The organism is Winogradskya consettensis (assembly GCF_018332715.1).
Taxonomy (GTDB): domain Bacteria; phylum Actinomycetota; class Actinomycetes; order Mycobacteriales; family Micromonosporaceae; genus Actinoplanes; species Actinoplanes consettensis.
The window spans coordinates 1-56,414 of sequence record NZ_BOQP01000041.1 but is presented as its reverse complement, the minus strand read 5'-3'; the positions used below and the strand labels follow the sequence as shown (position 1 = coordinate 56,414).

Sequence of the window (56,414 nt, the reverse complement as noted above, 5' to 3'; positions counted from 1 at the left end):
GGTGAGGATGCTCGTGCCGGTGAAGGTCCCGCTCGCGCAGGTGCCCTTCTTCAGCGCGCCGCTGCCCTCGTCCGCGTCGGAGAACGTCCAGTTGGCGTAGCTGATATTCAGGCGGTCGAGCAGGTCGAGCCAGGCCGTGCTGCTGGCCGTGTCGACCGCGCCGCCGCCGCTGGCGGAGACCGTGCCGAACTCGGTGACGAACAGCGGCAGCGAGGACGCGGCCCTGGTGACCTCGTCGCGGTAGTTGTCCTTGTGGGACGCCGCGTAGAAGTGGAACGTGTACATGATGTTCGTGGCCTTGACCGGGTTCGCGATGATCTCGCTCGACGAGGAGCCGTCCGAGACGCCCAGCGAGGACCAGCCGCGGGTGCCGACGATGATCACGGCGTCCGGGTCGTTCGCGCGGATGACCGGGATGACCTGCTCGGCGTAGCTCTTGATGCCGGCCCAGCTGACACCGTTGGGCTCGTTCGCGATCTCGTAGATGACGTTCTTCTTGGCGGCGTTGCGGGCGCTGACCGCGGCGAAGAACGTCTTGGCCCGGTCCAGGTTGTAGTTCGGGTCACCGGGCGTGAGCGTGTGGAAGTCGATCAGCGCGTACATGCCGCGGGCCTCGGCGCTGTCGACCAGGCCGTTGACCTGGCTGGTGAACGCGGCCGGGTTGGTCTCGTAACCACCCTCCTGCACGTACATCGCGATGCGCAGCAGGTCGGCGTTCCAGTCGTTCGCGAGCGCGTCCAGTGAGGCGTTCGTGTAGCAGTTGGCGAACCACTGCAGTCCGTGCGTACTCATGCCGCGCAGTTGAATGGCCTTGTTGTACTGATTGCACAGGTTGACGCCGCAGACATGCAGCAGGCCGTTGACCCCGAGCGGAGTGCCGGACGCGGCGGGTGCCGTTGTGGCGGGCGCGGTGGTCGGTGCCGTGGTGCGCGACGGGGAGACCGAGGCGGTGGGAGACGGCGAGGAGGTCGTCGGGGCCACGGTCACGGGCTTCGAGGGTACGGGCGAAGCAGCCGGACTGGACCCGACCGGCGAGGCAGGCGTCGTCGTGAGACCGCAGTCGGCGCCGTTCACCTTGCAGCTCGTGGGCCGCCCGGTGCCGTTGACGATCATCCCGAACTCGGTCGTGGCGCCGGCGGCGATCGTCGCGTTCCACCCGGCCGGGGTGAACGTGTAGTTGCTGCCCGACACGGCCTGCGTCGCGTTCCAGACGTTGATCACCGACGTGCCGGTGGGCATCGTCAGCTCGACCTTCCAGTCGGTGATCTTGCTGTCCGCGGAGACCACCACGCTGGCCTGGTAGCCGGAGCCCCACGAATTCGTTACGGTGAACGCGGCGGTCTCCGCGGAGGCCGGCATCGCGATCAGTGCCACCGCCGAGGCCGCGGCGACCACCACGCCGGCCGCGAGGAGCTTGAGTTTTACCTTGCGCATTCGAGAGCTCCGTCAGGTCGGGGAGGGACGGCGACCTGGGAGCGCTCCCAGGTCGGCCCGACTCTAAACCGCAGATCCACTGCCAGGCAAAACTTCCTTTTGTACGCCTTAAGTCCGCGCAGTCGTTTCCGGAGCCCGGACTCAGTCCGAGGTGAACAGTCCCTGGATGCCGACGAGGATCGCGATGATCCCGAAGATCGCGAGCAGCAGCTGCGCCCCCGCGACCCCGCCCCGCTCGCCGGTGCCCAGCGGCTTGCGCCCGGTCAGCCGGTCCCACAGCAGCAGCACCCCGACCGCGATCCCGACGATCTCGAAGTGGAAAACGTGCGGCCCCGAGAACACGTGCACGATCAGGTAGTAGCCGCCCGCCACCAGCGCGACGATCCCGACGATCCACCCCCACGGCGCGATCTTGGCGGCAAACCTCCCGAACCCGTCCCCGACGGACGGCAGCCGCGTGAGCAGCGGAACGGCGAGCAGCAGCCCGCCCAGAATGTTGGCGAGATCGAGCAGCAACGCCATCAACATGACCGGAATTCCCTCCCCTAGCGAAGATCGACGGGGAGCCTAGTGCCCTACGCGGGGAAAGCGCACACCTTCCACCGTTCCCCCTCCTCCTCGACGACGTAGACCTCCTGGCCCCTGGTCCCGTCCTCACGCCGCAGTTCGACGCGCACGGTCGCCTGCCCCCGCGCCCAGTCCACGTCCGTCCCGGTGATCGAGTAACCGCTGAGCTCCTGCTTACGCCCGGCCAGATCCTCCTGCGCGTAATTCCCCCTGGCGTCCTCGCACAGCCCGTCCCAGCCCTGCTGACTGAGCCCGTCCCGGCTGTCCTCGATGAACGCGCTGGTCGCCTCGTTGACGTCGCTCTCGACATCGGACACATGCTTGACGCCGAGCACCAGCCGGATGATCCCGAACGCGCACCCCGCCGCGAACACCAGCGCCACCGAGACGAGCACGATGAGCCAGGTCCGGCGCTTACGGGGAGGTGGAGCGAGGACGGGGACGGCGGGACCGGGCGGGAACGGCGGCGGCGGCAAAGTCACCGCGCCACGATACTGGGTGCCATGAGTGATCAGGCGCCGCTGTCGGCGGACGAGATGCTGGACATCGTGGACGAGCAGGACCGGGTGGTGGGGCAGGCGCGGCGAGCCGACGCGTACGCCCGCAAACTGCGCCACCGGTGCAGCTTCGTCCACGTCCGCGACGGCGCCGGCCGGGTCTTCGTGCACCGCCGCACAGCCCGCAAACCGGTGTTCCCCTCCCACTACGACATGTTCGTCGGCGGCGTGGTCGGCGCCGGCGAGACGTACGACGAGGCGGCGTTGCGAGAGGCCGAGGAGGAACTCGGCGTCAGGGGACTGCCGGCGCCGGTGCCCCTGTTCAGGTTCCTCTACGAGACACCCGAGCACGCGTGGTGGTCGGCGGTCTACGAGGTCCGCTGCGACCTGCCCGTCCACCGCGCACAACGCGACTGTTCACAACCCGCTTCCGCAAAACCAGGCCGCGCACAACCAGGCGCACAGCGTGACGGGGGAAAATAAGGTGCCGTTAAAGGTGTTCGGGTTCGGCGAGGGCGCGGCGGAGGGCGAGGCGGTGCTCGCGGCGGATCTCGGCGCGGCGGAAGTTGCGACGGTCCTCGTCGGTCTCCGGGAGCAGCGGCGGGATGCGGCGGGGTTTGCCGTCGTCGTCGACCGCGACCATGACCAGGTGCGATGTGGCGACCATCGTGGCCGGCACCGCGCGGTCCCAGCGGTCCGCGGTGACGGTGACCGCGACCTCCATCGAGCTGCGACCCGCCCACGTGATCCGGGCCAGCACGTGCACCACGTCACCGACGCGGACGGCCTGCAGGAACGCGGTCTCGTCCATCGCCGCGGTGACCGCCGGGCCGTCCGAGTGCCGGGCCGCCACCACGCCGGCCACCGAGTCGATGAGGTTCAGGATCCGGCCGCCGTGGACCGTACCCATCAGGTTGGTGTGGTGTTGATCCATGATCTGCGACAACGTCAGCTCGGACGCCGAAGGCGGCCTGCCCTCCAGCTCAGCAGTCATGATCAACATCATACCCAGGGGGGTGGGGCTCAGCTCGCGACGTAGACCGTGTTGGCGGATTCGCCGCCGGTCAGCGGGTTGGGGAAGGCCACGACGTGGGCCTGCCAGGTCGGGAAGACCTCGCCGAGGACGGCGGTGAAGTCGTCGTCCGGCGGGTCGTCGGACCACAGGGCGAAGACGCCGCCGGGGTGCAGGTGAGCGGCCAGCCGGCGCAGGCCGTCGGGGGTGTAGAAGCTCGCATGGCTGGGGTGCAGCACGTGCCGGGGTGAGTGGTCGACGTCCAGCAGGATGGCGTGGAAGCGGCGGCTGTTGTCAAAGCCTTCCGGGGACGCGGCGAGGGCGAAGAAGTCGCCCTGCTGCAGAAGGGTGCGCGGGTCGCCGGTGAGCCGTTCCGACAGCGGCAGGAGACCCCGCTCGTGCCACTCGATCACCTGGCCGAGCGCGTCGACGACCCGCAGCGAGCGCACCCGGGGATCGTCGAGCGCGGCCCCCGCTGTGTAACCGAGACCCAGGCCGCCGACGACGACGTCGAGTTCAGCTCCCGGGGTAACCGCCAGGCCGAGGCGGGCGAGTTCGATCTCCGCGACCGTGAACAGGCTCGACATGAGGAAGTCGTCGTCGAGCTTCACCTCGTACACGTCGACCTTGAGGGCCGGGTCGAGGCGCCGGCGCAGGCTGATCGCCCCCATCGGGGTTTCCTGCCAGTCGAGCTCCGCGAATCGCACGGCCGGACCTTACGCCAGCCCGCCGCCGGCACCGGCCCCGGCACGCCCGCCGGGGGCGTTATTCCAGCCAGGTGGTGGTCGCCCCGAGGACGCGGCTGCCGTCCAGGTCGCCCAGGGAGAGACCGGCGAAGGCCCGGGCACCGTCCGAGGTCTGCCACCGGAACTGCGGGTCCGGGCTCAGACAGGCTTCGATCACGGTACGCGCGGCGTCCGGCGCGGCCTGCGCGCCGGCAAAGCTTCCCGAGGCCCGCTTCAGGTACGCCGCCAGCAGCCCGGCGTACGGATCTTCCGTCGCCGTACCACTGAGGTCGCCCGCCACGTTGCTGACGAAGTCGCTGGCCACCGCGCCGGGCTCGACGATGCAGACGCCGATGCCGAACCGCGCCACGACCGGTGCCAGGGACTGCATCAGCCCCTCGACCGCGAACTTGGCCCCGCAGTACGCGTCGGAGAACGGCTGCCCGACCGCCCCGCCGACACTGGTGACGGTGACGACCCTCCCTCGCCCGGCGGCGCGCATGCCGGGCAGCACGAGCCGGGTGAGCACGGCGACGCCCACGTAGTTCACCTCGAGTTGCGCGCGCAGGTCCTCGGTGCTGAGCTGCTCCAGCGTGGCGACCGAGCCCCGGCCCGCGTTGTTCACCAGCACGTCGACCCGCCCGAGCTCCGCGACGAGCGCGGTGGCCTGTGCCTCGTCGGTGACGTCGAGAGCGCGTACCTCGAGGGTCACGCCGTTCTCCTGCGCCACGGCCCGCAGCCGATCGGCCCTGCCCGGGTCCCGCATGGTCGCCACGACGCGCAGCCCGGCCGCGGCGAGCCCGACCGCGGTGTGCAGCCCGATGCCGCTCGACGTGCCGGTCACCAGGGCAAGTTGTTGATCACTCATGCGTACCAGTGTTGCAGGCAGATTTCCGTAGCAGGTGACGCCACGATCCCCGAGCGTGACGAGCGCCTCATAGCCAGTCGCGGCGTACGGCTTCCATGCCGGCCTGGAAGCGGGTGCGGGCGCCGAGCCGCTCCAGCAGGGCGTGCAGGTGACGCTGGACCGTGCGGACGCTCCAGCCGAACGTGCGCGCGATCACCGCGTCGGTGGCCCCGCTCGCCAGCAGGGTCAGCAGCTGGCGTTCCTGCGGGCCGAACGTCTCGTCGTCGATGCGGGTCTCCGTGCGGGTGATGGGGGTGGCCCGGTCCCAGGTCGCCTCGAACAGGCCGATGGTCAGATCCAGGAGCGAGGACGGATGCAGCACGTACGCGAGCTCGTTGCGATGGTCCGCCGCGGAGCTGACGATCGCCGCGGCGCCGTCGCTGATCACGATCTTGGCCGGAAGCGTGCCGCCGGCGCGGGCCCGCTCGCCGCGCCGGATGCCTTCGAGGATGTTGTCCATCCGGCCGGGCAGCGCCACCGACTCCGCGTCGTAGACGACCCGGTAGCCGACCCGTCCCGCCTGCAGGTGGTCGCGTTCCTCGAGGTTGGGGCCCTCGTCGCCGTGCTCGCCGGGCGGGACGAAGTACGGCGGCTTGTCGAACGAGCGCACCTCGAAACGGGCCGAGCGCTGGATCTGGACGAACGCGCGGTACACCTTGGACGAGCCCTCGATGATCTCGACGCTGCGGGGGCGCTGCCGGGCCGACTGCTCCGCGTGGAACGCCTCGTCGAGCCGGTTCAGGTGCTGCTGGAGCCGGCCGAGCTCGTGCTCCCGTTTGGCGATCAGCACCGAGCCCGCGAGGGACGGGGCGACGGCGGCGTAGCGGGCGGGGCGGCCGGGCGTACGCGTGACGAGCCCCCGCCCGACCAGGGTGGTCAACGCGCGGGTGATCCGGGCCGGGGTGAGCCCGGTGCGTCCGGCGAGCCCGGCGACCGTGGCCTGCCCGGGCGCGATCAGCGCCTCGTAGACCTTCGCCTCGACCTCGGGGATGCCGACGGTCTCCCACATACGCGCTCCCCATGATCATCGGTGGCCTGTCGTACAAGTGCCACCTGTCATAAAGCCGCATCGACGATCATCTTGTCCAGCCTGGCGCCAACATGTCAGGTTCACTCCACACTGCATGGTCGCCCGCCGACCTGCCCCGCGTTGTGATGGGACTATCGATGAAACGCGAGTTGTGGCTCAAACGACTCCTCTCCGCCCCCGCTGTGGCCCTCATGGTCGCGGGCCTGATCTCCGTCACCCCGGCAGCTCCGGCCACCGCGGCGCCCGCCGCCGGGTTCGTCCCGGCCGGCTGCAACAAGCCGCAGCCGTTCGCCGGCCCCGATGAGGTGCCCACCGCGCAGTGCTTCGCGGTCGCCCTCGCCACCTCCGCGGGCAAGCTGTCGAAGCGCACCGCCGCCGCCGGCCCGCTGCCGACCGCTGGGCCCCGCGGAGATCCAGCAGGCGTACGCCCTGCCCGCCGATGCCGGCGCGGGCCTGACCGTCGCCATCGTCGACGCGTACGGCTACGACAACGCCGAGGCCGACCTGGCCGTCTGGCGCGACCACTACGGCCTGACGCCGTGCACCACCGGCAACGGCTGCTTCCGCAAGATCGACCAGCGGGGCGGCACGGACTACCCGGTGCAGGACGAGGGCTGGGCCATGGAGACCGCGCTCGACCTCGACGCCGTCTCCGCGTCCTGCCCGAGGTGCGACATCCTGCTCGTGCAGGGTGACAGCGCCAACATGGCCGACCTCGGCGAGGCCGTGAACACCGCCGCGGCGCTGGGCGTCGCGGCGATCTCCAATTCGTACGGCATGAACTACGAGACGCCGTACGCGCAGGAGTTCGACCAGTACTACGACCACCCCGGCGTGGCGATCACCGTCTCCAGCGGCGACGACGGCAACGTGCAGAGCTACCCGGCCACCAGCCCGCTGGTCACCGGCATCGGCGGCACGTACCTGGCCCGCGCCGACTCGGCCCGCGGCTGGGCCGAGACCGCGTGGGACGAGGCCGGCTCCGGCTGCTCCGACTACGAGCCGAAGCCCGACTTCCAGACCGGCATCGCCACGAACTGCGCCAGCCGCGCCTCCGCGGACATCTCCGCGGTCGCCGACCCGGCCTCGGGCCTGTCCGTCTACGGCACGTTCGGCCTCGACGGCTGGGCCCAGATCGGTGGCACGTCGCTGTCCGCGCCGCTCGTCGCCGGCATGTACGCCCTGGCCGGCAAGCCCACCCCGGGGACGTACCCGGTCACGTACCCGTACGCCGGTAGCCGTGGCCTGTTCGACGTCACCGAGGGCATCAACGGCAGCTGCGGCAACGTGCTGTGCCAGGCCGGTCCCGGCTGGGACGGCCCGACCGGGCTCGGCAGCCCGCAGGGTGTCACCGCGCTGACCCTCGGCGACATCGGCCAGGTCACCGGCACGGTCACCGCCGCCGGGCAGCCGCTCGCCGGGGCGACCATCACCGCGACCGGCGCCGAGGGTGCCCACTTCACCGCGACCACGGACGCCGACGGCACCTACGACCTGTTCGCGACCGCCGGCACGTACACACTGACCACGACGAAGTTCGGCTACGCCACCGGCACCGCCGCCGGGGTCGTCATCACGACCGGCGAGCAGGTCACCACGAACTTCACGCTGACCGCGCTCGCGAGCAAGCTCGTCAGCGGCAAGGTCACCGACGGCTCGGGGCACGGCTGGCCGATGCGCGCGAAACTCACCATCGACGGCTACCCCGACGGCGCGTTCTACTCCGACGCGTTCTCCGGTGAGTACTCGGTGAACCTGCCCGTCGGCACGGACTACACCGTGCACGCCGAGGCCGCGGACCTGACCGGCTACCAGGCGCAGACGTTCACCGTCGCGGTGAAGAACGCCAACGTGAAGAAGGACATCGCCCTGCCGGTCGACGCGGAGTCCTGCGCCGCCCCCGGGTACGCGGTCACCCACACCGGCCTGTTCGAGGACTTCACCGGCTGGTCCGGCACGGACGTCAAGGACGGCTGGACCGTCACCGACGCGGCCGGCACCGGCCAGACCTGGAACTTCGACAACGCCCGCTACAACACCCCGCCGGGCAGCGACGGTGACATCGCGTTCATCGACTCGGACGTCTACGGCGAGACCGGCGAGCAGGACACCACCCTGGTGTCGCCGATCGTCGACCTGACCGGCCACGCGAACCCGGTGATCGGCTTCGACACCACCTACATCGGCTTCCCCGACCAGACCGGAACCGTCGACCTGAGCCTGGACGGCGGCGCCACCTGGACCACCGTCTTCGACATGTGGACCTGGATCGACCACTTCGAGCTCGCGGTCCCGCAGGCCGCCGGGCACAGCGACGTCCGGCTCCGGTTCCACTACACGGGCAGCTGGAGCCGCAGCTGGCAGATCGACAACGTCCTGGTCGGCACCGACGTCTGCGCCCCCGTCGCGGGTGGTCTGGTCGCCGGGTTCGTCTCCGACGCCAACACCGGCAAGCCGCTCACCGGCGCCGTCGTCACCAGCGACCCGCACCCGACGGAGTTCGCCGTCACCACCGCGACACCCGAGGACCCGGCGCTCGCCGACGGCTACTACTGGCTGTTCAGCTCGCAGACCGGCAGCGTCCCGCTGAGCGTCACGGACGGGTTCTACACCGCCGCGAAGACCAAGGTCTCCGTCAAGGCGAACGCGCTCAAGCAGGTCAACGTCAAGCTCACGGCCGGGTTGCTCACGGTCAACCGCGGCGATCTCGCGTACGAGGAGACGCTCGGCGACAAGTCCAGCCAGACCCTGACCTTCGGCAACGACGGTGCCGTACCGGTGAAGGTCCACCTCGGTGAGGACTCCGGTGGCTTCACCCCGCTCGCCGGGACCGCCGCCGGGACCGGTGCGCCGGATCTGCGCGTACCCACCGAACTCAGCACCGGCGACGTGGCGGGCACCTCCACCGCGCAGGACACCGCCACCCCGCGCCAGGCGAACCCCGCGGCCCTGCCCTGGTCGGACCTCACCGACTACCCGGTGCCGGTGATGGACAACGTCGCCGCGGCCCACGACGGCAAGGTCTACTCGGTCGGCGGCACCAGCGGCTACACCCGCTACAGCAGCGCCTACGTCCTCGACCCGCAGACCCAGCAGTGGTCGGCGATCGCGGAACTGCCCAAGCCGATCGCGGGCCTGACCGGCGGCTTCCTCGGCGACAAGCTCTACGTCACCGGCGGCTGGGACGGCAGCACCGGCCTCAACCGCGCGACGTACGCGTACGACCCGGCCACGAACGCCTGGACCCAGGTCGCGGATCTGCCCGGGCCCGCCGCGGTCTCCGGCACCGCCGTGGTCGCAGGCAAGCTCTACGTCGTCGGCGGCTGTTCCACCGGCGGCAGCGCCTGCACCCAGACCGACAAGGTCTACAGCTACGACCCGGCCACCGACGTGTGGAGCACCGCCCCCGCCTACCCGAGCGTGGTCGCGTACCTCGCCTGCGGTGGGCTGCAGGACGAGCTCGTCTGCGCCGGCGGCACGGCGGGTGGCGGCAGGACGCTGAGCGACACGTACACCCTGAAGCCCGGCGCGACCGCCTGGGTGAAGAAGGCAGCCATGCCGGGTGACGTGTGGGGCGGCGCCGCCACGGCGGCGAACGGCAAACTCCAGATCATCGGTGGCGCGGTCGCGGGTGGTACGGCACTGAGCAACCAGGCCGTCGAGTACGACCCCGCCGCCGACGCGTGGACCAGGCTCCCGAACGCCAACAACGCCACCTACCGGGGCGCGGCCGCGTGCGGTCTCTACACGGTCGGCGGCGCGATCGGCAGCTCGTTCTCCACCTGGTGGGTGCAGAACCTGGCCGGCTACGGCGACTGCGGCCAGGACGTCTCCTGGCTCGCGGCCAACAAGACGGACTTCACCGTCCAGCCCGGCCGCACGGTCACCGTCAAGGTCACCGCGGACTCGTCGAAGCTGTCCCGGCTCGGCACGTACCAGGCCACGCTGAACGTCACGACGAACACGCCCTATCGCGACGTCGCGCCGGTCACGGTCTCGCTGACCACCACCCCGCCGGCGAGCTGGGGCCAGCTCATCGGCACGGTCAAGGACAAGACCGGCAAGGTCATCGGCGGTGCCACGGTGGCGCTCTGCCCGGCGTACGACACGGCGACGGGCGAGTGCGGCCCGACCACGTACACGTTGAAGACCGACGCCGCGGGTGCCTGGCACCTCTGGCTCGACAGCGCCGGCAACCCGGTCCAGATCATCGCCGCCAAGGACGGCTACACCCCGGCGATGAGGATCGCCACGGTCAAGAAGGGTGAGACGGTCACGGCCGACTTCGCCCTCGCCGCCAACGCCGCGATGACCGCGGCCAAGGTCGGCGAGTACCTGACCGGGACCATGCAGAGCAAGTAGCCCTCGGGGCAGACAGCTTTCTTGGGGGAGGCGAGCCGGGCAGCGGGACACCCCCGCTGCCCGGCTCCGCTTCATGGTTACCCTGCTGCGGTGCAGGATGATGATCGGCGTACGGCGGCCCTGGCCACAGCCCTGGAACGGTTCCCCGCGGTCGAGGAACGGGTATCCCGGGTCTACGGCTTGCGGCTCCCCCGCCACCTCGCCGTGTTCTCCGCGTTCTGGGCCAGCGCCGCCGGCGAGGAACGTTCCGCGCTGAGCGACCTGATGCTCGGCCCCTGGGGCATCACGGACTACTTCGCCGACAACGGCCTGCAGCTGTCCGGCCTCGACGGCCTCGACGAACGCCTCCACGCCCGCTACCGCCGTGACCCGGCCGAATTCGTCACCGTCCTGTCCGGCAACTCCGACGGCGAACACTTCGGCCTCTGGTACGACGACCCCGCCGAGCTACCGGCCATGATCACCGTCAACTACGCCCGCGACTCCGCGGAGACCTGGGTGGAGAAGTCCCCCACCCTGCTGGGAGTCCTGCGCGCCCGCATCGACTCGGCCATCGCCGACTACGGCGACGACTCCGGATACGGCCCGCTGCTCCCCGCACTGGCCTGGTTCGCCGACGCCGACGCCGCCGCGCTGCAGGCCGACGGGTGGGAACCGCCGCGCTCCCGGCCGTACGGTGCGATCGCGCCCTTCCCCACCCTCCCACCCCGCACCGGCAACCCCCGCCTGGCCCGATCGCGCGACCGCCTCACGGCCTTCCGCACCGACCCTGCCGAAGCCGCCCGCTGGCTAGCCGACGCCGAACGCGCCCTCGCCGCCGGCAAACCCGCCCTCGCCCTCGCCATCGGCGCCGAACTCCACTGGCTCGACACCGACACCCACCGCGACCAGGGCCTGTCCCTGCTCGTCGACGCCTACCGCACCCTCGGCCGCCACGCCCTGGCAGAGATCGCCACCCTCCACGCCACCCACCGCGACCTCGACTCGGTCCAGATCCTGGTCAGCCGGTAGAGATTGGTGGCACCAGTTTTCGGTCTGACGCCCTATGGGTTGTCACCGAGGACTCGCTGCACGATCTCGTAGACCCGGTCGACACTGATGCCGTGCTTGCGGGCAATGGCCTCGACGTCATGACCTGCGCCGTAGTCGGCCACGATGACATCGTCCGGGAGGCCTTGCGGCGGCTCATACCCATGCTCAGGCCCGGCATAGCCCTGCGGGCCGTAGGCAGACGGGCTGTAGACAGACGGGCTGTAGCCAGACGGGCCGTAGGACGGCGGAGCGTACGTGGGCGTGTTGTAGTCGGGTGGTGGGGTCGCGGGCCAGGGGTCGGTCGGGGGCGGGTATTCCGGGGGCGGGTAGGGCTGGTCGGCGTGGCCGACCTCGCGATGGACCACGGCGTAAACCTGGTCGACGGTGAGGCCGTAGCGCGAGGCGATCACACTCACGTCGTAACCGTCGCCGAACTCGGCGACGATGCGGTCTTCCACGCCCGGGTACGCCTCAGTGCCATCCGCAGCCACACCGCCAAGCTACCCGCCCGCTGCCCACCACCGCCCGAGCGCCACGGCTCCCGGCCGGCGGTGGAACGGTGCGCCTGGATCAGGCCTCGGGGATGACGCGGTCGAACATCTCCGTGCGGGGGACGTCGGGGTCCGGGCCGTTGCGGATGCCGCGGTCGAGGGCGTTGATCGCCGACAGTTGCTCGGTGGTGAGGTCGAAGTCGAAGACGGCGAAGTTCTCGGCGATGCGGCCCGGGTTGGTGGACTTGGGGATGGCCGAGCGGCCCTCCTGGAGGTGCCAGCGGAGCATGACCTGGGCCGGGGTCTTGTCGTGGGACTTGGCGATCTCCGCGATGACCTGGTCCTGGAGGACGTTCTTGCGCTCCTCGCCCCAGCCCGGGTAGAACGTGATGCCGCCGATCGGGGACCAGGCCTGGGTGAGGATGCCGTGCTCGGCGTCGGCCTTCTGGACGTCGGGCTGGGTGAAGTACGGGTGGAGCTCGATCTGGTTCACCGCGGGCACGACGGTCGTGGCGGCGAGCAGGTCGTCGAGGTGGTGGCGCATGAAGTTGCTGACGCCGATGGCGCGGACCTTGCCGTCGGCGAGGAGCTTTTCGAGGGCCTGGTACGCGGCGATCGTACGGTCGAAGCGGTCCGTGGCCGGTTGGTGCAGGATCAGCAGGTCGAGGCGGTCCACGCCGAGCTTGCCGGTCGCCTTGTCGAAGGCGTGCAGGGTTTCGTCGTAGCCGAAGTCGCTCACCCAGACCTTGGTCTCGAGGAACACCTCGTCGCGGGCGACACCGGCGCGGCGCAGGCCCTCGCCGACCTCGCGCTCGTTGCCGTAGGCCGCGGCCGTGTCGATGTGCCGGTAACCGAGGTTCAGGGCCGTTTCCACCGCGGCGGCGGTCTCCTCGGGCGGGCTCTGGAAGACGCCGAGGCCGAGCGCGGGCATCGTGACGCCGTTGTTGAGGACGAGATCATCTGTCATGCCTCGACCGTAGGCCGCCCGGCGGCCGTCAGAGAGGTACTGGCTTTGACCCCATCACCACCAGCCCTGGCGTTTCGCCCAGATGAGCAGGCCGACCGACATCACCAGCATCACCGCGAGGACCGGGATGAGCATGCCGAGGTGGGTGCTGTCGTTCACGATGAGGTTCATGCCGTACACCGACGAGAGCGCCGTGATGGGCAGGGTGATCACCGCGATGACCGCGAGGCGTTCCGCGGCGATGGTCATCTTGGTGTCGCTGCGGGTGCGGTAGAAGTCGATCACGCCCTGGAGGTAGTCCTTCTGGCCGTCGGCGATGGCGTAGACCCGGTTGAACTGGTCGACGGTGTCGTCGAGCAGGGGCCGGGCCCGCTCCGGGACGCCGCGGTTGATCGTGGCGAGGCGGCCGTAGATCTCGCGGCTCAGCGCCGCCATCGTGCGGACCGCGACCAGGCCGTGGCGGGTGCGGAACATCTCCTCGAGGAACTTCTCCGGGTCGCCGAGGTGGCCGCCGGTGACGCGCTGTTCGAGCTGCCAGACCTCGCGGGTCTGCACCTCGACGAAGGCCTCTTGGCGGCGGGCCAGGGCGGAGACCACGGCGTACGACAGGTCGAAGCCGGACGCCGGGCGGTAGCGGCCGCTCGCGATGCGCGCCATCACGCCCGCGGTGTCGGCCAGCGCCACCCGCGCGGGGACCGCCTCGTTCGTCGGGCCGTGCACGGTGACCAGGTAGTTCGCGCCGATGAACTGGTCCAGCTCGATGTAGTGGACGTGGCCGTTGCGACCGGTCTCGGGGGCGTGCAGGACGACGAAGACGTGGTCGGCGTACGCGTGGACCTTGGGCACCTGGTTGCGGTGCACGCAGTCGCGGATCGCGTGCGGGTGGAAGCCGAAGACCTCGCGCAGCACCTTCTCGTCGCCGGGCCAGCACTGCGGGATGTCGACCCACACCAGGCCGTCCGGGCGGGCCAGCAGCTCGGGCAGCTCCCCCGCGTCACGTTTCTCGGCGCCCTGTGCCTCGGTCACCCACCAGACGTCCACGCCGACGACGATAGGCCGCCGAGCTGAATCGTGGATGAACCGGCACCTGCCAGCGGGTCCGCGGCGAGGGGCAGGGTGAAATGGCCACCGCGGTGCCGGCCAGTTCCAGTTCGGCGTGCTTGCGGACGACCAAAGGACACACCGGCCCGCGGTCAGCGGTTGTCGCGCTGATCGCTCGCGTGCTCCGCCAGGTAGCTCTGGTTCACGTCGATCAGGGCGTCGAGCGCCTGGCGGGCGGCCGTGAGGTCATCGATGGCGGTAGAGATCCGGTTACGCTCCCCGTCCATGACCGCCAGGGACCGGTGGGCGGCGGCCACGCTGGGCGTCGCCATGCAGGGCACCATCTCGGCGATCATGCGGGTGGACAGCCCGGCGGCCAGGAAAGCCTTGATCAGGGCCACCCGTTTGACGTGCTCCTCGGTGTAGTGGCGCTGCCCGCTGGGGGCGCGCTCGCTCGCCAGCAGGCCCTGATGCTCGTAGTAGCGCAGCGATCGCTGACTCACGCCGGTCCGGCCGGACAGGTCGCCGATCCGCATTCCGCTCCCCTCGGCGCGCATGTGCTGGGTCACAGCGGCTTGCCTCTGACATACGTGTCAAGTTTTAACGTAGCTCCACGCAGCGCCGCGGCAGGCGGCCACGAACCCGGGAGCAGATAATGATCAAGTTGGCATTCCTGGTCAAGCGCGTGGAGAGCATGACCCACGAGCAGTTCGTCGAGTACCACCGGGAGCACCACGCACCCCTGTTCGCTTCCATCCCGGAGGCCGGGCGGTACGTCAGGAAGTACACGGTGTCGCACCCCGTCCCGGCGCCGCACTATCCCGGGCCGGAGTTCGACGGGCTGACGGAGATCTGGTTCGACGGCTGGGACGACCACAACGCGTTCTTCGAGTCCGCGAACTACCGGAACCTCGTGCAGCCCGACGAGCCGATGTTCATCCGGCGCGGTGCCGGCACGATGCTGGTCACCGAGGAGCGCCTGGTGATGTGAGCCGGGGAGGGGCTTTCATCGCCGGGGACGAGTAAAGGCTGGGGACGCGGAAGCCGTCGAGCCACGTCGTGAGGCGGGCGGCCTCGGTGTCCAGGGCGTGGCGGGTGGCGTCCGGGACGTCCTCGAGGAGGCGCAGCTCGACGACGCCGGATTCGTCCTGGACCCAGCAGCCGACTGCCCGGCCGTCGGCCCAGGCGGTGGTGCCGGCGTTGCCCCTGGTGTCGAAGAGGGCGGCACGGTGCTGGCCGAGGTAGAAGTCGCGGTGCTGCCAGCCCATCACGGTCGGGTCGAGGACCGGGAGCAGGGCGGCCCACGGGCCCGGGTCGGGGACCTCGTCGAGGTCGTCCGGGAGCAGCCAGCCGGTGGCGTCGTGGTCGAGGGTGACCGGGACCGCGCCGAGATCGGCGAGCGCCGCCCGGACGACGGCTTTGGTCGAGCCCAGCCACCAGACCAGGTCATCCTCGGTGCCGGGGCCGAACGAGAACAGCCAGCGGCGGATCAGCTCGCGGTAACCCTCCGCGGCCGTCACGGGCGCGGGGATCTCGCCGAGCCAGTCCTTCATGAGCGTCCACCGAGGGCGGGACGTGTGCCAGCCGCCGGTGTTCACGCCGCGCACCATGTCGGCCGTGGCACCGAGCTGGGTGAGCACCCGCGCGGCGGGCGCCTGGCCACCGGTTGTCCCGGTGAGCTTGACGTCGATCATGGGGACGGCGCGGCGCAGCTCGATGGCCGTGCGGCCCTCCGGCTCGGTCGCGAGCACGGCGAGGACCTCCGCGCGGGCGCGGTCGAGCCAGTCGTGGCCGTCGCCGGCGAGGCCGGCCAGCACAGCGTCCTTCGCCATCCGGGCCCGCTCGGTGGCGGCGACCCGGGCGGACGGGCCGGCCCAGGCCGCGGGCAGCAGATCACGCGGGAAGACGAACAGCGTGCGCCGCATGGCCAGCTGTTTCACCAGGCTGCGATCGGTGTGGAGCGCCCGGTCGAGGTCGGCCACCGTCACCGACGCGCTGCGCGCCCAGCAGGACAGATGGACGGTGGCCGGCTCGGTGGCGTGCAGCACGGTCAGCGCCGCGGTCACGGCCTCGGGCGACGCCACCCGGAAGGCCGGCGCCAGCGCATGCCGCACCGCCAGCCGGGCCCGCCGCTCACTGTCAGTCACGTGTCTCACGGGGACCATCATTCCAAGGGGGTACGACAGTTTCGCGGTTCACATGTTCGAAATGAACGCAACGGCGACGGGCCGCCCCGGGACGCCGACGATCAGGGCATTGCCCGACATCGATGCACTGACCCCGTCCCCGAGGAGTCGCCGTGCCATCCGCGAAGCTCATCCCCGTCCTGATCATGGCCCTGATCGCCGTCGTCCCCTCTCCCGCCGCCGCCGGAACCCCCGCCGCGGGCTGCGGCTCCGACCCGGGAGACCTTCCGGGCCACACCGTGACACGAACGCTGACCAGCGCCGGCCTCACCCGCAGCTACAACCTCCACGTGCCCGCGGGCTATCGCGGCGACACACCCACCCCGCTGGTGTTCGCCTTCCACGGCCGCACCCGCACCGCCGAGTACCAGGAACAGCTCACCGGCATGTCGGCGCTGCCCGCGATCGTCGCCTACCCCCAGGGCACGACCGGCACCGACGGAGAACCGTCCTGGCAGGGCGCGCCGTACTCGTCCGGCGCCGACGACGTCCGGTTCACCTCGGACCTCATCGACCGGCTCGAACAGGACCTCTGCGTCGACCCCGCCCGCGTCTACGTCTCCGGCAAGTCCAACGGCGGCGGGTTCGCCGGGCTGCTCGCGTGCCGGCTCGCCGACCGGATCGCCGCGGCCGCCCCGGTCTCCGGCGCGTTCTATCCGCAGGGCGGGGACTGCGACCCCACCCGCGGCGTGCCGATCATCGACTTCCACGGCGGCAGGGACACCACCATTCCGTACGCCGGGGAGCCCGCGAAGGGGTTGCCCAGCATCCCCCGATGGCTCGACGCGTGGGCAGTGCGGAACTCATGCGGGGACGCTGCGACTGTTGAGCCTGCTCCGGGCGTACACCATGAGGTGTGGTCGGATTGTGGGTCTGATCTGGAGCACTGGAAGATCGACGACCTGGGGCACACCTGGCCCAGCACCACGCCCAACAACGACTCCGCCACGCCCACCGTGCTCGACGCGACCCCGCTGATCTGGGACTTCTTCCAGGCTCACCCGCTGCCGGTGGCACCCGTGGCACGGACCACGGCGGGCTGGATCCGCGGCGCCCGCGACGGAGCCGTCGACGAGTTCCTCGGCGTGCGGTACGCGGCGGCCCCCGTGCGCTGGCGGGCGCCGCAACCCGTCGCGCCGTGGCGAGGCGTGCGCGACGCTGCGACGCTCGGCGCGAACTGTCCCCAGGGCACGATCGGGCGGGAGGACTGCCTGTTCCTCAACGTCTACCGGCCTGCCGGTGCTGGTGGACGCCTGCCGGTCTTCGTGTGGATCCACGGCGGTGGCTTCACCAGCGGCTCGGGCGACGACGACGCTGCCGCCCTCGCCCGGACCGGCCACCTGATGGTGGTCACGATCAACTATCGGCTGGGCGCGCTGGGCTTTCTGGCCGACCCCGCGCTGGGCACGCACGCGGGCAACTACGGGCTGATGGACCAACAGGCCGCACTTCGATGGGTACGCGACAACGCCCGCGCTCTCGGTGGTGATCCCTCCCGGGTGACGATCGGCGGCGAATCCGCGGGCGGCGGCTCGGTCTGCGCGCAGCTCGTCTCACCGTCCGCGGCCGGGCTGTTCCGCGCCGCGGTCATCGAATCGGACGACTGCGTCCACGACGTCGACAGCCCGTCCGCCGCCCGCTCCCGCAGCGCGGCCATCACCGCGGCCGTGGGCTGCGCGCCGTCTCCCTCCGCGGGGGTTCCTGCCGCGGGGGTTCCTGCCGCAGGGGTTTCTGCTGCGGGGGTTTCGGCCGCGGGGGTTTCTGCTGCGGCGTTGGCGGCTCGGGCGGCGTGTCTGCGTGCCGTGCCCGTCGCCGACCTGGTCGCGAAGACCGGGTACATCGCGCCGGTCATCGACGGCCGGTTGCTGCCGTCACTGCCCCGGACCGCGATCGCCGCCGGTCGCTGGCATCGGGTGCACGTACTGATCGGCAGCAACCGCGAGGAGGGCCGCGCCTTCTCCACGTTCGCGACCGGGTACGGCGCCGGCGACTACGCGCGGTGGCTCAGCGAAGGACCGGCCTGGCCACCCGCCCCGGGCACCGTCACGTTCGGGCCGGAGAAAGCGGCCCGGATCGCGGCGGCCTACCCGCTCAGCGGCTACCCGGGCACGTACCCCGCGGCGTACGCGATCGGGGCCGTCCTCACCGACAGCGGCACCCGCGGCCTGGGCGGCTGCACCCAGCTCAGCCTGGCCCGCACCCTCGCGTCGCAGACCCGCACGTTCTACTACCAGTTCGAGGACCCGCACCCGCCGCGGTTGTCCTCGTCGCCGGCGGACTTCGACTACGCGGCGGCGCACGCGTACGAGCTGCCGTACCTGTTCACCAGGATGAGTGACGGTGCCGGGTGGCCGTACCGGCTGCAGATGACCGCGCAGCAGCGCGACCTCTCCGACCGGATGCTCACCGCCTGGTCCGATTTTGTCACGGGGACCGCCCCGTGGCCCCGCTTCACCAGCACCGGGCAGCGCCTGCTGTCCCTGCAGCCCACGCCCACGATCACGACCGGCAGCCAGGTCTCGCAGCAGCATCACTGTGCCCTGTGGAACGACATCCTCGGCACCGGCCCCACACCCTGACCCACGCCCTCCCGGCGGCCGATCTCCCGGCCGCCGGTCCGGGCGGCGACGGCGGTGCGGGACGTCCGGCAGATCGGTTCGCCAGGTCAGGCCGCTACCGCAGAGCGGTCCAGCAGATCGGTTCGCCGGTCAGGCCGCTACCGCGGTGCGGGACGTCCGGCAGCCGTAGTAGCCGTACAGGTCGTCGCAGAAGTCGGCGATGTCCATCGTGCTGGGGTCGTAGAGCGGCGCGTCGGCGACCTGCGCACTCGACCGCCCGATCCGGATCTCACTCGCCGTGACCTCGTCAACGGTCTCCACCGGAATCAGTGACGGCGTCGCCCCGAAGCCGATGACGCCACCGTGCTCGACGCTGATCAGCCGGAACCTGTGATCCTCGGTGTTGATCAGCAGATCCTCCACCGTGCCCAGCACGGTCCCGGCCCGGTCGATGACCCGGCGCCCGCGAACGTCGTCCATGACCCGGTGGCGCCGCACATCGCGGACCGGCCGTGCGGCGGGCCGCCCGGCGTCGCTGAGCCTCGTCATGGTGACGGATCCGCTGCCCATGGTCTCCTCCGATGCCTCGCCGCAACCCCTGCGACCGTGCTCGGGCATTACCCGCCCGTCGATGCCCCAAACGACTCACCGAGCAGCCCGAGGAACTCGTCCTGCCCATGCCACCCGGTCCGCAAGGCCGCCCCGGCCGCCTCGAGCGCGATGAACCGGCAGCCGACCTCCAGCCCGGTGTCCCAGGCGTCGTCGTCACCGATCATCGTGTGGGTCCAGGCGTCGCGTGGCTCATCGGTGACGAAGTGGAAGTACAGACTGATCCGCGGCAGCCCCGTGTTGTAGGTGCCCTGCTGCAACCCGACAATCCCACGCAACTCAAGCTTCCCGGCAATCCCGGTCTCCTCAACCGCTTCACGTACGGCGGCCGCGTCCGGCCGCTCCCCCGCCTCGACCCCACCGGCGGGCAGATGAGTGCTCGAATGCGCCGGAGCCGGATAACTGAACACGAGCAGTTCGGTGCCGGCCGGGGTGGTCCTGGTGATGTACGACGCTGCCTGTACCCGAGCGATGGTCATGCTCACCAGGATCGCGTGTTGAGTCCCGTGAAAGATCCCTGGGGTCGCGCCTGCTACTTGTGCTCCTCGATGTACTTGGCCGGGTCCTTGTCGGCGAACGACAGGCCCTTGCCCTGCGGGTGCTCCGCGAAGAAGCGCAGCCAGAGCGCCCCGAGCTCGAAACGTAGTTCCCGGCTCGCGTGCTTACGGAAGTCGGGAAGCACCTCGTCTTCTTCCTCGGCCAGATGCTCGCTGTTCTCCGTACGCGCCTGCCACACGCCCTTCCACCAGGCGTCCGAACCCACCGGGTGCCTACCCGCCTCCTCGATCCCGTCCCGGATCTTGTTGTGGTCGCGGATGGCGTCGTCGGTCTCCTCCTCGGCGTCGTCGCCACCGGCGTCCTTCAGCAGATGCGGGTAGAGGATCTCCTCCTCCGCATCCGCGTGGATATCGAGATGCAGCGCGAGCGGCGCCCAGATCGCCTCCAGGTCCTCCGGCGTTCGAGCGTCATCCAGCCGGGCGAACCCGAGCCGGAACCGGTGGTGGTCCTCGAGAATCAACGCGGTGATGTCATCCATGACAAGCACGCTAAGGCCGGACGCCGTCCGGCGCCCGCCGACAGGCGGGAACGATGGGTCAAGGAGAAACCGTGAAGGTTCTGGTCCGGTTTGGAGGAGCCCTCACCGGAGGCTGGATCATCGGGCACGATGGCCGCGAACACCGGCTCGCATGCGGAGCCCTTCGACCGGCCGGGGGATGGTCTTGTTCTTTTCTTGTGGATGGTCCTGGGTGCCTTCTGGTTCGTCGAGGCAGCCAGCCGTGGCGGTGCCGGACCGTCGGTGACCGTGATCGCGGTCTTGGCGACGGGATCGTTGCTGGCCGACCGCCCCGCACGCCGGGAGGCCGCCGGCGCATCGGTCGGAGCCGCGCTGCCGGTCCTCCTCCAGGCGTACCTGCTGCGTAAAGGCCCGGGGATCGTGTGCAGCCAGGTCTGGCTCGACGACAAGGAGAACTGCCGCTACCTGCCCAGTCCGCTGCCGTGGATGTTCGCCGGCGCTCTCCTGGTCACGATCGGCATCGTCGTACAGCGCAGAATAAATGCGAAAGACAAAAACCGTGCCTGACAGGCGCTCCGCCGCGCACGCTCGGCGGCAGATCCGCGCATCCGTCAACGCCGACGGCGCAGGGCGGGTAGCCGGAACTCAACCTATATGGTCAGGCTCGTGACCAGGATACGTAGCCACGACCGGCTGAGTGCGGGGTCGCGGCCGACGGCTTGCCTGCCGGCCGGGCTGCGACTGTAGGCGACCAGTGCCGTTTCTCGGCGAGAGCCTGCCGGGTGCGCTCGTCCCGGCCAGGGCCCGCGCCGGTTGCTCTGGCTTGCCGGTGGGGCCGCCTTCAGCCTCGGCGGTCCATCGGTCAGGCGTAACGAACGGGTCAGCTTCACCTGGTGATCCTCGAGATACGACCAGACTCCCGGGTCGAGTGACACATCGGTCACCACGGAGGCGGGCAGCGTCCGGGTCCAGGCGGCGTGCTGCTGCCTCCGCTCGGTGTTCGGCCCACGAGGAACAGATCCCCGTTCCGGCTGCGGGCCAGCACGCCTGATCTGGGCAGCCCGCGCCCAAGCGCGCCAGACACTGCCGATGACTGCGGCGGCGCAGCCGCGAGCGCCCGGACCGCGGCAGATCCGTACGTCTGCGGCAGTCCCGGGTGTCGGTGCTTCCGGTCAACCGGGCAGGACACCGCGTCCGGCACAATAGCGCCATGATCGGCTACTGGGACCCGCTGCCCACGGCCCGGAGGTTGGTGGAAACCCTCGACGTGTCCGCCGGGCAGATCTTCGCTGGGCGCTGGGACCAGCGGAACTGGCGTAACGTTCCAGGGCCGTTCTACGCCGGCGAGACCGACAGTTTGGCAATCGGACGCCTGGGTGCGCCCGAGCACATCTGCTATGACGACGACCTTGGCGGCGGGTTCGGGTTCGAATTCATCTACCGGCAGCCGCTGAACGAGCACGAGACCCGAGCCGTGATGGACGGCTGCCGGGCCGAGTTTTACAGCGGCTACAACTGGGATGGCGACGACCATCGGACCGTCGACGCTGTGCGTGGCTGGTGGCGAGACCGAGGCCGCGTGCGGGAGTGGGCGGTGGCGATAGCCGCCGACTGGGGAGCGGACACCCATCCGCATTGGGGCTACAACGCCGGCCTTCGATACTCGGGCCACTATCACGACGCAGCCCAAGGTCATCGGGACTTCGTCGCTTACCTCGATGACGGCCTGGAGGCGTACTTACGTGGCTATTTGCTCTGGCTCGATGAGAGGCGCGGGCCAGGGCCTGGGGAGGCGCTTCCCCGTCTGTAGATTTCAACGGCGGGCCTTGATCCCGGCCTTGAGTATTTCCACCATTTCGGCGATGCGTTCAGCGCGCTGTTCGGGCCGGCGCTTGGTTGCGTCGATCCAGCGTAGATAGGCCCGGCGGTAGAACTGCGCGAGTGAGTCGAAAAACGCCCCGGCATCGGGATCGGCTGCCAAGGCCGCGGCGACATCGTCGGCGAGGTCGTCACGTTGCGGGCCTTCCGGTGCGATCTCCACCGTGACCGCGGTACCGACGGCCAGTTCGCCAGCACCCGGTGATTTCGGGCCGAGGGTGAACCCGAAGCCGTCGCCAGCCGTTTCCAGGACCGCCCGCACACGGGCGCCGTTGACGGTGCCGGCAACGTGGTGGCGCGGTTTGGTCCCCCAAACCGAGTCGGGGTCGAACGGGACGGGCACCAGTAGCTTGCCGCCGGACCCGGCGATAACCCTGGCGACGAACTGTTGAGATTTCATAGCCACCGATCCTGCCAGCATCCGTGGTCGCCCGGCCGGTACTTATCGTCGCGCTCGGCGTTAGTCGCCCCTCCCCGCAACGGATCGGCGCACGCCGGACGCGGAACAGCAGGTGCGGCGCCGTCGCCCGAACCCCAATACACCGACACGCGGTTCGCGGCTACATATCTACTGGTGGTACGACCGCAGCCCGGCCATGAGAGCGTGCCGCCGGAATAGTGGTCGAAGATTGGTTTGTTGCTCGATCGCCGCAGGGTTGCTGCCATTGCCGAGGCGAAGTACGGGGCATGGGCGGGCCTCGCGAAGAAGACGCGCAGAATTTCCTCCGTTACGCAGGAATGCCTGCCTGCGTCCGGCTCGTACGCGTAGAGCCATCACGTCGCCCATGTCGCGTCCGTTCCCGCCGGGCTCGCCACCGATCGTGGACTGACCTATCGCAGCACCGGCCGGCAACGCTCGGAGCTGGCCGCCGCCTTTGGTTGAGTGCTTTCACGTGCGCGTGTTGGTTGTCGTGTCGAGCCCCGGGTGTGACGCAGAGTCCGGTGTTCGTGGGTCAGTAGGCGGCGGCGTACTTCACCAGCCAGCGGTTGGTGAACCGGCCCCAGTCGAACAGGTCACCGGCGGCGCGCCTGCGGTCACGCTCATGGTCAGCGGCGGCCTGTGCCCGGTGGGTGTTCGCCTCACGGAACAATGCTCGTGCGGCCTCGATCCAGATCAGTTTGCCGTCCGGTGTCCGGGCTTCGGGAGAGTCGCGCCGCAAGCGGGTGGTGTGGCCGAGAGCTTTTCCGAAAGCCCGCCGAACCTTGTGCTCGCGCCGGAACTCTTCGGTTGCCGCAGAGTAGTTCCGGCGCCGTGTCGGGTCACGCATCCACGCCAGTTCAACGGTCGTGAAAATCTCCAGCTGAGCGTATTTCATTCCTTTATTGTTCTCAGAGGCTTTCATGATCGGAAGGGCGGGTGTGCCATTGTCGGGTTGAGGGGGATCACACAAATTCGAATGGCAGATAGCGAGTATTCGGATAGCCATGAAGTGGTGGCGGATGGATCCCGGGAGGCGATCCTCGTGCTCACCGCGCCACGAGTTCGTTGGCCGTCTTGTTGTCGTCGGCAGGAGCGGATGTCTGGACGTGGTGATCGTGGGTGACGCCCGGTTTAGCAGGGCGGCGATCGTTGGGATTGAGCTGGTGACCCGGTGCTCGTCGGTGACGATGATCTGCTTGTCATCGGCCAGATAAAGGCCGGGACGGGTCGCTGCGGCGCCGCGATCGGCCGTAGAGCTGGACCCGCCGGCTGCGCTTGCGATGGTTCTGACGGTCGTCGCAACACCTGACCCCGGGTCGGACGGCCCGAGGGCAGGCGGGCCGGGCGAGCCGGGGGTTGACCGGCTGAAGGCTCCCGGTCTCGGTGTGTGTTTCTGAGGGGTGTCGGACGGCGTGTCCGCGGTGATCTTCAGGGCTGCGGGATGGGCGGCGGGTGGGTCGTCAACGCGTGTACCCGTCGGACCTGACTGACGAGCCAGGTCCGGGTGTTCCTGGCGGCAGTTGCCGGTGGACTTCCCGCCCTGGCAGACCGTCTACGGGTGGTTCAAGCGGTGGAAGGAACGCGGCGTCACCGAACGGATCCTTGGCGAACTGCGCGAGCAGATCCGCTGGGCCGAGGGCCGTGACGCCGAGCCCTCGGCCGGGGTCATCGATTCGCAATCGGTCAAGGCCGCCGACACCGTCAGCCGCGGCACCCGCGGCTACGACGCGGATAAGAAAATCAACGGGCGTAAGCGATTCATCGTCATCGACGCTCTCGGTCTGCTGGTCAGCGTCACCGTCCTGGCCGCGTCGTGGCAGGACCGTGACGGCGCCAGAACGGCGTTGCTGAGCGTCTATCTCTGCACCCCGATCCGGCTCGTGTTCGCTGATCAAGGCTTCGGCGGCCGGCTGCTCGACTGGGCCGCCCGCACCTTGAGCATGGTGATCGACATCGTGCGCAAGCCGCCCGAGCAGCGCGGGTTCGTCGTCCACCGCAAACGATGGGTCGTCGAACGGACGCCGGCCTGGCTGACCGCCCACCGTCGGCTGGCCCGCGACTACGAACGAGACCCGGACGTCTCCGAGGAACTGATCCGCTGGGCCGCGATCAACCAGATGCTGCGCCGCATCGCCCGCGGCAAGCCCGCCGCCCGACAGCAACGCCGCACCCTGCAACAAGCCCGAGCTGCAGCCCTCTAAACACCCACTCAGCGGCCCGGCCGGTCGGACGGCCCGAAGATTGGCGGGCCGGGCGACCCGCGAACCTCTCCTCGACTGTTAGGTGTGCAACAGAGCTGGGTCAGACCAGGCGGCGGATTTCGCCGTAGGCGCGGTAGAAGCCGCCTCGGCCGGCTTCGCGGACGCCGGTGAGGACGTAGCGGCTGCCCTGTTCGCGGATGCCCTTGGGGAATTGGACCTGCCAGTCGTGGTGGTAGCCGGAGGAGATGACGCGGACTCGGAGGCGGCCGCTCTCTTCGATGCATTCGACGACGACGCCGCCGGAGGGGTCGTGGACGATTTCGACGGTGGTGGAGGGGATGACGGCGGGCATGCGGGGTGGGGCTTTGACGTCGACCGCTTGGGGGATCGTGCCGGCGACCGCGGACTGGATTGCCGTTTCGCTGGCGTCGATGCAGGCGAGGGAGCCGTCGGTGGTGACGATGTAGAGGCGGTCGTTGCGGTACTGCATGGAGAAGGCGGAGCCGCAGCCGGTGGCGAGTTTCCAGAGGCGGGTGCCGTCGGCGGCGAAGCAGTAGATGGAGGAGGCGCTGTCGCCGGCGAAGACGTAGCGGCCGTCCTCGGCGGTGGCGCAGGAGTAGACCGCGGCGTCGCAGTGGTAGGTCTGGTGGTGGGTGCCGTCCTTGCCGAGCTCGACGACCTGCCGGTTGGCGGTGCCGGCGTAGACGGTGTCGCGCTCCTGCCAGCCGAAGAGGACAGAGCCGGTCTTCGTGTGCCAGAGCTCGCGGCCGGTGCGCCAGTCGTAGCTGGTCACGCCCTGAGTGTGGCCGTGGTGGATGGCGTTGGTGTCGCAGCGGACCATCCACGCCGACTGGCCGCGGCCGGGGCGCTGCCAGAGGAACTCGTCCTCGTGGTCGATAGCGGAGATGCCGCCGCCGGCGTCCGAGACGCCGAGGACGCCGTCGTGGATGTCGAGCCAGTAGATGTCGATCTCGGGGGCGATGCGGTAGGCCAGGCGGGGCACCTTGCCGGACAGGTCGTAGACGTTGCCGTCGTCGCAGCCGGCGTAGATCCAGCCGTCGTCGGCGACGATGCACTTGACGCCCTCGGGGAGCCGGAACTGCTGCAGCACCTCGGCTCCGTGGCTGAGCGTGGTGATCAGGCCGCTCTCGTTGCCGACCATGCACACGTCGTCGTCGACGAAGATGCCGAACGCGGGGCTGCCCGACGAGTAGCGCCACAGCACCGGTGCGCGGGTGGCCGACGAGCGGGTGCTGACGATCTGGCGCCGGGACACCGAGCGTTTCTGCCGGCCGCCGGGCTGGGCTGTGGCGTACCCCTTGCGGACCTTCTCCCCGATCTTCCTGGCCGCCTCGGCCTTGGCCTTGTCGGTGGTGGTGAAGGACTTCTGGCTGGTCTGGCCGCGGTCGCCGATGCGCCCATATCGGATGGTGAGGTCGGTGCCGTCGACCGTCACCTCGTAGAACTTGTGGGCACTGCCGTTGTCCTCGGAGAGCTCGAGGTACGTGGTGTCGGCGGGCATGGGTCACCTTCCATCCAGCGGATCGATGGGTGAGAAGGTAGCGACGGGGTACGACAGTTTTTCAGCCGACCCCGTTGAGCAGGGCACGGGTCTCGGCGACGTAGCGATCCTGGAACGCGGGGTCACTCACCTGGGTGGAACCGCGCATCGGCCGGCCGTTCTCGTCGTAGTAGCCGCCGGTGCCGGTCGCCGGGTCGGTCAGCACCGTGGTGATCACACGGCCGGCGGACTTCGGGTTGCTCCAGTACTTGATCATCGGGGCGATCGGCGACAGGACGTACTTCGACAGGGCGCGCAGGGCGATGTTCGCGTCGCGGCCCAGGTCGGAGCCGGGGCTGAAGCCGGGTTCGACGGCGTTGAAGCGCAGCCGCGGGGTCTCGCGGGCGAACGCGAGAACGGTGGCGAGATTGCCCTGCTTGGACGTGGCGTACGCGTCCCCGCCGGGAAGTTTCGACCCGCCGGGCAGCCACTCGCCGCGGGCGCTCGCCTCGGCCGAGATGTAGCGGGAGCCCCGGAACCCGGCGGTGACGGCGGGTCTACGCTCGGGGTCCTCGACGGCGGAGACGACGAACACAACGTTCGCGCCGTCGCTCAGGTGCGGGATCAGGGCCTCGGTCAGCGCGAACGGCCCGAGGTGGTCGGTGGCGAACACGCCGTCCCAGCCCTGCGCGGACGTGAACGGGCGCATCGCCATGATTCCCGCGTTGTTGACCAGACCGGCGAGCGGCAACCCGAGCGCGGCGATCTCCTCGGCCGCCCGGCGCGCGCTGGTGACGTCGGACAGGTCGGCGACCACCGGGACGGCGTGCCCGCCCCGCGCCCGGATCTCCTGGGCGACGTCGTCGAGTTTGGCGCGGTTGCGGCCGACCAGCACCACGGTGCCGTGGGCGGCGAGTTCGAGGGCGGTCCGGCGGCCGATGCCGGCGGTCGGCCCGGTGATGATCCATGCTGCGGAAGTGTCATACCGGCAGCGTGGCAGGGTTCAAGCGCTTGAACGCAAGCCTCGGAGCAGGTGCAATTGTCCCACTTCCTGGGTGCAGCGGGTGAGGGCCACATAGAGACCGTTCCAGCCGCGGGGTTCGGCCGCGATGCCCGTCGGGTCGATCACCAGCGTGGCGTCCCACTCCAGGCCTTTGGCCTCGGTCGCAGTCAGCACGGGTACGCCACCCAGCGCGGCCCGCAACTCCTCAGCGCGCGCCACGGAGGCGACAACCCCCACCGTGCCACCCGCCCACCGCTCCTGCAGCTCCCGGACCGCCTGGGCGGCGGCGCCGATGAGCTCGTCCGGCGCGACGGTGTGCTCCCACGGGGTGATGCCGGAGGAGCGGACGGCGCGCGGCGGGGTGTTGTGGCTGCCGGCCTTCGCGAGGACCGGGCCGGTGAGCTCCATGACCTCGCGCGGGGTCCGGTAGCAGATGGTCAGCTCCGCCGGGGTCCAGCGGTCGCCGAGCGTTGCCTGCACGGCCTGCGCCCAGCTGGTGTGCCGGTGCGACGCCTCGGCCTGGTCGATGTCGCCGACGGCGGTGATCGAGCGGCCGGGGCAGCGGCGCAGGACCATCTGCCACTGCATGTCGGAGAGCTCCTGCGCCTCGTCGATCACGACGTGGCCGTAGACCCAGTCGCGCCGATTGCGGGCCTGGTCGGCCATGAACTCGCCCTGCAGTTGCGGGGACTCCTCGCCGAGGAGTTCCGCCACGGCGTCGAGCAGGGGAATGTCGCTCGGCGCCCAGGGTCCGGGCTCCGCTGCCACGAGCGCCTTCTCGTCATCGGTCAGCTCCGGGGCGTACCGATGAAGGAGGTCTTGATCGTGCAGCAGGGAGCGCAACGTCGCCGCGGGGTCCCGGACCGGCCAGATCGAGGCGATGAACCGGGCGATCGTGGGGTGGGTGGCGATGCGTTCGCGCAGCTCCTCCAGCTCGTCCTCGGAGAGCAGGCCGTCGACGTCGCTGGCGGACGGCCCGGCGGGAGAATCGGGGCCGGTGAACCGGGCGAGGATGTCCTCGAAACCCTCCTCCATCGACTCGAGCAGGGACTCGCGCTGCTCGGCGACGGCATCGGCCAGGAGGTGGTGGAGCTGGGTGGCAAAAACGGCACGGGCCTGGTGGTACGCGCGTCCCTGCGTCGCCGAGGCGAGCGCCTGCGCCACCGCTCCGGCCGGGATGACGTACGCGTCGCCCTCCCAGCGCAGCTCCAGGTTGCGCGGTCGTGGGAGCAGCGAGCCGACGTAGCGTTCGAGGGTGTGCTGCCACAGCGCACGGCCTTTGATCTCGGAGATCCGCCGGTCCTCGCCGCGGGCGACGGTGACCCCGGGCAGCAGCGTGTCGCAGGTCGCGGACACGACGGCGGTCTCGCCGAGCGCGGGCAGGACCTGGGCGATGTATTCCAGGAACCGCGGCGACGGGCCGAGCACCAGGACCGCCCGCTCCGCCAGGTGGCGATGGGTGAACAGCAGATAGGCCACGCGGTGCAGCGCGACGACCGTCTTGCCGGTGCCGGGGCCACCCTGCACGATCAGCGGCCCGGTCACCCCGGCCCGGATGATGTCGTCCTGCTCACGCTGCAGGGTGGAGATCGCCGTGGACATCCTGCCGGTACGCCGTTCGCCCAGCGCCGCCAGCAGGGCACCCTCGCCGACAAGGCTGCCGTCTCCTTTCCCGTCCAGCGGTTCGTCGTCCACACCGGTGACCACCGAGCCGGACGTCCTGATGTGTCTTCGCCGGGCCTGGCCCTGCGGGTCGAGCGGGGTCGCGGTGTAGAACGGCCGGGCCGCCGGGGCGCGCCAGTCCAGCACGAGCGGGTCGGCGTCCTCACGCTGGTCGCGGAGTCCGATGCGGCCGATGTGGCGCACCGTGCCGTCGAGACCGTCGAGGCGCCCGAAGATCAGGCCGTCGCGGGCCCGGCGCAGCTCGTCGTACTGCCGGGTGAGCATGCGCTGGCGGCTGCGGTCGAGGGCGTCCTCCGCGGCCACCTCGAGCTCGGTGCGCAGGTGCCCGGCAAGCCGGTCGCGACGGTCCAGGGCCGTGTCGAGAAACGACTGTTCCTCGGCGATCGCGGATTCGGCGGTGCGTGACCTCATGCTGCGTGACCTCGCAAGACTCGGCGGATATCGCCGCCAAGAATAGCTACGAAAGGGGTCGCGAATGGTAATCGACGAGATCGATATCTCAGCCGCTTGCGGTATCAGGGTCGCCCGTGTCCTCGAATCCGAATTTCATTCTTGACTATTCCGCACGGCCGTGTGCAGGACGCGCACATATCGACTTACATCTATTGCAATGTCGGGGATGAACCGGTTGAGTGTCAGGCATGTTACGAATCCTGGCCCTGGTGGCCGCGATCTTGATGATCCCCAGTCCCGCGCAGGCCGCCGCGGTCACGATCACGAACGGCACCCAGTTCGCCGACACGAGCGGCGCGGCCGTGCACGCCCATGGCGGCGGCATCCTCAAGGTGGGAAGCTACTACTACTGGTTCGGCGAGAACCGCAACGCCGACGACACGTTCCGGGCGGTCTCCGTCTACCGCTCCACCGACCTGCGCACCTGGGAATTCCGGCACGACGTGCTCACCCGCACGTCGGCCACCGAGCTGCAGAACGCCAAGATCGAGCGACCCAAGGTCATCTACAACGCGTCCACCGGCACGTTCGTGATGTGGATGCACAAGGAGAACGCCACCGACTACGCCGAGGCGCGAGCGGCCGTCGCCACGTCGTCGACCGTGGACGGTGACTACAGCTACCGGGGCAGTTTCCGGCCGCTCGGCTCGTACATGTCGCGCGACATCACCCTCTACGACGACGGCGCCGGCGCGGCCTACATGATCTCGGCCGCGGACGAGAACCGCGACCTGCACATCTACCGGCTCACCGCCGACTATCTCAACGTGCAGACCCTCGTCGGCAACTTCTGGAACGACAACTCCCGCGAAGCCCCCGCGCTGTTCAAACGGGGCAGCACCTACTTCCTGCTGACCTCGGGCACGTCCGGCTGGAACCCCAACCAGGCCCGGTACGCCACCGCGTCGAACATCGCCGGCCCGTGGACCGCCATGACGAACGTGGGCGACGGTACGACGTTCGGCTCGCAACCCGCGTACGTGCAACCGGTCCAGGGCACCGCGGGGACGTCGTACCTGTATCTCGGTGACCGCTGGGCGGGCGCCTGGAGCGGCCCGGTCAACGACTCGCAGTACGTCTGGCTGCCCATCACGTTCCCGACCGCGACCACCATGAGCCTGACCTGGTACCCCACGATCACGATCGACACGGCCACCGGCACGATCACCGGCAACGCCCCCGTCCGCTACCGGGTCACGAACCGCAACAGCGGCAAGGTCATGGACACGGTGAGCGCCTCCACCGCCGACAACGCCGAGGTCAAGCAGTACACCTGGAACAGCGGCACGAACCAGCGCTGGGAATTCCAGGAGACCGGCGGCGGCTACGTCAGAATCATCAACCAGAACAGCGGCAAGTGCCTCGACGTCTCCTCCGCCGCCACCACCGACGGCGCCAACATCATCCAGTACACCTGCGGCACCGGCACCAACCAGCAATGGTCCTGGCGCGCCACCGGCAGCTACTTCCAGCTCGTCGCCCGCCACAGCGGCAAATGCCTCGACGTCGTCAGCGCCAACACCGCCGACGGCGCCGACATCCAGCAGTACACCTGTGGCACCGGCACCAACCAGCAGTGGTCCCGCACCGTCGCCTGACCGGCAGGACCGATCCCGGCCGGACCGATCCCGGCCGGCTCGATCCCGGCCGGCTCGATGTCGTCGCGGCGGGACCACTGGATCGGGGCGGGCTCGCCGCGCGCGTCTCCCCGCCGCACCCCCGTCCGCGGCTGCCCGAGGCTGCCCGGGACCGGCCGGGGCTGCCCGGGACCGGCCGGGGCTGCCCGGGACCGGCCGGGGCTGCCCGGGACCGGCCGGGGAAGTGGCGAGGATCTCGTGCGGTTTTGGTCCGGCCGTCGGGCCGTGGCGGGTCGTTGTGGCCGGACCCACGTCATTCTCCGATGCGGGACGCTGACGGCCGCGAGGTTGCGAGGCTATATGTTGCGCTGAGCACCGGAAGGCAGCGACTTTATGCGGTGCAGTTCGTCAAATCCGGGTAATCGTGTCTGAGCGCAGAACATGTGTGTCCTGGCCAGACGTGATTGGCCCATGCTTGACGGCTGAAGCCGCAGGATGGTGCGACATCGCCGGTTTCCGCGCAACTTCGTGCCCCGTGGCCAGAGCGTTGCCACCCCCGCCACAGACCGCAAACGAATCGAAGACTCAGGACACCAGGGCGTGGCGTGCGGATCTCGACGTTCAGCGGTCTGCAGCGCCTTCGCCGGCCCGGACACCTCGCGGATTACGCGGGCTCAGCTCCGGTCAGCGTCCGGCCCGCTCCGGCGCGGATAGGCGCACCAGTCCGGCAACTCGTCGGCGATCAGCGCCGAGTCCTGCACGGACAGCCACAGACCGAGGTCGCGGGGCCGATCCGGGCGCCCGTAGGGTGTGGCGGTGCCTACCCGACGAACCCGACCCGCCGCTCGGACGGCTCCCGTCCGCCGCACCGAGCCCAAGGCTCCCGCGCTGCCCAGTGCCCTCAAGGAGGCGCATCTCCTGGAGCACGAGCTGGCCCCCGAGGCGCGCTTCGAGGGGCTGGCGTTCTACGACCTCGATCTGACCGACAGCCTGGCCGAGCAGGTGGAGTTCTCGCAGTGCCGGTTCCGGGGTGCGCGGATGGCCGAGTCGAAGTTGCCCGGGGTGCGGCTCGCGGATTGTGTCGTGGAGCAGTCGGACTGGTCGAATCTGCGGGCCGAGCAGGGGACGATGTCCCGGGTGTCGCTGGCCGGGTCGCGGATGACCGGGCTGGCGTGGAACGGCGGGATGCTGCGGGATGTGGCCGTCGACGACTGCAAGCTGGATCTGACGAACTGGCGGGCGTCGCGGTTCGACGGGGTGTTCATGAGCGGCAGCAATCTCACCGGCGCCGACTTCACCGACGCCGATCTGCGCGGGGCGACGTTCACCGGGTGTGACCTGTCCGGGGCGCAGTTCAGCAACGCGAAGATGGAGGGTGCGCGGTTCCGGCGGTGCGAGCTCGCCGGCATCGGTGGCGTCACGAGCTGGCGGGGTGTGGTCGTACATCCGGAGGATCTGATGGGCCTGTCCCACGTGCTCGCCAAGGCGCTCGGCATCGTCGTGGAACAGGCCCCGTAGAGATCTTTCTAGCCGAAGATCGAGCTCACCCATTCCGGGTGGTCGATGAACGGGTTCCGGTTGTGCTGGTAGCTCGTGTAGATGACGTTGTTGCGGTTCTTCTCGAAGCTGTCCGGCGGGTCGGCGGCGCTCCAGGTGAGCAGCTTGGAGAGCCGGCCCATCTTCGGGTTGGTGCCGTTGCTGACGGCGTCGTTGACCTCGAGGTCGGCGAACGCGTCGTCACCCTGGTAGCGGACGGCCATGTAGAAGATCATGCGGGCGACGTCGCCCTTGACGGCGGCGCGGGGCTCCCAGGAGTCGGAGTCGGTGTAGTTGCCGGTGGCGCCGGAGACCGCGGTGCCGCCGGTGTCGAAGTCCTTGTTGTCGCGCAGGGCGTTGATCGTGACGTCCTCGGGGCGCAGGTGGTGCAGGTCGGTGCCGGGGCCGTTGCTGGTGCCGAAGTCGCCGTGGGACTTGGCCCAGACGTGCTCGCGGTTCCAGTCGCCGACGTCGCCGCCGTTGAGCGTCTTCGACCGGCTGATGCCCGAGTAGAGCAGGATCACGTTCGACGAGTTCGACGGGTCCTGGTCGGTGACCTTCAGGGCGTTCCAGACGCCGTCGTACGACAGTGTGGTCACGCCGCTGGAGATGATCGTGTGCAGCGCGCTCTTGAGGCTGGAGCCGGATTTGCCGAGCGCGTTCGCGTAGTACGCGTCGGTGCTGCTGGACGAGGTCGGCGTCGGCGTGCCGGTCGTCGGCGAGGTGGTCGGGGTGCCGGTGCCCTTGACCATCGAGGTCGGCGACTTGAGACCCGCGTGCGAGAAGTACGCCGTCAGCGTCCCGGTCACCGTGATCTTCGTACGCATCAGGGTGGGGTTGGTCAGCAGCCCGAACGCCGAGCGGTAGTCCGCGGTGATCTGGACGTACAGCATGCTGGCGGTGCTGGTCTGGGTGCTGCTGTCGGCGAGTGCGAGCGCCGTGTCGCCGGTGAAGCTGCTCGTGCGTACCGTGCTGGTCGCGGTGGGCTCGCCGACGACGTAGCCGCTGACGGTGCCGGTGCCGCTCTGGGTGGCGATCGCCTCGGCGACCGTCATGGTGGCGGCCGCGGCAGCCGGGCGCATCCCTGGCGGGGCCTCGGGCGCCCGGAGCAGGGTGACCGTCAACCCGAGGATGGCGAGCAATGCCGGCATCGTGAGCGCCACGATGCGTTTGTGCGGCATCGGTCCGGACATGAGGACTCCGTTCACCAGGCCCCTGAGCGGGCTACATAGATGGTGATGAGAGTATGTGAGACGTTAAACCCCGATGGGGCATATCAGCTTCGTCATACGTCCGCGTATCCTTCCGATCTTGTGATTCGGGAGGAAACACTGTTATGACGCATCCTTCGCGGCCGGACGGCACCGTCTACGGGCGTGGCGGCGCGAGCCCGGCCGGTCCTGATCAGGGCGGCCTGCTCGCTCGCACCCATCCCGGGGTCACCGCCGCGGTGTGCGCCGGGATCGTCGCGGTGCTGGCGCTCGGCTTCTGGATCTGGCGCGCCAGCACGGGTTCCTCGCCGGAACCGGCGAGCGCGGCACCGGCCTCGTCGGCGGCTTCGGCTTCGGCCTCCCCGTCCGCCAAGCCGTCGCCGTCGGCGACGAAGGCTCGGCTCGCCGCGGGCACCTGGGTGATCGCGCCGCTCGACGACCCGGACACGCACCTGACACGCAAGAGCAGCTTCGCCGCGCTGTCGACCGGTGAGAAGCTGACGCTGACCGTCGAGGCGGGGCTGGCCGACGGGGACTGCTTCTCGTTCCGCACCGGGGACGGCAAATACCTGCGGCACTTCGACTACCGGCTGCGCTTCGACGCCTCGGACGAGTCGGACCTGTTCCGCAACGACGCCACGTTCTGCCCCGTGGACGGGACGGCCCCGGGGACCGTACGGCTGCACTCGAAGAACTACCCGGACCATCTGATCCACCGCCGGGGCACCGAGCTCTACATCGATGCCCCGGACGGTTCCGGCGACTTCACCGCGGACAGTTCGTTCCAGGTCCAGAAGCCGTAGGCCCGCGGTTCAGCCGAGCAGTTCGGGGCGCTGCCAGACCTTGCCGTTGACGTGGTGGTCGAGGAACGCGAGGACGGTCTCGTACCAGACCTTGGCGTTGCCCGGCTTGAGGATCCAGTGGTTCTCGTCCGGGAAGTACAGGAACTTGTGCGGCAGTTCCGACCCGGACATCAAGGTCCACCACAACCGAAGACCTTCACCGATGGGTACGCGGTAATCCTTGTCGCCGTGGATCGCCAGCATCGGTGTCGTGATGGCATCGGCGAAGTGATGCGGGGAATGCGCGGCGACCATGTCGCCGGTCATCTCCCGCGTCCAGTAGTACGACGCGTCGGTCGTGCCGGCGAACTGGTCCAGCGCCCACAGCGACGCGTGCGTGACGATGGCCGAGAACCGGTCGGTGTGCCCGGCGATCCAGTTGGCCATGTACCCGCCGAACGAGCCGCCGAGCGCCGCTACCCGGTCCGCGTCGATGTCGGGGCGCGCCTCGGCGGCGTCGGTGATCGCCATCAGGTCGGTGAACGGGGCGTCACCCCAGGCACCCCAGCCACGGCGGATGAAGTCATGGCCGTAGCCGGTGGACAGGGCGGGGTCGGGCAGCAGGACGGCGTACCCGCGGGCGACCGCGATCCACGGGTTCCACCGCCACGACCACGCGTTCCAGGACGACTGCGGGCCACCGTGGACCCAGAGCAGCAGGGGTGCCGGGGCGCCTTCGGGCGGGAGGGCGAGCCACGCACGTAACGGCGTACCGTCAGCGGCCGTCGCGGTGATCTCCTCCAACCGGCCCGGAACGGTGACCGCTGCGACCGGGCCCGTCAGGAATTCGGGGTCCGAGTCCGCGGTCAGCGCGACCCGGACCGCGGCCGGCGCGCTGTCGATCGCCGACCGCAGCGCGTAGACCCAGCGTCCGTCGGGCGACACCTGCGGATCCGTGTACGCCCCGGAGTCGCGCGTCAGCCGGCTGACCTCCCCGCTCGCGACGTCGACGCGCCACAGCGGCGACCGTCCCAGGTCGTCGGCGGACACCACCAGGGCGGCTCCGTCCGGCGTCCACCGCAGGTCGCCGGGCAGCCGGTCCCAGCCCGCGGTGAGGTCACGCCCCTCTCCCCCGGCGGCAGGGATGACGACCAGCCAGCTGTCGCCGTTGTCCGCGGCGGTGGATCGCCGGGCGGCGACCACCGCGACCCGGGCGCCGTCCGGCGAGATCCGGGGCTGGTCGTAGTCGTGGTCGCCGTCGTCGGCCAGCGTGCGGCGCTCGCCGGTCGCCACGTCGATCGCCACCAGGATGTGCCGCTGCGACCCGCCGGGCGCCGAGACCGCCCACGTGGTGACCACGGTGCGGCCGTCGGGAGTGAGGTCCCAGCTGGTGATGTCGTCCAGCGCCCGCCCGGCGTGCCCGGTCAGGTCCCGCAGCTCCAGCACGTCCTCGCCACCCAGCTCGGCCACCAGCAGCCGGGTCCGCTCGGGGCCCAGGTCGTGGTCCCAGTAGCGGACGCCCGCCTCCTCGTGCAGGATCGCCGACACCCCGGCGTCCTTGCGTTTGCCTCGGATGCCCTTGTCCCCGTCGACGTCGGCCGCGGCCGGCATCAGCCCCGACCCGAGCACGACCGTGCCGGATTCGCTGACCTTCACCCCGTGCACGCCGCCGGGCGGGGCCGCCAGCACGCGCGGGTCGCCGCCGCCGGCGGGCTGCAGCCACAGCGCGGCTTTCGGGTCCTCGTCGGCATCCGCGCCGGGCCGGGGTCGCGCCGAGACGAACAGCAGGTCGCCGTCCGGGGTGAACCCGGCGAAGGACTCCCCCTTCTCGCTGCGGGTCAGCCGCCGGGCCGGGCTCCCACCCTCCGGGTCGACCTCCCACAACGCACGGACGTAACTGCTGTTCTTCCGATCCGGCGTCGCGACACCGACCACGAGGCGGCGGCCGTCCGGCGCGAGCCGCAGCCCCTCGACCCGGGGCAGCGCGACGTAGGCGTCAAGATCGTAGAAGGGATCTGCTGGTGGCTTCTGTGCTTTCGCGTCCGGGATCACCCAGCCTTCCTACCACTGCCTTCCTACCACTGCAGGCCCACCACTGCCGGGCCGCGACGGCTGCGGTGCCAGAATGCAGATGTGGACGCGCAATGGCTCACCCAGGAGCAACTGGCCGCATGGGTACGCCTCGTCGCGGTCGTCGAACAGCTACCCGGAGTGCTCGACGCGCAGCTGCGACGTGACTCTCAGCTCGCCCACTTCGACTACTACGTGTTGTCGCAACTCTCGGAAGCCCCCGAGCACACCCTGCGTATGACCGCGCTGGCCAGTAGGACCACCGCGACGCTCGCCCGGCTCTCCCACGTCGTCCAGCGCCTGGAGTCCCGCGGCCTGGTCGAGCGCTTCCCCTGCCCCCAGGACCGGCGCGCCACCAACGCCCGCCTGACCGCCGAGGGATGGCGCACGGTGCAGGAGAGCGCCCCCGGCCACGTCGCCACCGTCCGCGAATACGTCATCGACGCCCTCACCGCCGAGCAGATCACCCAGCTGACCGACATCAGCGACGCCATCCTGCGCCGCCTCGACCCGGGCGCCGACAGCTACGGACGTTACGACGCCCGGTGATTCCGGTTGGCGTCGATCAGCTGGTTGAGGCTCTCCAGGGTGCGGGTCAGGCCGGCGATGTGCGCGGTGAGCTTGTCCCGCTCCTCGGCCAGCCGCTCGAAAGCCCCGTCGGAGGTAGCCGCGCTCGGCGACTCCAGGCACGGGATCAGGCTGATGATCGTCTGGCTGGACAGCCCGGCGGCATAGAGCCTTTGCAGGTACGCGACCCGCTCCACCCCGTCTTCGCCGTAGTGCCGATGACCGCCGGCACTACGCGCGCTCTCCAGCAGCCCCTGCTCCTCGTAGTAGCGCAAGGAACGCGTGCTGACCCCCGTGCGCGCTGCCAAGTCGCCGATCCGCATCCGATCCCCCGGTGGTTACCGTCACAGAAGCTTGAAGTTCACATGGATGTGAAGATCTAGCGTACGCGCATGATCTACACCGGATATTCCGCGATGAGCGTCGACGTGCAGCATGGCGTCGCCACCGTCACGATCGACAACCCTCCGCTGAACCTTCTCGACGGCCAGCTCATCGCGGACCTGCGCCGCTTCGCCGCCCAGGTCCGCACCGACAGGACCGCCCAGGTCATCATCTTCGACAGCGCCGACCCGCAATTCTTCATCGCCCACGGCGACATGCACTTCCTCACCGGCGCCGCCCCGATGGACGCCGGCGACGACCTGCCACCCGGCACCAACGTGGTCCAGGCCATCAATGAGGAGATCAGGTCGCTGCCCCAGGTCACGATCGGAAAGATCGCCGGCCTGGTACGCGGCGGAGGCAACGACTCATCCTCGGCGCCGAACTCGCCGACGCCGAGCTGGCCGAGCGCTACGGCCTGATCAACCGCACCCTACCCGCCGGCGAACTCGACGCCTTCGTCACCACGCTCGCCCGCCGCATCGCCGCCCTCGGCCCCGCCATCATCGGCATCGTCAAAACCGCCGTCGACGCCGCCGACGTCTCCCGCCCCGACCTCGCCCTCGAGAGCAGCCTCGCCGCCCGGCTCTCATTCCCGGAGGTCGCCGCACTGGCCCACAAGCTGCTCGCCGCCGGCGTCCAGACCCGCGAGGGCGAACTCCACCTCGAGAAGCTCCTCAACGAGATCCACGCGGCGTGAAGCGCTACCGGTATTTTCACGTCACTTCGGCCTGAGCGAATTCCCGAGGCCGAGGCCGAGGCCGAGGCCGGTGGCGTTGGGGCGCGGATGGTCTTCGCGTGTGCGGATGGCTTGTCCAAAGGTGGGGTCGCCCGGCTGGGACCGAATGTTGCGCCGGATACCGGGATGCGACAACTTGTTGCGGTCTTGTCGGTCAGGTCTGGGCAATCGCGTCTGATCCGCAGAACGTATGTTTCCTCGCCAGACGTGATTGGCCCACGCTTGACACCTGATGGCGCAAAAGGTTGCGGCATCGCGGGTTTCGGCGCAACTTCGTGCTCGCGGCCAGATCCTGCGCCCCGCCACCTACCGGAAGCGCATCACGGACTCGAAACCCTAGCTGGCGGCCTCCCCGCCACCGGGGTGCGCGCCGGCGGGGAGGGTGTTGAGCCAGGTGGCGAGGGCTTCGATGACGGGGGCGGTGAGGCCGTGGCCGGCCGGGTCGCGGCGGGCGGTGGTTCGGGCGCCGGATTCGCTGCGGAGGTAGGCCCAGGTGCGGTCGAGGAGCTCGCGGGGGATGACGGTGTCGTGGTCGCCCTGGGCGACGAGGACCGGGAGGCCGCTGAGCCTGGCGGGGGTCGTCGGCACGCCGGCGTCGAACGGGAGGGTGCCGTAGAGGATCGCGGCGCCCGCGTAGCGCTGCGGGTCGTCCAGGATGAGGCCGCCGGCGAAGGCCGCTCCGCCGCTGAACCCGGCGAGGACGACGGGACGGCCCACGGGTGCGGTGGTGTCGAGCCAGGTCCGGAACCAGTCGAGGTGGCTGCGCAGGGATTCGGGGAGCGGGCGGCCGATGCCGCGGTTGGCGAACCAGGCATAGCCGGCACCTTCGGCGATGGGGGCGCGCACTGCTGCGTACGCGAAGCCTGGGGGTAGGTATTGGGCCAGTCCCAGGATCTCGCGTTCGTGGGAACCCCGGCCGTGCAGCAGGATGACCAGGGGTGCCTGCGGGTCCGGCGAGCCGGCGGTCGCGACCACCGGGGCCGTCACCGGGTCACCTCGGCGACGATCGTGCCGGCGGTGCGGATGCCGGTCCAGCGGGTGACCTCCGCGGCGAGGTCGAGGCGGTCGATGGGGGCGGTGTTCTCGTAGGCTCCCCAGTCCTCGCGGGGCAGCATCCACATGATCTCGAACTCGTTGCCGTCGGGGTCCGCGCCGTAGAGGCTCTTCGTCGCGCCGTGGCTGGACTCGCCGGAGTACGCGCCGGCTTCGGCGAGGGCCACGCGGGCCTGCTGGAGCTCGTCGATCGTGTCGACCTGCCAGGCGAGGTGGTAGAGCCCGATCCCGCCGCGGCGTTTCGGCGGCGCCGACGCTCCGACGCCGAACAGGCCGAGGTCGTGGTGGTTGCCCGAGCGTGGCAGGCGCAGGAACGCGGCGTCGGCCCGGGGCTCGCGCGCCACCACGACCATGCCGAAGACCTCGGTGTAGAAACGTTCGGCCCGTGCCAGCTCGGCGACGTACAGAACGGCGTGATTCAGCCGTACCGGCCCGATCCCTTTTTCCATACCGCCATCGTAGTTGAAGCATCAACCTTCCAGGCTGAGAGCATCGCCACATAGTTGAAAGCTCAATGGTTGTTGCTACAACCTGATTACTCTGCAATGGTTGTAGCTACAACCAAGTGAACGGGAGAACGTCATGGCGCACCTCAGCATCATCGGCACCGGAAACATGGGCCAGGCCATCTCGGGCCTCGCGGCCAAGGGCGGCAACTCCGTCGAGCTCATGAACAGTACGGAGACCAAGCCGGTCACCGGCGACATCGTGATCCTGGCCGTTCCGTACGGCTCGGTGGCCGACGTCATCGCCCAGCGCGGCGAGCAGCTCGCGGGCAAGATCGTCGTCGACATCACCAACCCGCTCAACTTCGAGACCTTCGACGGGCTCACCGTCCCCGCCGACGGCTCGGCCGCCGCCGTGATCGCCGCCGCACTGCCCCAGTCGACCGTGCTCAAGGCCTTCAACACCAACTTCGGCGGCACCCTGGTCGCCGGCACCGTCGGCGCCGAGACCACCACCGTCCTGATCGCCGGCGACGACGCGGACGCCAAGGCCCTGCTCGCCGGCGTGGTCACCGCCGCCGGTCTCAAGGCCGTCGACGCGGGCAGCCTCAAGCGCGCCCGCGAGCTCGAGGCCATCGGCTTCCTGCAGATCACCCTCGCCGCCGCCGAGAAGATCACCTGGACCGGCGGCCTCGCCGTCACCAACTGACGCTCGGTAAGGACTGGTTCATGAACACCACCACTCTGCGCGACGTGGTCCTGCTCATCACCCGGATCGCCGTGGGCGTCGTCCTCGTCGCCCACGGCTGGCAGAAATTCACCGAAGGGGGGCTCGACGGCACCGGGGCATCCTTCGACCAGATGGGCGTGCCGCTGCCGGTCGTCAGCGCCTGGTTCGCCGCGATCGTCGAGCTCGCCGGCGGCATCGCCCTCATCGCCGGCATCGCCGTGCCGGTCGTGGGCCTGCTCCTCGCCGCCGACATGCTCGGCGCGTTCTTCATCGTCCACCTGAGCAACGGCGTCTTCGTCGCCGGCAACGGCTACGAACTGGTCCTCACCCTGGCGGCCGCGGCCCTGCTCTTCGCCGCGATCGGCGCCGGGCGTTACAGCATCGACCGTCTGCTTGCCCCGCGGTTGCCCCGCTTCCTCACGGGCCGACCGGCTTAACCGCCCCGATCCCGCTCGTTAGGTTGTGTGCAATTAAGTTGTGCACAATTTAATTGCACACAACTTAACGCGGGGGGCCGCTCCTTCGAGGAGCGGCCCCGCCGGCGAGGCGATCGGCGACCACCCGCGTGGCAGCTGCGACGTCTCCCTTTCAGGGACGCCGGTACGCCCGGACCGACGGCAACGCGCGCCCGGTGAAGTCGAACTGCGTGAGGTTGTCGTTCGGGGCCTCCGCGCCCGGTTCCCACCCGACGCCGGGCACCCACTCCGGCTCCCACGCGAAGAAGCCCAGCCCCCGCCCGTCCGGAACCTGCGCGAGCACGCCTCGCACACCCTCGTAGAACGCCGCCTGCCCGGCCGGTGTCGCGGGGAACCGGTCCACGTCGGGCAGGGTGCTGGCCGCGGTGACGATGTTGCCGCGGCCGTCGCCGTCCTCGAACGTCCACGGGTAGGACACCTCGGCGAGCAGGACCGGCTTGTCGTAGCGGGCGACCGAGTCGTTGAGGTTCGCCTGGAGCTCGGCGATCGAGCCGTGCCACATCGGATAGTAGGACTGGCCGATGATGTCGAACGGGACGTCGTACGCGGTGATGTTGTCGAAGAACCACTGCGTGTCGCCGAGTTTCCCGCCCCGGTCGATGTGCAGGACGATCTTCAGGTCGCGCCCGGCCGCTTGGCGTGCGCCGGCGATGCCCGCTTTCAGCAGTTGCGTGAACGAGGCCCACTGCTGCGTACCGTCCGGCAGGTAGAGCTGCCCCACCGGCCAGAGGATGCCCGCGGTGATCTCGTTGCCGACCTGCAGCATGTCGACCGGTGTGCCCTGGGCGGCGAATTCGCGCAGCAGCGTACGTGTGTAGGACTGGATCTTGGCAGTGAGCCCGGGCAGATCGGTCGGCCAGCCCGCGGGGATCGGCTGCTTGCTGGGGTCGGCCCAGAAGTCGCAGTAGTGCGGGTCGAGCAGGATCTTCATCCCCGCGCGCTTGGCCCGCTTGGCCAGCGCCAGCGCGCGGGCCTTGTCGCTGTAACCGTCCGGCGGGTCCACCCACACCCGCAGGCGCATGTAGTTGGCGCCCTCGCCGGCCAGGATCCGCTCGGCGGGACGACGCCGCCCGGCCAGGTCACGGTAGCGGACCCCCGCCTCCTCCAGCTGGGGCAGGAAGGACAGGTCGGCCCCGCGCACGCTGAGCGCGGTCTTCGGCCTGTGTGCCGCGGCAAGCGCCTGACCAGGGACAAGAGCGGAAAGAGCAACACCCCCGGCGCCGGCAAGGACGCTACGACGGCTGACATTGACGGTACGCGCTGAGCGCAGAACGGACATCGAGGGCCTCCGGTGGAAGAGTCCTTTAACGACTGTGAGCGCTCACGGTGCTTGCCCGCACGTCCCCTGTCAAGAGCCCCCGCGATATCGTTCAGTCGCTCTCGCCCGTGGTTCGGGGCTCTCCGCCGGGAAAGGACTTGTCGATGTCCGACGAGGCGCCCCCGCACCCGAAGTCCCGGGGCGCGGCCCGTCGTGCCCAACGCCGCGGCCCGACCATCGAGGACGTCGCCGACCTCGCCGGCGTCTCCCGCGGCACGGTCTCCCGGGTCCTCAACGGCGCCCACCACGTCAGCCCGGCCTCCCTGGCGGCCGTCCACCAGGCGTTGACCCAGACCGGCTACGTCGTCAACCAGAGCGCGCGCAGCCTGGTCACCCGCCGCTCGGGCACGATCGCGTTCGTCCTGTCAGAACCCCAGGACCGCCTCTTCGAGGACCCCGTCCTGGCGACCCTCCTGCGCTCCTGCACCCAGCTCCTCGGCGACCACGGCTCCAGCCTCGTCCTGATGCTCGCCGGCACCCCCGCCGAACGAGCCCGCGTCCTGACCTTCGCCCGAGCCGGCCACACCGACGGCGTCCTGCTCGTCTCCACCCACACCGGCGACCCCCTGGCCGCCCAGCTGGCCGAAACCGGCATCCCCACCGTGGTCTGCGGCCGCGAGCCCCGACACCTGCCCTTCGTCGCGGCTGACGACCGTGGCGGCGCGCGGTTGATGACCCGCTACCTGATGGACCGCGACCGGCACCGCATAGCCACGGTCGCCGGGCCCGCCGACACCCCGGGCGGTGCGGAACGCCTCGCGGGCTTCCGCGACGAGCTCGGCGACCGGGTTGACGAGCGGCTGATCGAGAACGCCTCGGCCTACACGATCAGTGCCGGCCGAGAGGCCATGGACCTTCTGCTGAACCGAACCCCCGACCTGGACGCCGTCTTCGTCGCGTCGGACCTGCTGGCCGTCGGCGCCCTCCAGGCGTTGCAGGCAGCGGGGCGCACCGTCCCCGGCGACGTCATCATCGGTGGCTTCGACGACTCCGCCATCGCCTCCGCCACATCCCCGCCACTGACGACGATCCGCCAGCCGCTCCCCCTGATCGCCGCCGGCCTGGTCGAAGTCCTCCTCGACCGCATCGCCGGCCGCTCCGCGGATTCCCGCATCCTGCCCACCGAGCTGGTCGTTCGCGAATCCGCCTGACGAGCATCCGACGTGCGGGCAACAGATCCGAGACCAGATCACCCACTCATCTGTCCGTGATGGAGATGGTCCTTGAGCTCGTTGTGGTGGTGGGGTCGGTCGTGCTGGTGGTGGGCCGGTGGCTGCCCGAGGCCGTCCCGGGTTGGTTGCGGTCGGTGCGGTGGGGGTGGTGGTGGCGGCCGGGGTTGGGCTGGCCGGGTTCGGGGTGCGGTGGCAGGTGCTGGTGGTGCTGGCTGCCGGTTGCGGGGCGGGCGTTGCCGGTGCCGGGGTTTCCGGCGCTGTCCGGGCCGTTCGCGGTCGGGACCACGGTGGTGCAGTGGAGCGATCCTGATCGTGGCGAGGCCGCCGCGCCGGATGGTGGTGATCGGCGCATTGTGGTGGTGCAGCTCTGGTATCCGGCGGGGGCGGTCGGGGCTGATGCACCGCGGGCGCAGTATCTCGGGCGGGATCGGCGGGAGGCGGACGTCGTCGCTGCCCTGGAAGCTGAATACTTGGGGGCGCCGGCCTTCTTGCTGGACGGGCCGCCGCGGGCGCACACGCATGCGGTGTTCGACGCTGCGCCGGCGGCGGGTGGGCGGTTTCCCGTCGTGCTGTTCTCGCCGGGGCTGGGTGGGCTGCGGACTCAGAACACCGCGGGGGCCGAGAATCTGGCCGGGCGGGGGTATGTCGTGGCGGGGGTCGATCATCCGTACGATTCGGCGGCGGTTGTGCCGGCGGATGGGCGTACCGTCAGGACCCGGATCTCGGATGAGGCCGCCGGGCGAGGAGCGACTGGATCGGTTTGCGGGCCGCCGACCTCAGGTTCGTCCTCACACAACTCGGGCGCCTCGACGACGGGCGGATGGACGTCGGGCGGATGGACGTCGGACGGGTGGCGGTGACCGGGCACTCTCTCGGCGGGGCGGCGGCCATGCGTGCGGCCCAGCAGGAGGCGCGGTTCGGCGCCGTCATCAACCTCGACGGCGGGCCCGATCCGGAGCAGGGGCCGCTGCGGCAGGCGGTGCTCGCGCTCACCCACGAGATCCGGGACAAGGCCGACGCCGGCTATCTGGCGCTGCTGTCGAAGGTGCTCGAGAGCGGCGCTGCCACGAGCTGTCGGCTCACCGTGCCGGGCAGTGCGGATCTGACGTTCACCGATGCGCCGTTGTACCTGCCGCCCGTACCCTCCGTGGTGGGGTGTCTCGGGCCGGCCGGGAGTGTGCGGATGACCACTGAGACCTGTGCGGCGTTTCTCGACGTCACGCTGCGGGGCCGGGTGCTCGATCTGCCCGCGGTGCTGGTGCGCGACGGTGACCTGCGGGTATACCCATGATGCTCAGATCGGGACGTTGTCGGCGAGCCAGGTGCGCGGGGTGACCGTGACGCGGTGGTGCGGGGTGACCGGCAGGGCGGGGTGGATGCCGCGGCGGTCGAGGGCTGACCACAGGTCCCGCAGGACCGCGGGTTCGTCGATGACGAAGGCGGATTGCGGGATGCGGAAGAACTCCCAGCCGCAGCGGGCCAGCTCGCGCTGGCGGATGAGGTCGTTCTCGTAGCGGTCGGGGCCCTGCCAGGTGTCGGCGTCGCAGAGGACGGCGAGGGTGCTGTCGGGGCCGGAGACGACCAGGTCGATGCGGTAGCCCATGGTTTCGTGGTGCGGGAGCACGGTGTAGCCGCGGGCGGTGATGCGGTTGTGGACGCGTTGTTCGAACAGGGAGCGGAACGGGGCGGTCAGGACGTCGTCGGGGACCGCCGGGGGCTGGTCGGCGCCGGCGTGGCGGGGCGGGCCGGCTGCCACCTCGTAGCAGTAGTCGAGCAGGCGGCGGCGCAGGTCGTCGGGGTCGGCGAAGTCGGCGGGGCGCAGGGAGTGGTAGACCCACATCTGGTCCTTGGCGCGGGAGGCGGCGACGTTGTAGCGCTGCAGGTACATCTCGGTGGTCGCGGCGGCGGGGCGGCGGCCCGGTTCGGCGGCGGTGACCATGCTGAGGAACATCACGTCGCGTTCGGAGCCCTGGAAGTCGGCGGAGTCGCCGCAGCGCAGGTCGCGCTGCTCCCACTGGGCCGGGTCGAGGCGGTCGAGGAGCAGGCTCTCGATCAGTTTGGCCTGGTGGGGGCCGCGCAGGGAGATGACGCCGAAGGTGAGGCCGTCGTAGCGGGGGTCGGTGGTGCAGGCGACGAGCTGGTCGGCGATGGCCATGGCCTCGGGCGGGTTCGTGCGGTCGGTGGTGCCGCGCAGGTAGCCGTCCTCGATGTGGACGGGCTTGACCGGGTCGAGGCGGTCCGCGCCGTACTGGCGGACGGGGACGAGGCGGATACGCTCCGGTTCGTACGCGACGCGGTTGGAGAACTCGATGATCTCCGGGACGCAGCGTCGATGCTCGACCAGCGGGATGTGGCCGCCGAAGCGCATCTTGGCCTCGTCGAACAGGCTGCGCTGCGGGTCCTGCCAGGACGCCCGGTACGGGTCGTCGTGCAGGTACTGCGCCGCGAGGTTGCGCAGGTCCTCCTGGTCGACGCCGACCGCCGCCGGGGACACCTGCCGGTCGTCGCCGATCACCACGATGGTCGGCGCCAGGTACTGCAGGAACGCGGCGGACAGGCCGGCCTGCGACGCCTCGTCGACGATCACCACGTCGAACATGTCCGGCTGGACCCGCAGCTGCTCGGCGATCCGGTAGATCGGCATGATCCACACGGGCACGGACGGGCGGCACCGGTCCATGGCCTGGCGGATCTCGGCTCGGCGCTGGGCCGCGTACTTTCCGGCGCCTTTGCCGAGACGGCGTACCAGCTGCCCGTACTGTTGCAGGTTCGCCCTGGCGGAGCCGGTGATCCGGTCCGGGGCGCAGGCGTGCCGCCAGGCCCGGGCGGCGGCGAGCTCTTCGACGTGCCCGCGGATCGCTGTCTCGGTCTCGGCGGCCTCGGTCTGCAACTTGTTGATGTCGGCGGGGCGCTGCCGGAGCAGCCATTTGCCGGTGACCGCCCAGTCCCAGGCCTCGTGCCAGTTCGCGAGGCGCTTGTCCCAGACCCGGTCGGCCGCCGTCGACGCGATCGCGTCCCGCAGCGCCGGGGAGCGGTAACCGAGGGTCGCGGCCAGCTCGTCGCGGTGGGTGACCAGGGCGCGGACCTCGGCCAGGCGCACGATCCGGTTGGCGGCCACGGCGTACGCGGGGGTGTCGCGATTATGGACCGCCGTCAGCAGGTCGCGCAGGGCCGGCGACGAGGTCGGGTCGTGGGGCAGTTTCAGCACGGGCAGGGCCGCGGCGTCCACGACGGTCCGCGTGGCGAACAGGACCTCCTCGGCGGCGGCGGCGTCGACCAGGCGGGCGTACGCGCGTACCGTCGGAAGATCCTTGTTCTGGTCCTTGAGCGCCGTGCCGAGGGTCAGCACGCGGTCGAGCAGGTCGAGTTCCGCGCGGTGCCGGGCGAGCCGCTCCTGCGCGGTGTCCGTGGTCGCCGACGGCGAGAACCGGTCGAGGCGGGCCAGCAGGTCCTGCAGCTGCGCCCACGCGAGGAAACCGTCGACCGCTTCGAGCGTCGTGGGCGGGTTGCCGTTCACGCGTACCTGGTCGAGCAGTTCCCGGGCCGCCCGCACCGGTCTGGCACTGAGCAGGCCCAGCGTCGGCATGCCGTCGGCGCCCACCCGGATCCGCGAGCCGCCGCTGAGATGCCGGCGCAGCTGGTCCGCGAGCGACACCAGCGGGGCGAGGTCGGTGGTCTGCGGCGCGATCTCGGTGACCCCGGCGCGGCGCACGAGCGGTTCGGCCTGGTCGAGCAGGACACGTACCTGCTGCGCCCGCTCACGCCAGACCCGGTCGCGGCCGGAGCCGACCTCCACGAGCGCTTCCGGCATCCAGGCCTGCCGGCTGCGCGCCAGCTCGTCCGCGATGCCGGCGATGCGGTGCAGTTTCGCCCGCAGGGACTCACGGTCCGCCTTCGGCAAGGTCCGGATCATCGGGTACGCCGGGTGCTGCCGGTCGGCCAGGAAAGCCTCGAAAACCGTGGCGGCGTCGGCCTCCGCGCGTACGGCAGCGGCGAAATCGGCGAGCGGCATCAGCGCGCCGGGCTCGGGCAGCGTGTCGTAGGCCGGGCCCTCGTCGGCGTTCAGCGCGCCGTCGCGCAGCAGCCACAGCCACTCGACGACCTGCGACGCGGTCAGCGGCGGCGCGGCGAGGGGCTCGACCGGCATCCACGCGCGGATCCAACCGTGCCGGGGCTCGTCCAGCCGGTGCGCGGCGGCGATCGCGGCGAGCGTGCCCCGGTACGGTCCGCGCTCGTGCCGGGCGATCTCGGCGGACCGCACGTCGATGATCCGGCGGTGCAGGGTCGCCCGGTGGCGCCGGAGCCGGTCGACGGCCATGAGATGGTGCTCCGCCGTACGCGTCCCGCGCCGCTCGTCGTAGTCGACGGCCTGCTGCGAGATCGTGTCCACGGCGATCCGCAGGTCGGTCAGGTCCTCCCGCGAGGCCCCGACGACGGCCACCGAGAGCGGGCGGACGGCTTCGGGCAGCTTCGCGCGTACCTCCTTCAGTGCTCTGTCGGTCTGAGCCGTGACCAGCACGCGCTTGCCCTGAGCCAGCAGATGGCAGAGCAGGGCGGCCGCGGTGTGCGTCTTGCCGGTGCCGGGCGGCCCCTGGACCAGGGTCTGCGCGTGCCGGTCGACCTGCTGCAACACCCGTAGCTGCTGTTCGTTGACCGGCAGCGGCAGGAACACGTCGTCGTCCACGCCCACCATCGCGCCCGGCGTGGAATCGGTCTTCACGGTGGGGCGGTGGTCCGGGTCGACCAGCGGCAGGATGCCCTCCGGCACCACACCGGAGTCGAGCAGCTGCGTACGGATCGTCTCCAGCAACTCCACGATGCCCTGCCGGTCGCGCCGGCGCAGCACGATCGCGGGCGCCAGGCTCACCTCGGGCGTGCCCGGCGTCTCGCGGCCCGGCGCCTCCGACTCCCGGTAGCCGGCCGCGGGATCCAGGCTGTTCGCCAGCCGGTGCAGCAACTCGCCGATGGCCTCCCGGTTCAGCGGGTGCTGCGCGTACGCCCGGGCGACCTCGCGGGCCTCGGTCAGGTGCGGCGAACCGGTCAGGTGCGGGCCGAGCATGTCGAGCTCGATGCGCAGCGGGTCCGCACCCTCGACGGTGTGCACGCGCAGGGTGCCGCTCACCGGGTCCAGATCGATGGTCACCGGGGTGGTCACCAGATGCCGCCGGACGGCCTCATGGCCCTCCGGCTGCCAGACCAGGCAACCCACGGCCAGGACCAGCTCCTGCTCCTCCGGGTTGGCGGCGGCTTCTGCCTGCATCGCAAACAGTTGTTTGTACGCGTCCCGCACCCGCTTCTCGGCGTCCGCCCCTTCTGCGACGGCCTCGGCATCTCCCGCGGGGTGGATCCTGTCGACGTGCGCTATCTCGTCGCCCGGGGCCGGGGTGCCCGACCAGTGCGCGAAATGGACGGCGGGATGCCGGGGCAGGTCACCGGCCCACGCGAGCTCGTACCCGTCGTAGGTGCGCGGCGACGAGACGGCGGACTGCTGCGCCCGCGCGAGAAACTCGAATAGCCGGACCGCACGGTCCAGGTGGCTCGCTGTCACCCTGCCGAAGGTAATGCCCCGATTGCGTTCACGTAGGGGTGATCGTCCAGTTACCCCTCTTCCAGCGCTCGCTTCGGCGTGCTGTCCCGCGCGTACCCTGCATGCTCGTGGGTCTGCATCGTGTCGCCGTGCTCGTCCTGGAGGGGGCCAAGCCGCTCGACGTCGGCATCCCGGCCCAGGTGTTCACCACCCGGGCGAGCATGCCCTACGAGGTCCGCGTCTGCGGCGCCGCCGCCGGCCTCGTCACGGGCGGCGACGGCCTCTCGTACCACGTCGCCCACGGCCTCGAGACCCTCACCTGGGCCGACATCGTCTTCATCCCCGGTTACCGCTTCCCCGGCCGCGACGACCCGCCCCCGGCCGTGGTCGACGCCCTGATCACCGCCCACAACCGCGGCGCCCGCCTCGCCGCCATCTCCACCGGCGCCTTCGCCCTCGCCGCCACGGGCCTCCTCGACGGCCGCCGCGCCACGACCCACTGGCACTACACCCGCGCCTTCGCCACGAAACACCCCCGGATCCAGGTCGACGAGAACGTCCTCTTCGTCGACGAGGGCCGCGTCCTCACCTCCGCCGGCGCCGCCTCCGGCCTCGACCTGTGCCTCCACATCCTGCGCGGCGACCTCGGCGTCGCCGCCTCCAACCACGCCGCCCGCCGCCTGGTCGCGGCCCCCTACCGCAGCGGCGGCCAGGCCCAGTACGTCCCCCGAAGCGTCCCCGAACCCCTCGGCGAACGCTTCGCCGCCACCCGCGAATGGGCCCTCCACCACCTCAGCGAAACACTCACCCTCTCCGCCATGGCCCAGCACGCCGCCGTCTCACCCCGCACGTTCTCCCGCCGCTTCGCCGACGACACCGGCTACACCCCCATGCAATGGATCATGCGAGCCCGCATCGACGTCGCCCGAGAACTCCTCGAACGCTCCCAACGCACCGTCGAACAGATAGCCACCGACGTCGGCCTCGGCACCGGCTCCAACCTCCGCCGCCACTTCCAGCACATCCTCGGCACCACCCCCACCGACTACCGCCGCACCTTCACCGAGGGCACGTAAGCCGCCGCGGCCGAGGCGTGGGCAGGCCGAGTGGGCGGGCCAGGCCGGATTGAACACGGGTGGCGCGAGCACGCGTGGGCAGGCCGGATGCGCGGGCCGGGCCGGGCTGCGTGGGCCGGGCCGGGCTGCGCGGGCCGGGCTGCGCGGGCCGGGCTGCGCGGGCCGGGCTGCGCGGGCCGGGCTGCGCGGGCCGGGCTGCGCGGGCCGGGCTGCGCGGGCCGAGCTGCGCGGGCCGAGCTGAGCGGGCCAGGCCGGATCGAGCACTCGTGGCGCGAGCACTCGTGGCGCGAGCACTCGTGGGCAGGCCGGATGCGCAGGCAGGCTGAGCGGGCCAGACAGGCTGAGCGGGCCAGACAGGCTAAGCGGGCCAGCCCGGATCGAGCACGGTTGGGGCGAGCACGGGTGGGTAGGCCGGATGCACGGGCAGCAGGGCCGGGCAGGGCCGGGCAGGCTGAGCGGGCCGGGACGGGCACGCTGGGCCGAGCGGACTGGGCGGGATGCGGGGCAGACCAAGCACGTCAGGCGGCCTGAGCCGAGCGCGCCGGACTCGCTCAATGGCCCCGACACGCTGAGCGGGACCCGACACGCTGAGCGGGCCCCGACGCGCTGACCGGCCCAAGTTGAACGGCCCAAGCTGAACGAGCCAAGTTGAGTGGCCCAAGCTGAGCGGCCCAAGAGCGCGCCGGACCAGACACGCTGGGACGGATCCGCTGGGACGGATCCGCTGGGACGGATCCGCTGGGCGGACCGAGCACACTATGCGAGGTGGACTGAGCACGCCGGATGCGCTCAGCGGGCTGAGCAAGCTGAACGAGCAGGGCACGCTCATCGAGCCGCCGGCCCAGTCGATCAATACCGCGCCGGGTCGTCCCTGGTCGCCATGAAGCGGCGCGACCATGACGCTCCCCCGCTAATTGTGTTGTGCACAACTTAATTGCCCACAACTTAATTGCCCACAACTTAATTGCACACAACTTAAGCTGGCGAGATCGTTGCGGATAGTGGCGTGCACGCCACTGTTGCAGGGAGGTTTCTCGCGCGAGCCTGGAGTCATGACTCGCATCGCCATCAACGGATTCGGTCGCATCGGCCGCAACGCGCTGCGCGCACTGCTCGAGCGCGACAGCAAGCTCGAAGTCGTCGCCGTCAATGATCTGACCGAGCCCGCGGCGCTCGCTCGCCTGCTCGCGTGGGATTCGACCTCGGGGCGGCTGGGCCGTCCGGTGACGACGGACGGTGACACGATTGTCGTCGACGGGCGCCGGATCAAGGTTCTTGCCGAGCGCGACCCGGCCCAGTTGCCGTGGAAGGATCTCGGCGTCGACCTCGTCCTCGAATCGACCGGCCGGTTCACGTCGGCGACGGCGGCCCGCGCACATCTCGCGGCGGGTGCCCGCAAGGTGCTGGTGAGTGCGCCCTCGGACGGCGCGGACGTGACCCTCGCCTACGGCGTCAACACCGAGCGGTACGACCCGGCCGCACACATCATTGTCTCCAATGCCTCGTGTACGACGAATGCGCTCGCGCCGCTCGCCAAGGTGCTCGACGAGCTTGCCGGTATCGAGCACGGGTTCATGACGACGGTTCACGCGTACACGCAGGAGCAGAACCTGCAAGACGGCCCGCACCGGGATCCTCGCAGGGCCCGCGCCGCCGCGGTCAACATCGTCCCGACGACCACCGGCGCCGCCAAGGCTATCGGCCTGGTCCTGCCCGGCCTGGCCGGCAAGCTGTCGGGCGACTCGATCCGCGTGCCGGTGCCGGTCGGGTCGATCGTGGAGCTCAACACCACCGTCGCCCGGGACGTGACCCGCGACGACGTGCTGGCCGCCTACCGTGCGGCGGCGTCCGGGCCGCTCGCCGGGATCCTCGAGTACTCCGAGGACGCGCTGGTCTCGTCCGACATCACCGGCAACCCGGCCTCGGCCATCTTCGACTCGGCCCTCACCCGCGTGGACGGCCGCCACATCAAGGTCGTCGCCTGGTACGACAACGAGTGGGGCTTCTCCCACCGGGTCATCGACACCCTCGAGCTGCTGGCCGCGGGCTGAACGCGTACGAACAGGATGTTGTCGGGATCGGCGCTCTCAACCTGGACTACATCGCCGATCCTGGCACGCCCCTGGAAGCGGAGTGGGGAACCGAAACCGCCGTCGACGCCGCAACCATCAACTCGGCCATCCAGCTCGCGGGCCCGGAGCGGCTCACGACGACGCTCGGCGGCTCGGCGTTCAACACCGTGCACGCGATCGCGAGTTCCCGGCCCGGGCTGCGTCTGGGTTACGTGGGGGCCGCCGGCCGGAATCCGACCGGCGGCCCCTCCCCGCGCGCCGGACTCGCCGCACTCGGCATCGACCACCGCCACGTGTCCTTCACCGACCAGGCTCTCTCCGGGATCTGCTTCTCCCTCACGGAGAACGGCGACCGTACGATGCTCACCCACGCGGGCGCCAACCGCACCTTCCCCGAGCACGTGGACCGCCACTTCGACGCGCTCGTGAGCTACTTGTCCCGCACCCGGCTGGTCCACGTGACCTCACTGCTCGACGACGCCTCCGCCGGCCGCCTGCTGACCCTGCTCACCGCCGTCAAGACAATCAACCCGGCCACGGTGCTCAGTTTCGACCCCGGTCACGTGTGGAGCACCGAGGTGACCCCTGACATCGAGCGACTGGTACGCCTCAGCGACTACCTGCTGCTCAACCGTCGCGAATTCGCCGAGCTCCGTACCGTACTCAATCGGACTGAAGCCGTTGTGGTGGTGAAAAATCCGGACCATATAGAGGTACGCCGTCCGGGCGCCCGCCCCGAGCTCCATCCACAGATCCCGTTGCCCGACGCCGAGATCGTGGACGCCACCGGCGCGGGCGACGTCTTCGCGGGCGGCCTGCTCATCGGCCTCGCCCAAGACGCCGGCCTCGGCGCGGGCTGCCGCCTCGGCATGCGTCTGGCCCGGCACAAACTCCAGCACATCGGCGCCACCGGCCACGACGGATTCGCCGCGCTGACCGACCCCTGAGGGAGGTTCCAGATGGTGAATGTGGATCTTTGCAAGGCCGGAAAATGTCGTACGCCTGGGCCAATGTGGTCGTCGTGCTGGCAGAGGTGCAGAAGCTCAGAAGGGACGCGGCGACACTCGCCGCAGCCCCGTGCTGGAGCCTGTCCGACGCCGCACTGACTCTGACGCTGCAAGAGGCACGCCGTGCGGAGCAGGCCGCCAAACTCCTACAGGTACGCCTCACCCGTGAAGCCGACGGCCGGGGCATTCCCACCGCATCAGGCCATCGCTCGACAACCCAGTGGCTGCGCACCGTACTGATCCTCGATTCCCCGGCGGCCCGGGAGCTCGTCGCCCACGCCGCCATCCTGAACCATCCCGCAATCGAGCAGGCAGTGCTGGACGGCCAAGCCGACCTGCGCCAAGCCACGGTGATCACACAAACCCTCGACGCCATCCCCACCGACCTCGCACCCTTCACCGACGTGGTCTCCCCTGCCGACCTCGACGGCTCCGCCGGGCTCGACGCTCCCGCCGGGCTCGGCGGGCCCGGCGAGCTGGGCGGGCCCGGCGAGCTGGGCGGGCCCGGCGAGCTGGGCGGGCCCGGCGAGCCCGGCGGGCCCGGCGAGCTGGGCGGCGCCACCGGTCTCGACGGCGCGTCCTCTGCTGGCGCAATGGTCGTGGATCTCGCCCAGATCGTGCGCGACGCCGAAACCACGATGATCGACATGACCGAACGCCTGTCCGCCAACCAACTACGCCGCGCCGGGGAACGCATCCTCACCTACATCGCCCCGCACCTGGCCGACAGAATCGACGAAGCAGCCCTCACCCGCCAGGAAGCCCGAGCCGAACGCAAACGCGGCTTCACCCTGTCCCTACCCGTCGACGGACTCGTGCGCCTCTCCGGAACCCTCGGTGTCGAAGACGCCGCGACGGTGCAAGCAGTCCTGGACCCCCTGTGCAAACCCAGACCCCGCGACAAACGAACCCCAGCACAACGCCGAGCAGACGCACTCCTCGACGTATGCCGACTCGCACTACGCACCGGACAACTCCCCGCCAACGGCGGCGAACCACCCCAACTCTCGATCACCGTCGCCTACAACCCGCTGGCCAAAGCCCTCGGCATCGGCACCACCGACACCGGCACACGCCTATCCCCAGAAACCATGCGACGACTGGCCTGCGACGCCAAAATCATGCCCACCCTCCTCGGCACCCAAAACCAGATCCTCAACGCCGGCCGCCGCCGCCGACACACCAACGGCCCCCTACGCCGCGCCCTGCACATCCGAGACGCCGGCTGCGCCTTCCCCGACTGCGAACTACCACCACGATGGACCGACGCCCACCACATCCTCAAATGGACCGCCGGAGGCCCCACCAACCTCGACAACCTCGTCCTCCTATGCCGCCACCACCACAACCTCATCCACAACCCCGACGCCGGCTGGCACATCCGCCAAGGACCCGACCGCCACCCCGACTTCATCCCCCCAGCCACCATCGACCCCACCAGACAACCCCGCCGCAACCTCTACCACCCACGCCAATAGACAGTCCGTCACCTCGCCGACACGGCGTGATCACATCGGTGGTTCCCCTACTCAGGCACCATCCCAGCTGTCTGCGCCGGCACCATCCCAGCTGTCTGCGCTGGCGCCGTCCCAGCTGTCAAGCCCTGACGACGTCGCCGATCCGCAGGCGTCTGCTGGCGGGTCAATCAGGAGGCCGTGGAGTGCCTCGCTGATATGTTTCCGACGGCTCGGGTCAGGAGCTTCCGACGGCCCGAACCGATCGCTGCAGTGATCGAGAAGCGCTCAGGGCGTTCTTCCAGCGCGTCTCCTCTCGCGCTCCCGCCATCCCGGCCTACCACGAAACTGCCGCGACGGGCCGCCGATGCGCAGGACCAGGCCGGTTCGGGACGCCCCATCGCCGACATCATGGGCGCTCAGGAGCGACGCCGACCCGGGTTATGAGCGAGGTCAGCGCAGCGACGGTCACTGACCGGAAGCTCTTCACCGCACCGGGTCGGCATGATTTCTGGTCGGCGATCCGGGATGACCGCGCGATCATCATCCTCAGACTCATCGGGACGGAAGCTGACGCTACGGGCAGGAAGCTGACGCAACCGGCAGAGGGCCGACGCGACGCCTCGTCGGCGTTGCGGTCGGCGACGTATGTCGCGATCGCGGAACCAGTGCAGCCATCACCCGCTGTCGGCGGGCTGATCATGATCGGCCGACGGGCGACGATCGGCATCCGGATGAATGTCTTGTCGGTGACTAGGCCGCTGCGCGGGCGTCGGTGGGGCGGCGGCGCAGCGTGGTGTCAGTGATGGCTTCCGGTTTGAATGCCATGTCGAGCGCGCCGACGTCGGTGCCCGGCGGGACGATGGCGTCGATGGCGTCGAGGGTTTTGTCGTCGAGGATGGTGTCGGCTCCGGCGAGCAGGTCGTCGAGCTGGGCCATGGTGCGGGGGCCGATGATGGCGGAGGTGACGCCGGGGTGGGCGATCGCGAAGGCCATGGCGAGGTGGGTCAGGGAGAGGCCGGCCTGCTCGGCGACGGGAAGGAGTTGTTCGACGGCGTCGAGGCGGTTCTCGTCCTTGTAGTGCTTGAACGGCAGGCCTGCGCGGTGGGTGGTGGCTTGCTGGCCCTTGCGGAACTTGCCGGTCAGCATGCCCTGGGCGAGCGGACTCCAGACCAGTGTGCCCATGCCGTAGCGCTGGGCGACGGGGAGGATTTCGCGTTCGACGCCGCGGTCGAGGATCGAGTAGGGCGGCTGTTCGGTGCGGAAGCGCTCGTAGCCACGGCGCTCGGCGGCCCATTGGGCCTCGACGATCGCTGAGGCGGGGAAGGTCGACGAGCCGATCGCGCGGACCTTGCCGCTGCGGACGAGGTCGGTCAGCGCCGAGAGGGTCTCCTCGATGTCGACCGTCGGGTCGAGGCGGTGCAGCTGGTAGAGGTCGATGTGATCGGTCTGCAGGCGGCGCAGGGAATTCTCGACCTCGGCGATGATCCAGCGACGGGAGGTGCCGCGCTGGTTGGGGTCGTCGCCCATCGCGCCGTTGACCTTGGTCGCGAGGACGACGCTGTCGCGGCGGCCCTTGAGCGCCTTGCCGACGATCTCCTCGGACTCGCCGTGGGAGTAGACGTCGGCGGTGTCGACGAAGTT

At 70.2% G+C, this 56,414-nt stretch carries 52 protein-coding genes and 1 pseudogene (1 of these 53 running past the window's edge); 23 read left to right on the top strand and 30 right to left on the bottom strand.

From position 1 onward, the window contains the following. The 3 genes from Aco04nite_RS34165 to Aco04nite_RS34155 all read right to left on the bottom strand — a co-directional run. Positions 1-1,434, bottom strand: the 5' portion of a protein-coding gene (locus tag Aco04nite_RS34165; protein ID WP_213001368.1) for a cellulase family glycosylhydrolase. 60 nt of this gene lie to the left of the window's left edge; the window shows 1,434 of its 1,494 coding nt (coding positions 1-1,434); its start codon is at positions 1,432-1,434; the stop codon falls past the left edge of the window. A 141-nt stretch (positions 1,435-1,575) separates the two neighbouring features. Beyond that, complete coding sequence (locus tag Aco04nite_RS34160) at positions 1,576-1,962, bottom strand: hypothetical protein (RefSeq protein WP_203843106.1); 387 nt, start codon at positions 1,960-1,962, stop codon at positions 1,576-1,578. Positions 1,963-2,009: 47 nt separating this feature from the next. Then, positions 2,010-2,483, bottom strand: a complete 474-nt coding sequence (locus tag Aco04nite_RS34155; protein ID WP_213001367.1) for an Rv0361 family membrane protein — start codon at positions 2,481-2,483, stop codon at positions 2,010-2,012. Positions 2,484-2,504: 21 nt separating this feature from the next. Between Aco04nite_RS34155 and Aco04nite_RS34150 the strand changes: the two genes are divergently transcribed. Continuing rightward, the gene (locus Aco04nite_RS34150) at positions 2,505-2,981 is read left to right on the top strand and encodes an NUDIX domain-containing protein (protein WP_213001366.1); all 477 of its coding nucleotides are present in this window, start codon (positions 2,505-2,507) and stop codon (positions 2,979-2,981) included. 7 nt (positions 2,982-2,988) lie between these two features. Here Aco04nite_RS34150 and Aco04nite_RS34145 read toward each other — a convergent pair whose 3' ends face one another. From Aco04nite_RS34145 to Aco04nite_RS34130, 4 genes are all read right to left on the bottom strand, one after another. Continuing rightward, a complete protein-coding gene (locus Aco04nite_RS34145) occupies positions 2,989-3,492 on the bottom strand; it encodes an acyl-CoA thioesterase (RefSeq protein WP_213001365.1) in 504 nt (167 codons plus the stop codon). 29 nt (positions 3,493-3,521) lie between these two features. Then, positions 3,522-4,217: a polyamine aminopropyltransferase gene (locus Aco04nite_RS34140; RefSeq protein ID WP_244876491.1), complete on the bottom strand. Its 696-nt coding sequence runs from the start codon at positions 4,215-4,217 to the stop codon at positions 3,522-3,524. A gap of 58 nt (positions 4,218-4,275) precedes the next feature. Beyond that, positions 4,276-5,103 (bottom strand): SDR family NAD(P)-dependent oxidoreductase, encoded by an 828-nt coding sequence (locus tag Aco04nite_RS34135; protein WP_213001364.1) that lies wholly within the window; start codon positions 5,101-5,103, stop codon positions 4,276-4,278. A gap of 67 nt (positions 5,104-5,170) precedes the next feature. Then, positions 5,171-6,151: a helix-turn-helix transcriptional regulator gene (locus tag Aco04nite_RS34130; RefSeq protein ID WP_213001363.1), complete on the bottom strand. Its 981-nt coding sequence runs from the start codon at positions 6,149-6,151 to the stop codon at positions 5,171-5,173. A gap of 321 nt (positions 6,152-6,472) precedes the next feature. Here Aco04nite_RS34130 and Aco04nite_RS34125 point away from each other — a divergent pair, with 321 nt between their 5' ends. Further along, the gene (locus Aco04nite_RS34125) at positions 6,473-10,534 is read left to right on the top strand and encodes a carboxypeptidase regulatory-like domain-containing protein (protein WP_213001362.1); all 4,062 of its coding nucleotides are present in this window, start codon (positions 6,473-6,475) and stop codon (positions 10,532-10,534) included. A 90-nt stretch (positions 10,535-10,624) separates the two neighbouring features. Further along, positions 10,625-11,545, top strand: a complete 921-nt coding sequence (locus tag Aco04nite_RS34120; protein ID WP_213001361.1) for an ADP-ribosylation family protein — start codon at positions 10,625-10,627, stop codon at positions 11,543-11,545. 32 nt (positions 11,546-11,577) lie between these two features. On the opposite strand, the gene Aco04nite_RS34115 is transcribed toward Aco04nite_RS34120, so the two are convergent. From Aco04nite_RS34115 to Aco04nite_RS34100, 4 genes are all read right to left on the bottom strand, one after another. Beyond that, complete coding sequence (locus Aco04nite_RS34115; protein ID WP_213001360.1) at positions 11,578-12,057, bottom strand: helix-turn-helix domain-containing protein; 480 nt, start codon at positions 12,055-12,057, stop codon at positions 11,578-11,580. A 79-nt stretch (positions 12,058-12,136) separates the two neighbouring features. Continuing rightward, a complete protein-coding gene (locus Aco04nite_RS34110) occupies positions 12,137-13,024 on the bottom strand; it encodes an aldo/keto reductase (protein WP_213001359.1) in 888 nt (295 codons plus the stop codon). A gap of 54 nt (positions 13,025-13,078) precedes the next feature. Continuing rightward, complete coding sequence (locus Aco04nite_RS34105) at positions 13,079-14,065, bottom strand: magnesium transporter CorA family protein (protein WP_244876490.1); 987 nt, start codon at positions 14,063-14,065, stop codon at positions 13,079-13,081. 152 nt (positions 14,066-14,217) lie between these two features. Continuing rightward, complete coding sequence (locus Aco04nite_RS34100; RefSeq protein WP_308161711.1) at positions 14,218-14,634, bottom strand: MerR family transcriptional regulator; 417 nt, start codon at positions 14,632-14,634, stop codon at positions 14,218-14,220. A gap of 86 nt (positions 14,635-14,720) precedes the next feature. On the opposite strand from Aco04nite_RS34100, the gene Aco04nite_RS34095 reads away from it, so the two are divergent. Further along, positions 14,721-15,056 carry an EthD domain-containing protein gene (locus Aco04nite_RS34095; RefSeq protein ID WP_213001358.1) on the top strand — a complete coding sequence of 112 codons (336 nt, stop codon included), beginning with the start codon at positions 14,721-14,723 and terminating at the stop codon, positions 15,054-15,056. Here Aco04nite_RS34095 and Aco04nite_RS34090 read toward each other — a convergent pair. After that, on the bottom strand, positions 15,031-16,221 hold the full coding sequence (locus Aco04nite_RS34090; RefSeq protein WP_244876489.1) for a winged helix DNA-binding domain-containing protein: 1,191 nt from the start codon (positions 16,219-16,221) through the stop codon (positions 15,031-15,033). The genes Aco04nite_RS34095 and Aco04nite_RS34090 overlap by 26 nt on opposite strands. Positions 16,222-16,364: 143 nt before the next feature. Between Aco04nite_RS34090 and Aco04nite_RS34085 the strand changes: the two genes are divergently transcribed. After that, entirely contained in the window at positions 16,365-18,830 is a 2,466-nt protein-coding gene (locus tag Aco04nite_RS34085) for a carboxylesterase family protein (RefSeq protein WP_213001357.1), read from the top strand. A gap of 129 nt (positions 18,831-18,959) precedes the next feature. Here Aco04nite_RS34085 and Aco04nite_RS34080 read toward each other — a convergent pair whose 3' ends face one another. Genes Aco04nite_RS34080 through Aco04nite_RS34070 form a run of 3 tightly spaced genes read right to left on the bottom strand, consistent with a single transcriptional unit; the run spans position 18,960 to position 20,454 of the window. Continuing rightward, positions 18,960-19,379 (bottom strand): PRC-barrel domain-containing protein, encoded by a 420-nt coding sequence (locus tag Aco04nite_RS34080; RefSeq protein ID WP_213001356.1) that lies wholly within the window; start codon positions 19,377-19,379, stop codon positions 18,960-18,962. A 47-nt stretch (positions 19,380-19,426) separates the two neighbouring features. Next, complete coding sequence (locus tag Aco04nite_RS34075) at positions 19,427-19,897, bottom strand: NUDIX domain-containing protein (RefSeq protein WP_213001355.1); 471 nt, start codon at positions 19,895-19,897, stop codon at positions 19,427-19,429. 53 nt (positions 19,898-19,950) lie between these two features. Continuing rightward, a complete protein-coding gene (locus tag Aco04nite_RS34070; protein ID WP_213001354.1) occupies positions 19,951-20,454 on the bottom strand; it encodes a hemerythrin domain-containing protein in 504 nt (167 codons plus the stop codon). A 129-nt stretch (positions 20,455-20,583) separates the two neighbouring features. Here Aco04nite_RS34070 and Aco04nite_RS34065 point away from each other — a divergent pair, with 129 nt between their 5' ends. After that, positions 20,584-21,000 carry a hypothetical protein gene (locus Aco04nite_RS34065; RefSeq protein ID WP_213001353.1) on the top strand — a complete coding sequence of 139 codons (417 nt, stop codon included), beginning with the start codon at positions 20,584-20,586 and terminating at the stop codon, positions 20,998-21,000. Positions 21,001-21,643: 643 nt separating this feature from the next. Then, complete coding sequence (locus tag Aco04nite_RS34060; protein ID WP_213001352.1) at positions 21,644-22,243, top strand: hypothetical protein; 600 nt, start codon at positions 21,644-21,646, stop codon at positions 22,241-22,243. A gap of 3 nt (positions 22,244-22,246) precedes the next feature. On the opposite strand, the gene Aco04nite_RS34055 is transcribed toward Aco04nite_RS34060, so the two are convergent. Beyond that, positions 22,247-22,711, bottom strand: a complete 465-nt coding sequence (locus Aco04nite_RS34055; RefSeq protein WP_213001351.1) for a YdeI/OmpD-associated family protein — start codon at positions 22,709-22,711, stop codon at positions 22,247-22,249. Positions 22,712-23,264: 553 nt separating this feature from the next. Further along, the gene (locus tag Aco04nite_RS34050) at positions 23,265-23,627 is read right to left on the bottom strand and encodes a hypothetical protein (protein ID WP_213001350.1); all 363 of its coding nucleotides are present in this window, start codon (positions 23,625-23,627) and stop codon (positions 23,265-23,267) included. Between the two features lie 610 nt (positions 23,628-24,237). On the opposite strand from Aco04nite_RS34050, the pseudogene Aco04nite_RS34045 reads away from it, so the two are divergent. Further along, positions 24,238-24,933, top strand: a pseudogene (locus Aco04nite_RS34045) (IS5 family transposase); the annotation flags it as partial. 100 nt (positions 24,934-25,033) lie between these two features. Here Aco04nite_RS34045 and Aco04nite_RS34040 read toward each other — a convergent pair. From Aco04nite_RS34040 to Aco04nite_RS34030, 3 genes are all read right to left on the bottom strand, one after another. Next, positions 25,034-26,455, bottom strand: a complete 1,422-nt coding sequence (locus Aco04nite_RS34040) for a WGR domain-containing protein (protein WP_213001348.1) — start codon at positions 26,453-26,455, stop codon at positions 25,034-25,036. A gap of 61 nt (positions 26,456-26,516) precedes the next feature. Beyond that, the gene (locus tag Aco04nite_RS34035; RefSeq protein ID WP_280519409.1) at positions 26,517-27,395 is read right to left on the bottom strand and encodes an SDR family NAD(P)-dependent oxidoreductase; all 879 of its coding nucleotides are present in this window, start codon (positions 27,393-27,395) and stop codon (positions 26,517-26,519) included. Between the two features lie 42 nt (positions 27,396-27,437). Next, entirely contained in the window at positions 27,438-29,531 is a 2,094-nt protein-coding gene (locus Aco04nite_RS34030; RefSeq protein ID WP_213001347.1) for a HelD family protein, read from the bottom strand. A 230-nt stretch (positions 29,532-29,761) separates the two neighbouring features. Between Aco04nite_RS34030 and Aco04nite_RS34025 the strand changes: the two genes are divergently transcribed. Together Aco04nite_RS34025 and Aco04nite_RS34020 are read left to right on the top strand one after the other, a co-directional pair. After that, complete coding sequence (locus Aco04nite_RS34025) at positions 29,762-31,171, top strand: RICIN domain-containing protein (RefSeq protein WP_213001346.1); 1,410 nt, start codon at positions 29,762-29,764, stop codon at positions 31,169-31,171. Between the two features lie 789 nt (positions 31,172-31,960). After that, positions 31,961-32,668, top strand: a complete 708-nt coding sequence (locus tag Aco04nite_RS34020) for a pentapeptide repeat-containing protein (protein WP_438874964.1) — start codon at positions 31,961-31,963, stop codon at positions 32,666-32,668. An 8-nt stretch (positions 32,669-32,676) separates the two neighbouring features. Here Aco04nite_RS34020 and Aco04nite_RS34015 read toward each other — a convergent pair whose 3' ends face one another. After that, on the bottom strand, positions 32,677-33,879 hold the full coding sequence (locus tag Aco04nite_RS34015; protein WP_244876488.1) for an endonuclease: 1,203 nt from the start codon (positions 33,877-33,879) through the stop codon (positions 32,677-32,679). A 143-nt stretch (positions 33,880-34,022) separates the two neighbouring features. Between Aco04nite_RS34015 and Aco04nite_RS34010 the strand changes: the two genes are divergently transcribed. After that, on the top strand, positions 34,023-34,700 hold the full coding sequence (locus Aco04nite_RS34010) for an AbfB domain-containing protein (RefSeq protein ID WP_213001344.1): 678 nt from the start codon (positions 34,023-34,025) through the stop codon (positions 34,698-34,700). A 9-nt stretch (positions 34,701-34,709) separates the two neighbouring features. Here the strand turns inward: Aco04nite_RS34010 and Aco04nite_RS34005 are convergent, their stop codons facing one another. Next, complete coding sequence (locus Aco04nite_RS34005; protein WP_244876487.1) at positions 34,710-36,731, bottom strand: S9 family peptidase; 2,022 nt, start codon at positions 36,729-36,731, stop codon at positions 34,710-34,712. A gap of 81 nt (positions 36,732-36,812) precedes the next feature. Here Aco04nite_RS34005 and Aco04nite_RS34000 point away from each other — a divergent pair, with 81 nt between their 5' ends. Further along, positions 36,813-37,298 carry a MarR family winged helix-turn-helix transcriptional regulator gene (locus Aco04nite_RS34000; RefSeq protein ID WP_244876486.1) on the top strand — a complete coding sequence of 162 codons (486 nt, stop codon included), beginning with the start codon at positions 36,813-36,815 and terminating at the stop codon, positions 37,296-37,298. Here Aco04nite_RS34000 and Aco04nite_RS33995 read toward each other — a convergent pair. Beyond that, complete coding sequence (locus tag Aco04nite_RS33995; protein ID WP_213001343.1) at positions 37,283-37,639, bottom strand: MerR family transcriptional regulator; 357 nt, start codon at positions 37,637-37,639, stop codon at positions 37,283-37,285. The two genes, Aco04nite_RS34000 and Aco04nite_RS33995, sit on opposite strands and share 16 nt — an antisense overlap. 69 nt (positions 37,640-37,708) lie before the next feature. Between Aco04nite_RS33995 and Aco04nite_RS49220 the strand changes: the two genes are divergently transcribed. Next, a complete protein-coding gene (locus Aco04nite_RS49220; protein ID WP_244876485.1) occupies positions 37,709-38,122 on the top strand; it encodes an enoyl-CoA hydratase/isomerase family protein in 414 nt (137 codons plus the stop codon). Between the two features lie 653 nt (positions 38,123-38,775). On the opposite strand, the gene Aco04nite_RS33985 is transcribed toward Aco04nite_RS49220, so the two are convergent. Both Aco04nite_RS33985 and Aco04nite_RS33980 read right to left on the bottom strand, forming a co-directional pair. Continuing rightward, a complete protein-coding gene (locus tag Aco04nite_RS33985) occupies positions 38,776-39,426 on the bottom strand; it encodes an alpha/beta hydrolase (protein WP_213001342.1) in 651 nt (216 codons plus the stop codon). Beyond that, positions 39,423-39,941 (bottom strand): VOC family protein, encoded by a 519-nt coding sequence (locus Aco04nite_RS33980; protein ID WP_244876484.1) that lies wholly within the window; start codon positions 39,939-39,941, stop codon positions 39,423-39,425. The genes Aco04nite_RS33985 and Aco04nite_RS33980 overlap by 4 nt, the downstream gene beginning before the upstream one ends. Before the next feature lie 133 nt (positions 39,942-40,074). On the opposite strand from Aco04nite_RS33980, the gene Aco04nite_RS33975 reads away from it, so the two are divergent. Both Aco04nite_RS33975 and Aco04nite_RS33970 read left to right on the top strand, forming a co-directional pair. Continuing rightward, positions 40,075-40,647: an NADPH-dependent F420 reductase gene (locus Aco04nite_RS33975; RefSeq protein ID WP_213001341.1), complete on the top strand. Its 573-nt coding sequence runs from the start codon at positions 40,075-40,077 to the stop codon at positions 40,645-40,647. 20 nt (positions 40,648-40,667) lie between these two features. Next, a complete protein-coding gene (locus Aco04nite_RS33970) occupies positions 40,668-41,105 on the top strand; it encodes a DoxX family protein (RefSeq protein ID WP_213001340.1) in 438 nt (145 codons plus the stop codon). A gap of 151 nt (positions 41,106-41,256) precedes the next feature. Here the strand turns inward: Aco04nite_RS33970 and Aco04nite_RS33965 are convergent, their stop codons facing one another. Next, on the bottom strand, positions 41,257-42,285 hold the full coding sequence (locus Aco04nite_RS33965; RefSeq protein ID WP_213001339.1) for a glycoside hydrolase family 53 protein: 1,029 nt from the start codon (positions 42,283-42,285) through the stop codon (positions 41,257-41,259). A gap of 281 nt (positions 42,286-42,566) precedes the next feature. Between Aco04nite_RS33965 and Aco04nite_RS33960 the strand changes: the two genes are divergently transcribed. Further along, positions 42,567-43,613 carry a LacI family DNA-binding transcriptional regulator gene (locus Aco04nite_RS33960; protein ID WP_213001338.1) on the top strand — a complete coding sequence of 349 codons (1,047 nt, stop codon included), beginning with the start codon at positions 42,567-42,569 and terminating at the stop codon, positions 43,611-43,613. A 46-nt stretch (positions 43,614-43,659) separates the two neighbouring features. On the opposite strand, the gene Aco04nite_RS49215 is transcribed toward Aco04nite_RS33960, so the two are convergent. Beyond that, complete coding sequence (locus Aco04nite_RS49215) at positions 43,660-43,920, bottom strand: hypothetical protein (RefSeq protein WP_244876501.1); 261 nt, start codon at positions 43,918-43,920, stop codon at positions 43,660-43,662. On the opposite strand from Aco04nite_RS49215, the gene Aco04nite_RS49210 reads away from it, so the two are divergent. Both Aco04nite_RS49210 and Aco04nite_RS49205 read left to right on the top strand, forming a co-directional pair. Beyond that, positions 43,874-44,494, top strand: a complete 621-nt coding sequence (locus Aco04nite_RS49210; protein ID WP_244876497.1) for an alpha/beta hydrolase — start codon at positions 43,874-43,876, stop codon at positions 44,492-44,494. The genes Aco04nite_RS49215 and Aco04nite_RS49210 overlap by 47 nt on opposite strands. Then, positions 44,395-44,925: an alpha/beta hydrolase gene (locus tag Aco04nite_RS49205; RefSeq protein WP_244876500.1), complete on the top strand. Its 531-nt coding sequence runs from the start codon at positions 44,395-44,397 to the stop codon at positions 44,923-44,925. The genes Aco04nite_RS49210 and Aco04nite_RS49205 overlap by 100 nt, the downstream gene beginning before the upstream one ends. A gap of 3 nt (positions 44,926-44,928) precedes the next feature. On the opposite strand, the gene Aco04nite_RS33950 is transcribed toward Aco04nite_RS49205, so the two are convergent. After that, a complete protein-coding gene (locus tag Aco04nite_RS33950; protein WP_213001337.1) occupies positions 44,929-49,182 on the bottom strand; it encodes a PDDEXK-like endonuclease domain-containing protein in 4,254 nt (1,417 codons plus the stop codon). Positions 49,183-49,289: 107 nt separating this feature from the next. Between Aco04nite_RS33950 and Aco04nite_RS33945 the strand changes: the two genes are divergently transcribed. From Aco04nite_RS33945 to Aco04nite_RS33930, 5 genes are all read left to right on the top strand, one after another. Then, positions 49,290-50,237, top strand: a complete 948-nt coding sequence (locus tag Aco04nite_RS33945; protein ID WP_244876483.1) for a GlxA family transcriptional regulator — start codon at positions 49,290-49,292, stop codon at positions 50,235-50,237. 758 nt (positions 50,238-50,995) lie between these two features. Continuing rightward, on the top strand, positions 50,996-51,121 hold the full coding sequence (locus Aco04nite_RS49785) for a hypothetical protein (protein WP_280519405.1): 126 nt from the start codon (positions 50,996-50,998) through the stop codon (positions 51,119-51,121). A 168-nt stretch (positions 51,122-51,289) separates the two neighbouring features. Continuing rightward, positions 51,290-52,288 carry a type I glyceraldehyde-3-phosphate dehydrogenase gene (gene gap / locus Aco04nite_RS33940; protein ID WP_213001335.1) on the top strand — a complete coding sequence of 333 codons (999 nt, stop codon included), beginning with the start codon at positions 51,290-51,292 and terminating at the stop codon, positions 52,286-52,288. Beyond that, on the top strand, positions 52,234-53,256 hold the full coding sequence (locus Aco04nite_RS33935) for a PfkB family carbohydrate kinase (RefSeq protein ID WP_213001334.1): 1,023 nt from the start codon (positions 52,234-52,236) through the stop codon (positions 53,254-53,256). Before gap ends, Aco04nite_RS33935 begins: the two co-directional genes overlap by 55 nt. A 44-nt stretch (positions 53,257-53,300) precedes the next feature. Further along, complete coding sequence (locus Aco04nite_RS33930) at positions 53,301-54,794, top strand: HNH endonuclease signature motif containing protein (RefSeq protein WP_213001333.1); 1,494 nt, start codon at positions 53,301-53,303, stop codon at positions 54,792-54,794. Positions 54,795-55,179: 385 nt separating this feature from the next. Here Aco04nite_RS33930 and Aco04nite_RS33925 read toward each other — a convergent pair whose 3' ends face one another. Next, complete coding sequence (locus tag Aco04nite_RS33925) at positions 55,180-55,500, bottom strand: hypothetical protein (RefSeq protein WP_213001332.1); 321 nt, start codon at positions 55,498-55,500, stop codon at positions 55,180-55,182. 23 nt (positions 55,501-55,523) lie between these two features. Next, the coding region (locus Aco04nite_RS33920) for an aldo/keto reductase (RefSeq protein ID WP_213001331.1) at positions 55,524-56,414 on the bottom strand (891 nt) is incomplete at its 5' end.

What these genes read in the sequence shown, in the direction of transcription:
- gap (WP_213001335.1), top strand. Translation starts at nt 51,290, where the DNA reads ATGACTCGCATCGCCATCAACGGATTCGGTCGCATCGGCCGCAACGCG.
- Aco04nite_RS33970 (WP_213001340.1), top strand. Translation starts at nt 40,668, where the DNA reads ATGAACACCACCACTCTGCGCGACGTGGTCCTGCTCATCACCCGGATC.
- Aco04nite_RS34010 (WP_213001344.1), top strand. Translation starts at nt 34,023, where the DNA reads ATGACGCATCCTTCGCGGCCGGACGGCACCGTCTACGGGCGTGGCGGC.
- Aco04nite_RS34110 (WP_213001359.1), bottom strand. Translation starts at nt 13,024, where the DNA reads ATGACAGATGATCTCGTCCTCAACAACGGCGTCACGATGCCCGCGCTC.
- Aco04nite_RS33925 (WP_213001332.1), bottom strand. Translation starts at nt 55,500, where the DNA reads ATGCCGATCGTCGCCCGTCGGCCGATCATGATCAGCCCGCCGACAGCG.
- Aco04nite_RS34095 (WP_213001358.1), top strand. Translation starts at nt 14,721, where the DNA reads ATGATCAAGTTGGCATTCCTGGTCAAGCGCGTGGAGAGCATGACCCAC.
- Aco04nite_RS34025 (WP_213001346.1), top strand. Translation starts at nt 29,762, where the DNA reads ATGTTACGAATCCTGGCCCTGGTGGCCGCGATCTTGATGATCCCCAGT.
- Aco04nite_RS33930 (WP_213001333.1), top strand. Translation starts at nt 53,301, where the DNA reads ATGTCGTACGCCTGGGCCAATGTGGTCGTCGTGCTGGCAGAGGTGCAG.
- Aco04nite_RS34040 (WP_213001348.1), bottom strand. Translation starts at nt 26,455, where the DNA reads ATGCCCGCCGACACCACGTACCTCGAGCTCTCCGAGGACAACGGCAGT.
- Aco04nite_RS34150 (WP_213001366.1), top strand. Translation starts at nt 2,505, where the DNA reads ATGAGTGATCAGGCGCCGCTGTCGGCGGACGAGATGCTGGACATCGTG.
- Aco04nite_RS34125 (WP_213001362.1), top strand. Translation starts at nt 6,473, where the DNA reads ATGAGGTGCCCACCGCGCAGTGCTTCGCGGTCGCCCTCGCCACCTCCG.
- Aco04nite_RS34080 (WP_213001356.1), bottom strand. Translation starts at nt 19,379, where the DNA reads ATGGGCAGCGGATCCGTCACCATGACGAGGCTCAGCGACGCCGGGCGG.
- Aco04nite_RS34050 (WP_213001350.1), bottom strand. Translation starts at nt 23,627, where the DNA reads ATGAAATACGCTCAGCTGGAGATTTTCACGACCGTTGAACTGGCGTGG.
- Aco04nite_RS34130 (WP_213001363.1), bottom strand. Translation starts at nt 6,151, where the DNA reads ATGTGGGAGACCGTCGGCATCCCCGAGGTCGAGGCGAAGGTCTACGAG.
- Aco04nite_RS49785 (WP_280519405.1), top strand. Translation starts at nt 50,996, where the DNA reads ATGCGAGGTGGACTGAGCACGCCGGATGCGCTCAGCGGGCTGAGCAAG.
- Aco04nite_RS34135 (WP_213001364.1), bottom strand. Translation starts at nt 5,103, where the DNA reads ATGAGTGATCAACAACTTGCCCTGGTGACCGGCACGTCGAGCGGCATC.
- Aco04nite_RS34065 (WP_213001353.1), top strand. Translation starts at nt 20,584, where the DNA reads ATGGCCGCGAACACCGGCTCGCATGCGGAGCCCTTCGACCGGCCGGGG.
- Aco04nite_RS34160 (WP_203843106.1), bottom strand. Translation starts at nt 1,962, where the DNA reads ATGTTGATGGCGTTGCTGCTCGATCTCGCCAACATTCTGGGCGGGCTG.
- Aco04nite_RS33960 (WP_213001338.1), top strand. Translation starts at nt 42,567, where the DNA reads ATGTCCGACGAGGCGCCCCCGCACCCGAAGTCCCGGGGCGCGGCCCGT.
- Aco04nite_RS34030 (WP_213001347.1), bottom strand. Translation starts at nt 29,531, where the DNA reads ATGAGGTCACGCACCGCCGAATCCGCGATCGCCGAGGAACAGTCGTTT.
- Aco04nite_RS33975 (WP_213001341.1), top strand. Translation starts at nt 40,075, where the DNA reads ATGGCGCACCTCAGCATCATCGGCACCGGAAACATGGGCCAGGCCATC.
- Aco04nite_RS34075 (WP_213001355.1), bottom strand. Translation starts at nt 19,897, where the DNA reads ATGACCATCGCTCGGGTACAGGCAGCGTCGTACATCACCAGGACCACC.
- Aco04nite_RS33980 (WP_244876484.1), bottom strand. Translation starts at nt 39,941, where the DNA reads ATGGAAAAAGGGATCGGGCCGGTACGGCTGAATCACGCCGTTCTGTAC.
- Aco04nite_RS34015 (WP_244876488.1), bottom strand. Translation starts at nt 33,879, where the DNA reads ATGTCCGGACCGATGCCGCACAAACGCATCGTGGCGCTCACGATGCCG.
- Aco04nite_RS34145 (WP_213001365.1), bottom strand. Translation starts at nt 3,492, where the DNA reads ATGACTGCTGAGCTGGAGGGCAGGCCGCCTTCGGCGTCCGAGCTGACG.
- Aco04nite_RS34070 (WP_213001354.1), bottom strand. Translation starts at nt 20,454, where the DNA reads ATGGATGACATCACCGCGTTGATTCTCGAGGACCACCACCGGTTCCGG.
- Aco04nite_RS34060 (WP_213001352.1), top strand. Translation starts at nt 21,644, where the DNA reads ATGATCGGCTACTGGGACCCGCTGCCCACGGCCCGGAGGTTGGTGGAA.
- Aco04nite_RS33995 (WP_213001343.1), bottom strand. Translation starts at nt 37,639, where the DNA reads ATGCGGATCGGCGACTTGGCAGCGCGCACGGGGGTCAGCACGCGTTCC.
- Aco04nite_RS49220 (WP_244876485.1), top strand. Translation starts at nt 37,709, where the DNA reads ATGATCTACACCGGATATTCCGCGATGAGCGTCGACGTGCAGCATGGC.
- Aco04nite_RS34055 (WP_213001351.1), bottom strand. Translation starts at nt 22,711, where the DNA reads ATGAAATCTCAACAGTTCGTCGCCAGGGTTATCGCCGGGTCCGGCGGC.